The sequence below is a fragment of the Ruegeria sp. AL1 genome (assembly GCF_056540905.1).
Window position 1 is genome coordinate 564004 of record NZ_JBQFXP010000001.1, and the last position, 45255, is coordinate 609258.

The 45255-nt window shown below is 58.7% G+C and carries 43 protein-coding genes and 1 pseudogene (1 of these 44 only partly in view); 11 read left to right on the forward strand and 33 right to left on the reverse strand.

Annotation, left to right across the window (positions count from 1 at the left end; all coding sequences use genetic code 11):
• From ACRZ9X_RS02850 to ACRZ9X_RS02900, 11 genes are all read right to left on the reverse strand, one after another.
• Positions 1-153: the beginning of an ABC transporter ATP-binding protein gene (locus tag ACRZ9X_RS02850; protein WP_480515839.1), read on the reverse strand. The gene continues 534 nt to the left of window position 1, outside the view; only the first 153 of its 687 coding nucleotides appear in the window; it begins with the start codon at positions 151-153; its stop codon lies off the left edge, out of view.
• Entirely contained in the window at positions 150-899 is a 750-nt protein-coding gene (locus ACRZ9X_RS02855; RefSeq protein ID WP_480515840.1) for an ABC transporter ATP-binding protein, read from the reverse strand. Before ACRZ9X_RS02855 ends, ACRZ9X_RS02850 begins: the two co-directional genes overlap by 4 nt.
• Positions 892-1878, reverse strand: coding sequence for a branched-chain amino acid ABC transporter permease (locus ACRZ9X_RS02860; protein ID WP_480515841.1), 987 nt, complete (start codon positions 1876-1878; stop codon positions 892-894). The genes ACRZ9X_RS02855 and ACRZ9X_RS02860 overlap by 8 nt, the downstream gene beginning before the upstream one ends.
• On the reverse strand, positions 1875-2795 hold the full coding sequence (locus ACRZ9X_RS02865; RefSeq protein WP_480515842.1) for a branched-chain amino acid ABC transporter permease: 921 nt from the start codon (positions 2793-2795) through the stop codon (positions 1875-1877). The genes ACRZ9X_RS02860 and ACRZ9X_RS02865 overlap by 4 nt, the downstream gene beginning before the upstream one ends.
• Positions 2796-2846: 51 nt before the next feature.
• Positions 2847-3977 (reverse strand): ABC transporter substrate-binding protein, encoded by a 1131-nt coding sequence (locus tag ACRZ9X_RS02870; protein WP_480515843.1) that lies wholly within the window; start codon positions 3975-3977, stop codon positions 2847-2849.
• A gap of 79 nt (positions 3978-4056) precedes the next feature.
• Complete coding sequence (locus ACRZ9X_RS02875) at positions 4057-5676, reverse strand: AMP-binding protein (RefSeq protein ID WP_480515844.1); 1620 nt, start codon at positions 5674-5676, stop codon at positions 4057-4059.
• Positions 5676-6827: an acyl-CoA dehydrogenase family protein gene (locus ACRZ9X_RS02880; protein ID WP_480515845.1), complete on the reverse strand. Its 1152-nt coding sequence runs from the start codon at positions 6825-6827 to the stop codon at positions 5676-5678. Before ACRZ9X_RS02880 ends, ACRZ9X_RS02875 begins: the two co-directional genes overlap by 1 nt.
• Positions 6827-7627: an enoyl-CoA hydratase family protein gene (locus tag ACRZ9X_RS02885; RefSeq protein ID WP_480515846.1), complete on the reverse strand. Its 801-nt coding sequence runs from the start codon at positions 7625-7627 to the stop codon at positions 6827-6829. Before ACRZ9X_RS02885 ends, ACRZ9X_RS02880 begins: the two co-directional genes overlap by 1 nt.
• Positions 7617-8084, reverse strand: coding sequence for a MarR family winged helix-turn-helix transcriptional regulator (locus ACRZ9X_RS02890; RefSeq protein ID WP_480515847.1), 468 nt, complete (start codon positions 8082-8084; stop codon positions 7617-7619). Before ACRZ9X_RS02890 ends, ACRZ9X_RS02885 begins: the two co-directional genes overlap by 11 nt.
• Complete coding sequence (locus ACRZ9X_RS02895) at positions 8081-8812, reverse strand: SDR family NAD(P)-dependent oxidoreductase (RefSeq protein ID WP_480515848.1); 732 nt, start codon at positions 8810-8812, stop codon at positions 8081-8083. The genes ACRZ9X_RS02890 and ACRZ9X_RS02895 overlap by 4 nt, the downstream gene beginning before the upstream one ends.
• Positions 8809-11103, reverse strand: coding sequence for a bifunctional salicylyl-CoA 5-hydroxylase/oxidoreductase (locus ACRZ9X_RS02900; protein WP_480515849.1), 2295 nt, complete (start codon positions 11101-11103; stop codon positions 8809-8811). Before ACRZ9X_RS02900 ends, ACRZ9X_RS02895 begins: the two co-directional genes overlap by 4 nt.
• 200 nt (positions 11104-11303) lie before the next feature.
• Here ACRZ9X_RS02900 and ACRZ9X_RS02905 point away from each other — a divergent pair, with 200 nt between their 5' ends.
• From ACRZ9X_RS02905 to ACRZ9X_RS02925, 5 genes are all read left to right on the forward strand, one after another.
• Positions 11304-12323: a GlxA family transcriptional regulator gene (locus tag ACRZ9X_RS02905; protein WP_480515850.1), complete on the forward strand. Its 1020-nt coding sequence runs from the start codon at positions 11304-11306 to the stop codon at positions 12321-12323.
• 122 nt (positions 12324-12445) lie between these two features.
• Entirely contained in the window at positions 12446-13585 is a 1140-nt protein-coding gene (locus ACRZ9X_RS02910; RefSeq protein WP_480515851.1) for an aromatic ring-hydroxylating oxygenase subunit alpha, read from the forward strand.
• On the forward strand, positions 13582-15117 hold the full coding sequence (gene betC, locus ACRZ9X_RS02915) for a choline-sulfatase (RefSeq protein ID WP_480515852.1): 1536 nt from the start codon (positions 13582-13584) through the stop codon (positions 15115-15117). The genes ACRZ9X_RS02910 and betC overlap by 4 nt, the downstream gene beginning before the upstream one ends.
• Complete coding sequence (locus ACRZ9X_RS02920) at positions 15114-15908, forward strand: SDR family NAD(P)-dependent oxidoreductase (protein ID WP_480515853.1); 795 nt, start codon at positions 15114-15116, stop codon at positions 15906-15908. Before betC ends, ACRZ9X_RS02920 begins: the two co-directional genes overlap by 4 nt.
• Positions 15909-15974: 66 nt before the next feature.
• The gene (locus ACRZ9X_RS02925) at positions 15975-16715 is read left to right on the forward strand and encodes an SDR family NAD(P)-dependent oxidoreductase (protein ID WP_480515854.1); all 741 of its coding nucleotides are present in this window, start codon (positions 15975-15977) and stop codon (positions 16713-16715) included.
• 82 nt (positions 16716-16797) lie between these two features.
• Here the strand turns inward: ACRZ9X_RS02925 and ACRZ9X_RS02930 are convergent, their stop codons facing one another.
• From ACRZ9X_RS02930 to ACRZ9X_RS02990, 13 genes are all read right to left on the reverse strand, one after another.
• Complete coding sequence (locus tag ACRZ9X_RS02930) at positions 16798-18738, reverse strand: vWA domain-containing protein (RefSeq protein WP_480515855.1); 1941 nt, start codon at positions 18736-18738, stop codon at positions 16798-16800.
• A 13-nt stretch (positions 18739-18751) separates the two neighbouring features.
• Positions 18752-20089, reverse strand: coding sequence for a serine/threonine-protein kinase (locus tag ACRZ9X_RS02935; RefSeq protein ID WP_480515856.1), 1338 nt, complete (start codon positions 20087-20089; stop codon positions 18752-18754).
• A 6-nt stretch (positions 20090-20095) separates the two neighbouring features.
• Positions 20096-20356, reverse strand: a complete 261-nt coding sequence (locus ACRZ9X_RS02940; protein WP_480515857.1) for a hypothetical protein — start codon at positions 20354-20356, stop codon at positions 20096-20098.
• 18 nt (positions 20357-20374) lie between these two features.
• A complete protein-coding gene (locus ACRZ9X_RS02945) occupies positions 20375-22003 on the reverse strand; it encodes a formylglycine-generating enzyme family protein (protein ID WP_480515858.1) in 1629 nt (542 codons plus the stop codon).
• Entirely contained in the window at positions 21996-23183 is a 1188-nt protein-coding gene (locus ACRZ9X_RS02950) for an ABC transporter permease family protein (protein WP_480515859.1), read from the reverse strand. Before ACRZ9X_RS02950 ends, ACRZ9X_RS02945 begins: the two co-directional genes overlap by 8 nt.
• Positions 23183-23923, reverse strand: a complete 741-nt coding sequence (locus ACRZ9X_RS02955; RefSeq protein WP_480515860.1) for an ATP-binding cassette domain-containing protein — start codon at positions 23921-23923, stop codon at positions 23183-23185. Before ACRZ9X_RS02955 ends, ACRZ9X_RS02950 begins: the two co-directional genes overlap by 1 nt.
• Entirely contained in the window at positions 23904-25067 is a 1164-nt protein-coding gene (locus ACRZ9X_RS02960) for a trypsin-like peptidase domain-containing protein (protein WP_480515861.1), read from the reverse strand. Before ACRZ9X_RS02960 ends, ACRZ9X_RS02955 begins: the two co-directional genes overlap by 20 nt.
• 65 nt (positions 25068-25132) lie before the next feature.
• Positions 25133-26227 (reverse strand): serine/threonine protein kinase, encoded by a 1095-nt coding sequence (locus ACRZ9X_RS02965; RefSeq protein WP_480515862.1) that lies wholly within the window; start codon positions 26225-26227, stop codon positions 25133-25135.
• Between the two features lie 8 nt (positions 26228-26235).
• Positions 26236-27435 carry a PP2C family protein-serine/threonine phosphatase gene (locus ACRZ9X_RS02970; protein WP_480515863.1) on the reverse strand — a complete coding sequence of 400 codons (1200 nt, stop codon included), beginning with the start codon at positions 27433-27435 and terminating at the stop codon, positions 26236-26238.
• Positions 27436-27440: 5 nt separating this feature from the next.
• A complete protein-coding gene (locus ACRZ9X_RS02975; RefSeq protein ID WP_480515864.1) occupies positions 27441-28058 on the reverse strand; it encodes an FHA domain-containing protein in 618 nt (205 codons plus the stop codon).
• A gap of 33 nt (positions 28059-28091) precedes the next feature.
• Positions 28092-29564, reverse strand: coding sequence for an FHA domain-containing protein (locus tag ACRZ9X_RS02980; RefSeq protein WP_480515865.1), 1473 nt, complete (start codon positions 29562-29564; stop codon positions 28092-28094).
• A 106-nt stretch (positions 29565-29670) separates the two neighbouring features.
• Entirely contained in the window at positions 29671-30132 is a 462-nt protein-coding gene (locus ACRZ9X_RS02985) for a hypothetical protein (RefSeq protein WP_480515866.1), read from the reverse strand.
• A gap of 67 nt (positions 30133-30199) precedes the next feature.
• Positions 30200-30904 carry a hypothetical protein gene (locus tag ACRZ9X_RS02990; RefSeq protein WP_480515867.1) on the reverse strand — a complete coding sequence of 235 codons (705 nt, stop codon included), beginning with the start codon at positions 30902-30904 and terminating at the stop codon, positions 30200-30202.
• Between the two features lie 154 nt (positions 30905-31058).
• On the opposite strand from ACRZ9X_RS02990, the gene ACRZ9X_RS02995 reads away from it, so the two are divergent.
• Together ACRZ9X_RS02995 and ACRZ9X_RS03000 are read left to right on the forward strand one after the other, a co-directional pair.
• Positions 31059-31610 carry a hypothetical protein gene (locus tag ACRZ9X_RS02995; RefSeq protein ID WP_480515868.1) on the forward strand — a complete coding sequence of 184 codons (552 nt, stop codon included), beginning with the start codon at positions 31059-31061 and terminating at the stop codon, positions 31608-31610.
• Positions 31607-32350, forward strand: a complete 744-nt coding sequence (locus ACRZ9X_RS03000) for an FHA domain-containing protein (protein ID WP_480515869.1) — start codon at positions 31607-31609, stop codon at positions 32348-32350. The genes ACRZ9X_RS02995 and ACRZ9X_RS03000 overlap by 4 nt, the downstream gene beginning before the upstream one ends.
• A gap of 48 nt (positions 32351-32398) precedes the next feature.
• On the opposite strand, the gene ACRZ9X_RS03005 is transcribed toward ACRZ9X_RS03000, so the two are convergent.
• The 9 genes from ACRZ9X_RS03005 to ACRZ9X_RS03045 form a co-directional block, all read right to left on the reverse strand.
• On the reverse strand, positions 32399-34618 hold the full coding sequence (locus ACRZ9X_RS03005; protein ID WP_480515870.1) for a PAS-domain containing protein: 2220 nt from the start codon (positions 34616-34618) through the stop codon (positions 32399-32401).
• Positions 34611-35789, reverse strand: coding sequence for an FIST N-terminal domain-containing protein (locus ACRZ9X_RS03010; RefSeq protein ID WP_480515871.1), 1179 nt, complete (start codon positions 35787-35789; stop codon positions 34611-34613). The genes ACRZ9X_RS03005 and ACRZ9X_RS03010 overlap by 8 nt, the downstream gene beginning before the upstream one ends.
• 45 nt (positions 35790-35834) lie before the next feature.
• Positions 35835-36518: a response regulator gene (locus ACRZ9X_RS03015; RefSeq protein ID WP_480515872.1), complete on the reverse strand. Its 684-nt coding sequence runs from the start codon at positions 36516-36518 to the stop codon at positions 35835-35837.
• Between the two features lie 137 nt (positions 36519-36655).
• On the reverse strand, positions 36656-38422 hold the full coding sequence (locus ACRZ9X_RS03020; RefSeq protein ID WP_480515873.1) for a PQQ-dependent methanol/ethanol family dehydrogenase: 1767 nt from the start codon (positions 38420-38422) through the stop codon (positions 36656-36658).
• A 206-nt stretch (positions 38423-38628) separates the two neighbouring features.
• Entirely contained in the window at positions 38629-39027 is a 399-nt protein-coding gene (locus ACRZ9X_RS03025) for a c-type cytochrome (protein ID WP_480515874.1), read from the reverse strand.
• Positions 39028-39150: 123 nt separating this feature from the next.
• The gene (locus ACRZ9X_RS03030) at positions 39151-39690 is read right to left on the reverse strand and encodes an SEL1-like repeat protein (RefSeq protein WP_480515875.1); all 540 of its coding nucleotides are present in this window, start codon (positions 39688-39690) and stop codon (positions 39151-39153) included.
• A gap of 479 nt (positions 39691-40169) precedes the next feature.
• Positions 40170-40613, reverse strand: coding sequence for a cupredoxin domain-containing protein (locus ACRZ9X_RS03035; protein ID WP_480515876.1), 444 nt, complete (start codon positions 40611-40613; stop codon positions 40170-40172).
• Between the two features lie 16 nt (positions 40614-40629).
• The gene (locus ACRZ9X_RS03040) at positions 40630-41592 is read right to left on the reverse strand and encodes a YVTN family beta-propeller repeat protein (RefSeq protein ID WP_480515877.1); all 963 of its coding nucleotides are present in this window, start codon (positions 41590-41592) and stop codon (positions 40630-40632) included.
• Complete coding sequence (locus tag ACRZ9X_RS03045) at positions 41589-42755, reverse strand: ABC transporter substrate-binding protein (protein WP_480515900.1); 1167 nt, start codon at positions 42753-42755, stop codon at positions 41589-41591. The genes ACRZ9X_RS03040 and ACRZ9X_RS03045 overlap by 4 nt, the downstream gene beginning before the upstream one ends.
• Positions 42756-42922: 167 nt before the next feature.
• Between ACRZ9X_RS03045 and pedF the strand changes: the two genes are divergently transcribed.
• The 4 genes and pseudogenes from pedF to ACRZ9X_RS03065 form a co-directional block, all read left to right on the forward strand.
• Positions 42923-43603, forward strand: a complete 681-nt coding sequence (pedF, locus tag ACRZ9X_RS03050; protein WP_480515878.1) for a cytochrome c-550 PedF — start codon at positions 42923-42925, stop codon at positions 43601-43603.
• A gap of 17 nt (positions 43604-43620) precedes the next feature.
• Positions 43621-44517 carry a substrate-binding periplasmic protein gene (locus ACRZ9X_RS03055; RefSeq protein WP_480515879.1) on the forward strand — a complete coding sequence of 299 codons (897 nt, stop codon included), beginning with the start codon at positions 43621-43623 and terminating at the stop codon, positions 44515-44517.
• A 71-nt stretch (positions 44518-44588) separates the two neighbouring features.
• Positions 44589-45128, forward strand: a complete 540-nt coding sequence (locus ACRZ9X_RS03060; RefSeq protein ID WP_480515880.1) for an SRPBCC family protein — start codon at positions 44589-44591, stop codon at positions 45126-45128.
• A 24-nt stretch (positions 45129-45152) separates the two neighbouring features.
• Positions 45153-45255, forward strand: a pseudogene (locus tag ACRZ9X_RS03065) ((2Fe-2S)-binding protein); the annotation flags it as partial.

Sequence of the window (45255 nt, forward strand, 5' to 3'; positions counted from 1 at the left end):
CTGGCAAATCGCCTTGACCGTCGTTGTCTTACCCATCCCGTTGCGCCCCATCAGCGCGGTCACCTCCCCCTCGGCCATGGTCAGATCAACGCCGAACAGCGCCTGACTGACGCCGTAGCTTGCGGTGAGGTTCCGGATCGTGAGAAAGCTCATACCTCATCCCCCAGGTAGGCTTCGCGCACCTCGCGGCTGGCTCGGATCTCATCCGCGGTGCCGGTGGCGATCACCTTGCCATAGACCAGAACGCTGATCCGGTTGGCCAGCGCAAAGACCGCATCCATGTCGTGTTCAACCAATAGGATCGGGGCTTCGTCCCGCAATCCGTCCAGAAACCCGGTCAACCTTTTAGAGCCTTCGGCCCCCAGCCCCGCCATGGGTTCGTCCATGATAAACGCGCGCGGTGACAGGGTCAGCGCAACTGCGACCTCCAATTGGCGGCGCTGCCCGTGGCTGAGGTCGGCGCATCGCATGTCGCGCTCGGCGCTCAGACCGACCCGCGCAAGCGCTGCCTCGGCCTTATCGCACAGGGACTTTGTCTTTAGCGCGCTGCGCCAGAAGCGCCAGGCTGCCCCTTCGGCACCCATGGCACCCAGTACCGCGTTTTCCAGAACGGTATCTTCCATACACAGGTCCGAAATCTGGAATGTCCGCCCCAGCCCTGCCCGCGCGCGCGCTTGCGTGCCAAGGTCCGAAACGTCCTGCCCGCACAAGATGACCTGCCCGGCATCCGGCCTCAGCCCGCCGCAGATTTGTTTGATCAGAGTGGACTTGCCCGCTCCGTTCGGGCCGATGATGGCGTGGATTTCACCGGGCCGCAGGTCAATCGACACGTCGTTTGTCGCGATCAGTGCGCCGAACCGTTTGTTCAGGCCGTGGGTTGCAAGAACAGGCTCAGACATGCGCGCCCTCCTTACCCGTCAAAAGCCCGATCAGACCGCCGCGCCCGAACAGGACGATACACAGCAGGATGATGCCAAGATAAACGTGCCAGAACTCGGTCAACTCGCCCAAAAAATGCTCCAGCGCGACAAAGACACAGGCCCCGATCACCGGCCCCATCAGGCGTCCCACGCCACCGATGATGATCAGCACGATCAATTCACCGGACAATTGCCAGCTGAACATGGTCGGGGATACAAACCGGTTCAGATCCGCAAACAGTGCCCCGGCCAACCCCGTTATCGCCCCCGAAAGCACAAAGGCCAGCAGCTTGAGGCGCATCGGGTTGAGGCCCACGGTTTCGACACGCGCATCGGTCTGGCGCGCGGCGTTCAGCGCCAGCCCGAATGGCGACGCCTGCAGGCGCGCAAACAGGAATAATGTGGCACACAACAGAGCAAAACAAATGCCAAAGAACTGGATCGGCACCAGCGTATTCAGCCCCGGAAAACCGTTGCGAACATAGATCGACAACCCATCCTCGCCACCATATTGCGCCCATGAAATCGCGAAGTAAAAGAACATCTGACCAAAGGCGAGCGTGATCATGATGAAGTAAACACCCGAGGTGCGCAGCGACAGAAGGCCGATAAAAAAGGCCACAATTCCTGACGCAATCATCGCCACCAGCCAGATGATCGGCATCGAATTGGTGCCATCGGTCGCGAATATCCCAAGGTCCAGCGCGGTATAGGTCTGCGCATGGTAGGCCAGAATGCCCATGGAATAGCCCCCGATTCCAAAGAACGCCGCATGACCAAAGCTGACCATCCCTCCGATCCCCAGGATCAGGTTGAGCCCAACAGCCGCCAATGCAAGGATGACCGCGCGCGTCACCAAAGTGATGGTGAACGGCTGGTCCATCGCCATGGCCCATAGCGGCAACAGCAGCAGACCACCTATGACAAGGGCGTTGATCAGTCTTTCGTTTATCCTCATGCCCGCGCTCCGAACAGGCCGGTGGGACGCCAGATCAGAACCAGCCCCATCAGAATGTAAATTCCCATCGAAGCAATGGCCGAGCCGCTTTTCTGGGCCGCACCGGTGTCCATGAACAGCTTGAACAACTCGGGCAGGAACACACCGCCCAGCGTATCCGTCAGGCCAACCAGCAGCGCACCGATGAACGCCCCGCGGATCGAGCCGATGCCGCCGATGACGATCACGACAAAGGCGAGGATCAGCACAGGCTCTCCCATGCCCACCTGCACCGACTGGATCGCGCCAACCAGTGCCCCGGCCAGACCGGCTAGCGCTGCGCCCAGCGCAAAAACCAGTGTGTAGAGCTTTGAGATGTCGACGCCCAAAGCGGCAATCATCTCGCGGTCATTCTCACCCGCACGGATTTGTATGCCCAGCCGTGTCCGTTCGATCAGCAGCCACAACCCGACAGCAACCGCCAGTCCGACTCCGATCAGAGTCAGGCGGTATAGCGGGTACTCTATCCCACCGGGCAGCGTCACCGGCCCCGACAGCATCTCGGGGATGTTCAAAAACAGCGGAAATGAGCCAAAGACCCACCGCGTGCCTTCCGAGAAGATCAGGATCAGGGCAAAGGTCGCCAGCACCTGATCCAGATGCGCGGCGTCATACAGCCGCCGGATCACCACCATTTCGATGATGGCCCCCGCCAGCGCAGCCGCTGCCAGCGCCGCGATCAGACCCATGAAAAACGATCCGGTCGCCCCCGCAACGGCAGCAGCGGCAAACGCGCCCACCATATACAGTGAGCCATGGGCAAGATTGATCAGGCCCATTACGCCGAAGATCAGCGTCAGACCGGCGGCCATCAAAAAGAGCATGACGCCGAATTGCAGACCGTTCAGGATCTGCTCGATTATCAGGATCGATGACATGAGAACTCCGGGTATCTGCCTGCCCCGCAGATGAGGGCAGGCAGAAATCGCTTACATCTTGCAATCAGCCGCGTACGCGTCCGAGTGACCTTCCAGCGCGGTGCCGATGATCTTGTTGGTGAAGACGTCACCTTCCTTGATCACCTCACGTGCATAGATGGTCTGAACCGGGTGATGGTTCGGGCCGAACGAGAAATCCCCGCGTGTGCTGTCAAATTCCGCAGCCCGCAGCGCCTCGCGAAACGCGTCGGCATCCGCCGGATCAGCCTTGTCCAACGCGGACAGCAACAGGTTCGCGGTATCAAATCCCTGGCTGGCATAGAGCGACGGGAGGCGTCCGTATTCCGCCTGGAAACTTTCCACAAACGCCGCATTGGTCGGGTTGTCGATATCCTTGTTCCACTGCGAAGTGTTCACCACACCCATCGCCGCATCGCCGACCGCCTGCAGGATACCCTGATCGAAGCTGAACGCCGGGCCAACCACCGGCAGGTCGATACCGCTGTCGGCATATTGCTTGAGGAAGGAAATCCCCATCCCGCCGGGCAGGAAGAAAAAGACGCTGTCCGCGTCGCTGGCCCGGATCTGTGCGATCTCGGCCGCGTAATCCGTCTGTCCCAGCTTGGTATAGACCTCACCGGCCAGATCACCCTCGAAGAACCGCTTGTAACCGGTCAGAGCATCCGTGCCAGCCGGGTAGTTCGGGGCCATGATGAACGACTTTTCGTATCCGACGCCATTTGCATATGCGCCTGCCGCCTCGTGCAGATTGTCGTTCTGCCAGGCCACGTTGAAGTAGTTCTGATGACACCCCTTGCCCGCCAGAGGAGACGGCCCCGCGTTGGGGGACAGATAAAACACGTTCTGATTCACTGCCGCCGGCACCACCGCCATAGCGAGATTCGACCAGATGATGCCGGTCATCACGTCCACCCGCTCGGACTGGATCATCTTGTCCGACAGTTGCACCGCGATATCCGGCTTGCGCTGATCGTCTTCGATGACAACCTCGATATCGTCACGACCTGATTGCGCGATGGCCAGCATGAACCCGTCCCGGACATCAATACCCAGACCCGCGCCGCCGCCCGACAATGTCGTAATCATCCCGACCTTCACCTCGGCAAACGCACCTGACGCGCACAGCGCCGAGGCCGCAGCGGCCAAAAGAAGCTTTTTCATGTGTTTCTCCCTAGTTGGTCTTGTTATTTCAAACAAATATCAGCCGCCCTGACCACCCGTTTGCGACCGGCTTTTTCGTTCATTTCCCCTCGCGAAGCCTGAAACGCTGAACCTTGCCCGTCTGCGTCTTGGGCAGTTCAGTACAAAAGCGCACGGCCCGCGGGTATTTGTATGGGGCGATGACGGACTTAACGTGTTCCTGAAGCCGCAGCACCATGTCCTCTGATGCCTCCGCCGAGTTGGTTAGAACCACATGGGCTTCGACGATATTGCCCCGCTCGGCATCCGGCGCGCCGATGACGGCGCATTCGGCAATCGCGTCATGAGACAACAGTGCCGCTTCGACCTCGGGACCGGCGATGTTATAGCCCGATGACAGGATCATATCGTCATTGCGCGCTGCAAAGTGATACCGACCTTCGGCATCGCAAAAGAAACTGTCGCCGGTGACATTCCACCCACCCGACACATAATCCGCCTGCCGCGCATCATTGAGATACCGGCAGCCCGTTGGTCCGCGCACGACCAGCCGCCCGATTTCGCCAATATCAGCCTCGCTGCCGTCATCCTTCAGCACTTTGGCTTCATAGCCGCTGACAGGTTTGCCGGTACAGGCCGGATGATGGTCGTCAAACCGGTTGGAAATGAAGATATGCAGCAATTCCGTCGCGCCTATGCCGTCCAACATCGGCTTTCCGGTCCGGGCCATCCAGTCGTCATAGATCGGTTTGGGCAGGGTCTCACCCGCCGACACTGCAGCCCGCAGGCTGGACAGGTCCGCGCCCTCGTCCATCGCCTGCAGCATCACGCGATAGGCCGTGGGTGCCGTAAAACACACAGTCGCGCGGTATTTTTCGATAATTTCGATCATACCCGGCGGTGAGGCCTGTTCCAGCAACGTGGCAGTCGCCCCGAACCGCAACGGGAACACGGCCAGACCGCCCAGCCCGAAGGTAAATGCCAGCGGCGGCGAGCCGACAAACACATCCTTCGGTGTCACGTCCAGAACCTCGCGCGCGTAACCATCGGCGATGATCAGCAGATCGCGATGAAAATGCATCGTGGCCTTGGGTTCTCCGGTTGAACCGGAGGTAAAGCCCAACAGCGCCACGTCGTCCCGCCCGGTTTGTACGCAGTCAAACTTTACCGGCTTTTCCAAAGCCATCCGGTCCAGATCGGCATCGTGGTTCGACGTGCCGTCAAACCCGACCACCCGGGTCAAAAACCTGCTGCTCTGCGCGCACAGCTCTATTTCCTCCATCAGACGCGTATCACACAGCGCGAACTGGATTTCCGCCTTGTCGATATATTTGGTCAACTCACCGGCACGCAGCATCGGCATGGTGTTCACGACAACCGCACCCACCTTGGTTGCCGCAAGCCAGCAGGCAACCATGGCCGGGTTGTTGGCTGACCGGATCAGCACGCGATTGCCGGGTTTGACTCCCAGATCCTCGGCCAGCACATGGGCCAGCCTGTTTGTCCAGTCCGTCAACTCTTTGTACGTGCGCTGACGCCCGTTGCCGATCAAGGCGGTGTTGTCGCCAAAGCCCTTTTCGACCATGGCATCGGTCAGTTCGAAAGCCGCATTCAAAACTTCCGGATAGTCGAACCCATCCAGCAGAAAATCAGGCCATTGATCGGCAGGAGGCAGGTTATCCCGGGCAAATGTGTCGATATGAGCGGATTGGCCAAGCATCACAAACCTCCCTGATGCGCCATCATGGCTTGCCGCGCGATGATGACCTTCTGCACATCGGACGCGCCCTCGTAGATGCGCAGCGCACGGATCTCACGATAAAGCGTCTCGACAGTGCTGCCGGACCGCACCCCGTCGCCACCGAACAGCTGCACCGCCTTGTCGATGACCTGCTGCGCCTGTTCGGTCGAGAACAGCTTGGCCATGGCCGCTTCGCGGGTCACGCGGGCAGCGCCGCTGTCCTTGGCCCAGGCCGCGCGATAGATCAGCAGCGCGCTGGCATCGATATCCAGCGCCATGTCAGCGATATGTCCCTGCACCATTTGCAGATCGAACAGCGGCGCGCCCTGAACCTGCCGGGTTGTCACCCGGGTCAGTGCCGCGTCCAGTGCGCGGCGCGCAAACCCAAGCGCCGCCGCCGCGACCGTGGACCGAAAGACATCCAGCACGGCCATGGCAATGCCAAACCCCTGCCCCGGCGCGCCGATCATGGCCGACGCCGGAACACGCACATCGTCAAAACGCAGTGTCGCCAGCGGATGCGGCGCGATCGTGTCCAGCCGTTCGATGACCTGAAATCCGGGCAGATCGGGCGTCACCACAAAAGCCGACAGCCCCTTTGCCCCCGCGGCCTCTCCGGTACGGGCAAACAACGTATAAACATCGGCAATTCCCCCGTTCGATATCCAGGTCTTGTCGCCATTCAGCACATAGTGCTCGCCATCCCGCACCGCAGTCATGGTGGAACTGGCCACATCCGAGCCCGATTGCGGCTCGGTCAGGGCAAAGGCGGATATCGCCTTCCCGCTGCGGGTCAGGGGCAGCCACGCCGCCTTTTGCGTGTCTGTTCCGAACAGCGAGAGCGCACCGGTGCCCAATCCCTGCATCGCAAACGAGAAATCCGCCAACCCGTCATGGCGGGCCAGAATCTCGCGCGCGATACATAGCTTTCTCACATCCAACACGCCCGTCTCATCGGCTGTGGACTGCAATACCCCGGCATCCCCCAGCGCACGAACCAAGGCGCGGCACGCCGCATCCGTGTCCGCGTGGTCGATCTCCAACCCTTGGGCCACGTCCTCGACATGCGCCGCCCAATCGCGGTGATGCGGGTCGAAGAACGGCCAGGACAGGAAGGTGTGATCTGCCATCAATCGCCCTCGAACACTGGATTATCTTTGGCAACGAACGCATTGTAAGCACGCTCAAAATCGCCGGTTTGCATGCAGATGGCCTGCGCCTGCGCCTCGGCTTCGATGGCCTGTTCGATGGACATCGACCATTCCTGCGCCAGCATGGTCTTGGTCATCATATGTGCGAAATTCGGGCCCGCCGCGATGCGTGCGGCCAGCCCTTGCGCTTCGGCTTGCAACTGATCCGCCGCAACCAGCCGGTTGTAAAAGCCCCATGCCGCGCCTTCATCCGCGCTCATGCTGCGACCGGTGTAAAGCAACTCAGCCGCCCGCCCCTGTCCGATGATCCGGGGCAGAATGGCACAAGCGCCCATGTCGCATCCCGCCAGCCCGACCCGCGTGAACAGAAAGGCGCATTTGGCCTGCGGTGTCGCGATACGCAAATCCGAAGCCATCGCGATGATCGCCCCGGCACCCACGCAGATGCCATCCACCGCAGCGATCACCGGCTTGCCGCAATTCACCATTGCCTTGACCAGATCACCGGTCATCCGGGTGAAAGTCAGCAATTCCTTCATGTTCATCCGGGTCAGAGGCCCAATGATATCATGCACATCCCCGCCCGAGCTGAAGTTGCCCCCGTTCGACGCAAAGATCACCGCGTCCACGTCATCGGCATAGGCCAGATCGCGAAACCAGTCGCGCAGTTCGGCGTAGCTGTCGAATGTCAGTGGATTCTTGCGATCCGGCCGGTCCAGACGCACTGTTGCGACCCGGTCCTTGATCTCGCATTGGAAATGAGTGACATCACTGCGCATCTGGCCCCTCCGGCAAGCTGAATTCTGTGGTGATCGCGCGGGCTTCTGCTGCCGAGAACTGCCCCAGCATATCGTTGATCCATACCTCGTGCGCGGCGGCCTGACGGGCGAATTCTTCGCGACCCTTTTGCGTCATACGAACGCGGTGGGCCCGCCTGTCACCCGGCACGGCCTGACGCACAAGAAAGCCGTCTTCGGCCAGGCGGTCGACGATACCGGTGACATTGCCATTGGACACCCGCAGCGCGCCCGAAATTTCGCTCATTTTCAACCCGTCCTCATAGCGCGACAGGGCCGCCATGACATCGAACCGGGGCAAAGTGGTTTGGAACTGATCGCGGAAATTCTCGCGTAATGTCGCCTCGATCACGCGTGTTGTTTTCAGCAGACGCAGCCACAGCCGCAGCCTTTCTTTCGAGGCATCTTCCAACGGCAACTGGGCGAGGCTCTGGCTCATATCTCGCCCCCCGACAGGCTCAAAGTATGTCCGTTTACCGACTTTGCCGCGTCCGAGCAGAGCCATAGCACCGCGCCGGCAACCTCTTCGGTCTGGATGAAGCGCCGTTGCGGGTTTCCCTTGTTCATCGATGCTGCGGCGTCTTGCTCGCTCATCCCGGTTTTGCTGACAATATTTGCGATAGACCGATCAAGCATCGGGGTTTCGACAAACCCCGGACAAACGGCGTTTACCGTCACCCCCGTTTTGGCCAGTTCAATCGCCAAGGACCGGGTCAGGCCCACTGCTGCGTGCTTGGCCGCGCAATAGCCAGAGACATAAGGATACCCCTTGAGCCCCGCGGTCGATGCAATGACGATCAGTCTCCCCGCCCCTGCAGCTTTCATGTCCGGCAAGCCCGCCTGCCAGAGGTTGAAGACACCAACCAGATTGACCTCGGTCATCGCGCGCAGATCGTCAGGCCCCATCTTTTCGAACGGCACAGAGATTGCCGCACCCGCGTTGGCGATCACCGCGGTGATCGGGCCTCGCTCCGTGCGCGCTGCGGTCAACGCACTTTGCACTTGCGCTGCATCGGTCACATCGCACAGCTCATACGGTATACCCTGCGCCTGCAAGGTCGCCTCGCCGCGGCCCAATATGGTGACCTTTGCGCCTGTGCGGGCAAAGCTCTGCGCGATCTCTGCGCCGACGCCGGTTCCCCCGCCCGAGATCACGACATGGCTCATACCTTGCCCACCATGTCAGTGTCGCGATCCGCCAGACGCCAGGCCTGATCCCGGCCTGCTTCATAGGGTTTTGGCCAAACCTCCTGCCGATCCCCCAGCGCCGTGGCGGCGTGCAACGTCCAGTACGGATCGTTCAGGTGGGGTCGTGCCAGACACACCAGATCGGCCCGCCCCGCCATGAGGATCGAGTTCACATGATCGGGTTCATAAATGTTTCCGACCGCCATCGTCCTGATGCCACCTTCGTTGCGAATGCGGTCGGAAAAAGGGGTCTGAAACATCCGGCCATAAACCGGCTTCGCCCGGGTTGAGGTTTGTCCGGCCGATACGTCGATAATGTCCGCGCCCGCCGCTTCGAACATGGCGGCAATTCTGACGGCTTCTTCAGGTGTAACGCCATCGTCGCCAACCCAGTCATTGGCCGAAATGCGCACCGCGATCGGCCTGTGCGCAGGCCAGGCTGCGCGCATTGCCGCAAAAACTTCAAGCGGGTAACGCATCCGGTTGTCAAGACTTCCCCCATATTCATCCTGCCGCTGGTTCGAAAGCGGAGAGATAAAGGACGAGATCAAATAGCCATGTGCCGCGTGTAACTCGATCATGTCAAAGCCTGCCCGATCCGCCATTTCGGTCGCGGCCACAAAGCTGGCAGTGACAGTATCCATATCGCTGCGGTCCATCGCTTTGGGGGTGGCATTCCCGTCTGACCACGGAATCGCCGAAGCAGACAGCAGCGGCCAGTTTCCGACCTCAAGCGGCTGGTCCATCCCCTCCCATCCCACTCGGGTCGATCCTTTGCGGCCTGAATGGCCGATCTGGCAGCAAATCTTGGCCTCGGTCTCGGCATGCACAAACTGCGTCAACCGCCGCCAGGCGTCTTCATGTTCCGGCGCGTACAGCCCCGGGCAACCGGGAGTGATCCGTCCGTCGGGCGAAACACATGTCATCTCGGTATAAACCAGCCCGGCACCCCCCTTGGCCCGTTCACCGTAATGGATCAGGTGCCAGTCAGTGGGGCACCCATCCACCGCCTTGTATTGCGCCATCGGAGACACAACGATGCGGTTTTTCAGATGCATCTCGCGCAGCTGAAACGGCGCAAACATCGGTGCCCGCGCAGGCGCGTTGGCACCGTTGCCGGCCTGCTCCATGAACCACGCCTCGGCCTGCCCCAGCCACACGCCATCGCGTTCACGCAGGTTTTCATGACTGATCCGCTGGGATCGCGTCAGCATCGAATAGTTCAGCTGAACCGGGTCGAGGTCCAGATACCGCTCCACATCCTCGAACCATTCCAGAGAATTCCGGGCCGCGGACTGCAAGCGCAGGACTTCCAACCGGCGCTCATCTTCGTACCGGGAAAATGCGGCTTCCAGACTGTCCTCGCCGACGATGTAATCGGCCAGCGCAATTGCGCTTTCCATTGCCAGCTTGCTGCCCGACCCGATGGAAAAATGCGCCGTCGCAGCAGCATCGCCCAGCAAAACCACATTTTTGTAGCTCCACTTTTCGCACAGCACACGCGGAAAGCGCAGCCAGGCCGAGCCGCGGATATGATTGGCATTTGTCATCAGACTGTGACCGCCCAGATGGTCTTTGAAAATCTCTTCGCAGACCGCAATGGAGTCCTGCTGACTCATCTTTCCGAAACCGTAAGCGTCAAATGTGTCCTGCGTGCATTCAACGATGAACGTCGCCGTGTAGGCGTCAAACTGATAGGCATGCGCCCAGACCCATCCCTTGTCGGTTTGCTCGAAGATAAACGTAAACGCATCATCGAATTTCTGATGGGTGCCTAGCCACACGAACTGGCACAGGCGCTGGTCTATATCGGGCCTGAACACCTCGGCAAATTCCATCCGCGTTTTCGAGTTCAGCCCGTCAGCCCCGACAACCACATCATAGTCGTCCATATAAGATGACGCCTGCCCCACCTCGGTCTCAAAGCGCAGATCGACCCCCAGCTGGCGCGCCCGGTCCTGCAGGATCAAAAGCAGTTGCTTGCGCCCGATGCCGCAAAAGCCATGACCCTGCGATACCGTCCGCTGACCCTTGTGAATAAGCGCCACGTCGTCCCAATAGGCGAAGTGTTCCCGGATAATGTCCGCGCTGACGGGATCATTCTGCGCCAGATTGTCCAGTGTTTCATCCGAAAGCACGACGCCCCAGCCAAAGGTGTCGTTCGGGCGATTGCGTTCGAATACCACTACTTCGGCGTCGGGATCGCGAAGCTTCATCGATATCCCGAAATACAGGCCAGCGGGGCCACCACCCAAACATGCAATGCGCATCACTGGCATTCTCCTGTCTGCGTCAATGCAAGAAGGTTAGGATGGTTCAACTAACGTTTCAAGCTAGAAAATTTTAAACTTAAAGCATCTACATCACAGCATGGGCCAACCATCCTGGTTTTTCTCCCACCAGGCCGGTCTTGAACAAAAGTCGCGAAGGCTGTCTTCTGAAGGCAGTTGCAGGACAACGGGGACGGACGATGGTCAAGCGCGAAAGCAAGAGCACGAACCTGCTTATCCTCGTCGCGCCCAGTTTCAACCTGTCCGCGACCATGGGTTTTATCGATCCTTTCCGAGCCGCCAATTATCTGGATGGGACATCGTATTTCAAATGGGAATTCGCGTCCGAAGCAGGCGGTTATTGCCCGGCCAGCAATGGGGCGGGCATCGAAACCAAATCGCTTGCTGATCTCTCGCGCGCGAATGCAGATATTGTCATCGTCTCTGCCAGTTGGGCGCCTGAAAAGCATCTGACGCCCGGCATTTCAAACGCGCTGCGCGGCTGGGCGCGCGGCGGGGCCACGTTGGGGGCGCTGGATACGGGCGCTTTCATTCTGGCTCAGGCCGGTTTGCTGACGGGTCACCAGGCTACGGTCCATTACGAACATATCGATGCGTTTCAAGAGCTGTATCCGGACGTGGACGTTGTTGAAAACCTTTATGTTCTGGATAGAAACCGCGTCACGTGCTGCGGCGGCGGCGCATCGGTGGATTTCGCGCTACAGATATTGCAAGGCATCCTTGGCAGCGCTCTGGCAAATGCGGCCGCGCGATATGTTTTTCATGACCGGCTGCGGGGGCCCTCCGCCCTGCAACAACCGGACGGGACCGAGCCATTGGGGGCGGTCGTTCCCGCAACACTCAGAATGGCGATACACATCATGGAGGCGCATCTGGAGCACCCGCTGCCGATCCCTGAAATCTGCAAGCAAGCCGGGGTTTCCCACCGTCAGCTTGACCGCTTGTTCACCACCCATATCAGGAAGACACCAGCGCTTTACTATCGCGATATCCGGCTGGACCGCGCGCGAGGGCTGGTTACACAAACCGAGATGCCAATCGCGGAAATCGCAATTGCCTCGGGCTTTGCCAGTCAGGTGCATTTCAGCCGATCCTATAAACAAAGGTTCGGCCTGCCCCCTAGCAAAGACAGGATCGAAGGGCGCGTGCCATTCGAATACCGGGCCTGGCCCATGCACCGGAAGGCCAGTTGCGAATGAAGCTGCGGCGAGAAAAGTACATCTGATGGCGAAAATTGTTTAGCTGATCATGCCCATTGCTATGATCATATGGCAATGTCCCACCTGCACGGGCCCTGCCCGCCGCCATAGCGGAGCCATAAATGAGCCAACTGCCGACCAAAGCGCAATTTGAGCGGATTTCCGACGGGTTCAGTCCCGACCCATTCAACACCCACTCGCTGAAGGCCGAAGCCTATGTCGATCCGGCCTGGCATCAGGTTGATCAGAATGAAATCCTCGCCAAGACCTGGCAATGGGTTTGCCATGTCGAAAAGTTGCGCGCGCCCGGATCGTATTTGACCGTCGAGATCGCAGGTCGCCCTATCGCCGTGATCCGCGACAGGGAAGGTGTTCTGCGCGCTTTCTACAATGTCTGCAAACACCGCGCTCATCACCTGTTGTCGGGCGAGGGTCAGATCACGCGGATCATGTGCCCCTATCACGCGTGGGTCTACAAGCTGGACGGTCAGTTGGTGCGCGCACCTGAGACGGAGAACCTCAGCAATTTCAGCACTCAGGATATCTGTCTGGATCAGGTGCAGGTCGAGGAATTCGCGGGCTTCATCTACGTCAATCTGGATCCCGATGCGCGCCCGCTGCGCGAGGTCTCGGGTGATCTTGAGACCGAGATTCGCCATTGGGCCCCAGATATCGAGAGCCTGACATTCGGCCACCGTCTGACCTATGACATCAAATCGAACTGGAAGAATGTCGTCGATAATTTCCTTGAATGTTACCACTGTCCCACGGCGCATAAGGACTTCTGCGATCTGGTCGATATGGACACCTACAAGGTGACCACATACGGCATCTATTCCAGCCATATGGCCGAGGCCGGTACGGGCGCGAACACCGCTTATGATGTGTCGAACGCCACGGTGCGGACCCATGCGGTCTGGTGGTTGTGGCCCACGACCTGCCTGATGCGCTATCCGGGGCGGTCCTCAATGATCGTGCTGAACATCATCCCCATGGGCCCGGACCGGACGCTGGAGACCTATGATTTCTTCCTCGAAACACCCGAACCGGATGCGGCAGAGCTGGAAGCGATCCGGTATCTGGATGAGGTCTTGCAGAAGGAAGACATCGACATCGTCGAAAGCGTGCAGCGCGGGATGAGCACGCCGGCCTTCACCCAAGGGCGGATCGTTCACGACCCCAGCGGTTCGGGCAAATCGGAACATGCGGTGCATCACTTCCACGGGCTTGTTCTGGACGCCTACGCAAAGGCGGCTCCGTGAGACGGCCCAACATTGTTGTGGTGATGGCCGACCAGCTGGCGCCGCAGTTCTGTGGCGCCTATGGGCATCCAACTGTGAAGACACCGCATATCGATGCTTTGGCCGCAAGGGGCGTGCGGTTCGATGCGGCCTATTGCAACTCACCGCTCTGCGCGCCGTCGCGCTTTGCCTTCATGTCGGGCCAGTTGATCAGCCGGATCGCCGCCTATGACAATGCCAGCGAGTTCCGCGCATCGGTCCCCACATTCGCACATTACCTGACGGCGCTGGGCTATCGCACCTGCCTTTCGGGCAAGATGCATTTCGTGGGGCCCGATCAGAAACACGGGTTTCAGGACCGGGTGACCACCGATATCTACCCCGCCGATTTCGCCTGGACCCCGGATTGGGAGGCCCCGGATGAGCGCATCGACAAGTGGTATCACAACATGCAAACGGTCAAGGAAAGCGGTGAGGCAATCGCCACCTTCCAGACCGATTACGACGACGAGGTCGAGTTCGCGGCCCGCCGCTGGCTGATCGACCGGGGGCGGGATCGGGCGGCGGGGGACGAGACCCCGTTCTGCCTGGTGGCCAGTTTTATCCACCCGCATGACCCTTATGTGGCCAAGCCGGAATGGTGGAATCTCTATTCCGACGCCGATGTTCCGATGCCGGACGTCACGCTGAGGCCCGAGGAACAGGACCCGTTCTCGCGCCGCGTCATGGACGGGATTGAGGCCAGCACGGTGCCGCTTAGCGAGGCGGAGGTGCTGCGCGCACGTCGGGCCTATCTGGCGAATGTCAGTTATTTCGACAGCAAATTGGGTGCAATTGCGAAGGCGTTGAAGGATATCGGAGAGCTGGACAACACGATCCTCATCGTCACCGCCGATCATGGCGATATGCTGGGTGAACGGGGATTGTGGTACAAGATGAACTTCTTCGAGCACTCCGCCCGCGTTCCCCTTGTGATGGCTGGACCCGGTGTTGCGCAGGGCTTTGCCGCCAACGCATGTTCTTTGATCGATCTACTGCCGACTTTCGTTGATATCGCAGGGGGATCGAATGGCATGCTGGGTGAACCCATCGATGGGCGCTCGCTGATGCCTTTGGCGCGCGGTGAGGATGATCCGGTGGATGAGGCAATCGGTGAATACTGTGCCGAGATGACGCCTTATCCGGTCTTCATGATCCGGCGCGGGTCGCTGAAATACATCCATTGCGACCCGGACCCGCCGCAGTTGTATGATTTGTTGCACGACCCGTTGGAGAAGGTGAACCTTGCGGGTGATCCGGCCCATGCGGATGCGTCAGCGGCCTTTGCTGACGAAGTCGCGCGCCGTTGGAACAGCGAGAAGCTGCGTGCGGACGTAATCGCGACTCAGAAATCCCGCCGTGCGCTGCATGCGGCGATGGAGGCCGGGGCGGGTGAGGCATGGGATTACAATCCGCCGCGCGATGCCGCGCAGGAATATGTGCGCAATCACATGGATTGGACCGTTGCGGCAACCCGCTATCGTTATCCCCCCTGGAAGGAGACTAAGGAATGATGCTGGACGGCAAAACCGCGCTGGTCACCGGTGGGCGCGGCGGGATCGGGCGCGCCATCGTTGCGCGTTTCCTGCGCGAGGGCGCCAGGGTCTATGCCGCCGACCTGACGCCCGAGGGATCATTGTCGTCGCATGACGATGATGGCAGCCATTTTATCAAGCTGGATGTCACGCAGGAAGCCGATGCCATCGCCGCGATGGCGCAGGTCGACCGCGAAGCGGGTCAGTTGGACATTCTGGTCAACGCGGCAGGGATCGAGATCGAAAAGACCATCGAGGACACCTCGCTTGAAGAATGGAACCTGTCATTCGCGGTCAATGTGACGGGAACGTTCCTGACCTCGAAACATGCCTTGCCGCTGATGCGCGCGGCGACCACATCGGGGTCCACGGCGTCGATCATCAATTTCGGCAGCTATGACGGTTTCATCGCTGACCCCGGTCTTGCGGCCTATTGCGCCACCAAGGGCGCGGTGCATGCGCTGACCAAGGCGATGGCTTGCGATCATGGTCCCGAGGGCATCAGGGTCAACGCGATCTGCCCCGGTTACGTGGACACGCCGATGTTGCAGAGCTTTTTCACCGGCGAGGGCTCAGGTGCAGGCGGCAAGAGCATTGATCAGTTGCAGCAGGCCGTACGCGATGTGCATCCGATGCGCAGCTACGGCACGCCCGAGGATATCGCCAATCTGGTCAACTGGCTGGCCTCGGACGAGGCGCGCTATGCCAGTGGTCAGCTTTGGGTTCTGGATGGGGGCCTGTCTGCGCAAGTGCAACAAATGCGGCTATGAAGCGACAATGAGGGATTTGGCGTTGGGCACTTATCTCCCCGCATATCATTTGATGGAGGGTTGTTGATGCGATTGGCAGGAAAGCGGGCGCTGGTGACCGGAGGTCGGCAGGGCATCGGGTACGGCATCGTCGAAGCCTTCAAAGGCGAAGGGGCCGATGTAGCGACCTGCGGGCGCGGCGACAGGCCCGAAGCTCTGGCGCAGGGTATCGCATGGCATACACTGGACGTCACGGACGTCGCGGCGGTCAATGAACTGGCGCATGAAATCGGTGAGATGGATGTTCTGGTAAACAACGCTGGTGTTCAGGTCGAAAAAACTGTGCCGGATAGCTCGGATGCGGACTGGGAAGCCGTGATCGGCACCAATTGTCGGGGCGTGTTCAACCTCTGCCGTGCGTTTATCCCGCGTATGTCCGAGGGTGGGTCGATCATCAACATCGGCTCCATTTCCGGCAGCGTCGCGGACCCATCCATGGCATTGTACAATGCGTCCAAGGCCTTTGTTCATGGTCTGACGCGCTCTATCGCGGTGGATCATGGCCCCCATATTCGGTGCAACGCGATCTGTCCCGGCTGGATCGAGACCGGAATGCTCGATGCGGCGTTCGATCTGGCGGCCGATCCACAGACGGCGCGCGGCGACGCTCTGGCGCGCCATGCGATGCGCCGGTTCGGCAGGCCTGCAGATATTGCCAGCATGGCGGTCTGGCTCGCCTCGGATGAAGCCGGGTTTGCAACCGGTCAACTGTTTACGATCGATGGCGGCCTGACGGCGGCTTCACCTCTGAACCCGAGCCTGTTCTGACTAAAGTTCAATACACGGTTCGGATGGTCGGGCGCCTTCTGCACGCCCGCCAAACCATTGGTGACGCTCTGGCCGGACGCGCCTAGGGCAAATCATCCAACAGCATCGGGTATAGCAGATTGCCCGCCGACGGCCCCGCCCCCAGATAGTCGACCCACTGATCGGTGGCCTCGTTATAGCGGCGGTAGCGTTCTATCTTGTCATAAAGCCCGTTGACGATGGTCTGCTGTTCCGAGATCGGAAGGCGGACCCAGTCATCCTCGGTGATCGACATGATCTGCGACTTGTAGGGCAGATCCGACAAATACTCGTCCAGCGCAACCGCCTCGGCGAGGCTTGGATCGGACTGTCTGGAGACCTTGTCGGGTCTGCGGCTCATGTCAGCGGCGACACCCAGCACCTGCGCAAAGAACTGGTCAGGATTGACCACGTTGCGCTCGGCCTGGTCCACAATGATCCGCAAGGCTTCTTCAAGGTTACTCAGATCGGCTTTGGAAATCAGCAACCGGATGGATAAGGGCTTCAGCCCGGTTCGGTCGAAATCCCGGTCGGCCACAAACGCCTCGAACAAGTCCGGCGCGCGGGCGTTTTCGGTCTTTCCCAGATAGGCCAGCTGCATGGTGCGCCCGGCAGCGTTCAACCCGCTGAACTGCCCGCCATCCTCGTTGATGATGGCGTCTTCGTTCAAAACGTCATCACCGCCGCTGCGCCGATATGATGATGTTTGCTGGGCAACGATCTGCCCCAGTTTGCGCGCCGTCTGCTGATAAATCCCCGGGTCGCCGTTCTCAATCGGAAAATACAGCGGTGCCGAATTCGGATAGGCGGTCAATTGTTTATACGCGGCCTCGGCAGTTGGGTGATCATTGGTTCCCCGCGGTGTGCGCAGATGCATGACCGACATCGCCCCACCAATCCGTTCACGGATAATCCGGTTCAGGCTTTCGGCGCTCAGACCCGTGGCCGAGTATTTGTCGTCAAACTCTCTCGGGCCCGCGTCGGTGACCAGCACGATGAACCGGGCACCGAACTCGCTCCAGTCCATGTCTTCCAAAGCATGCTCGATACCCCGATAGCTGTCTTCCCGGAAATTCTTGCTGCTGGTATCGGCTTCCTGCATCCGGTCAATGCCATCCAGAAAGTTCTGAACCGCCAGACCGTCCTGCAGGTTGACGAAGGTGCGGACGTCATAGCCCAGATCGGGGGCAGCCGACAGATTGTCCCGATAGCCGACCAATCCGAAACTGACCGCGTCCGCAGCATCCGAGCCTGCTGCCTCTTTATAGACTTCCTGCAAGGCCTCGCGCGTGGCGCGGATATAGGGTTCCATGGAAATTGTCGTATCGACAACAAACACAACGGCAGTTTTCAGATCGCCCGCATCCTGTGCCACTGGCAGGTTGGCAGGCTTGGGCGCATTGGCGCTGGCCACGGCCACCTGCAGCAGGTTGACGAAGGGGCCGATATCGAACACCGCCTCTTCTACGGAAAGGATCGGCATCACATACAGGTTCTGCCGCTGATCAATGACCTCGCGCGGGCCAAGGGCAATGACGGACTCTGACGGCGCACCACCCGTTTCCGCCTTCAGGGCATCATCGCGCGCGTCCTGCGCCATCCCGCCGGGATTTTCGCTTTCGATGATGTCATATATCGGATCCATATCATTGAAGAACAGAACACGACCCACATTGTCACTGCCTTCCAGCGTCGCCACGATATTCTGGTTCCAAGCGACCGAGGCCGTCTCGGGAATCCAGACCAAATCATCGCCCTGATCATTGGGGCCGATCTGCATCCAGTCGCCATTTCGGTCATATACAAAAAAGACCTGCAGCGGAGAAAGCGCTTGCCCGCCTTCCTCACTTTCGGGATCAGAGCGCGCCTCGATCTGCTCGCGTATAAGAACACGCTGGAACAAATTGGTCTTGCCCTCGATCGGCAGCGGAGACTTGTTCTGGGCGGCAACTGGCAGGGCCAGCCCCATCAACAATGCGCTCAGCAGGAAAATACGTTTCGACATGGTCTGACCCTCCTTACTCGCCCAACCGGTTAACCGCGTCCTGAGCCGGTTCCGACCCAAGATCAGCGGCGCGCCGGTAATACCGCAGCGCCGCCGCAGGATCGGGGCGCGGGAATGGCGAGGTTGTGGTGGTGTGCGTTTCCGGATCGTACATTTCAGCGATCATGACATTGGCGTCCGCCCGATCCTGTTCGGCAAGTTGCTGATCGTTGCTGATCGCCATCAACGCGCCCAGCGCGGCCTCAAGGTTTTGCGATCCGCCTTCGTTCAACAGGTTGCGCGCCGCCGTCAGAGGATCATCCGCCGCCACCGCTTCGCGCGCGACAACAACGGATTCGGTCACCTCGGCCGATGGCCCCCCTTCCCCGGACAGCATGTACCAGGCCCCGCCTGCAACAGCCGCCAATGCGATCACAGCCGCCGCGATCATTGGCGTCTTGCTTTTTGACTCTGGTTCAACTTTTGGCTGGGCCTTGACTTCAGGCACCTCTTTCGGACGCGCAGATGTGCCACCGCTTCCGCCAAGCGCTTTGCGGAACAGGGCCGGAAGGTCGGCGGGGCGATCCTTGGGATTGGCCCTCAACAACTGTTCCAGTGCCCATTTCAAGCCCGGTTCAACCTTGGACCCATCAATCATGACGTCCGATTTTCTGTCCTCGACAGCGGCAAAACCCTTGCCATCACCGGGCAAGGTCAGACCTGCCGTGCGCATGAGGACCAAGCCCAGCGCATAGGCATCCGTCGCCGTAGAGACATCCCCCCCGAACAGCCCCAACTGTTCCGGCGCGCAATACCGCAACTTGCCAGCAAAGCTGTCACCGATGATGGACTTGTCAGTGCCGACGCTGTCTGACGCCAGACCAAAGTCGATAAACTTGGCCTGATTGATATCCTCATGCGAAATCATCACGTTATCAGGTGCAACGTCCCGGTGAACGATGCCCAGTTTGTGAATGGCTTCCAGCCCCTCGGACAGACGCAGCCCAAGTTTCAGGACATCATCAGAAGACAGACGCGCGCCTTTCTTCAAATAATGCGACAGAGGGTGACCGGGCACGAACTCCATCACCAGAAACAGCCGGCCATCCTTGTCCAACATCGAAGTTTCGAACCGCACGACGGCCTCACTGCGGACGGTGCGCAACAGGTTGGCTTCGCGTCGGAACAGATCCACCGCCTTTTTGTTCTTGGCAAACTCGGGCGTCATCACCTTGATCGCCACCTCGTGCCCGCTGGCCCGGTTCAGCCCACGGAACGTGGCCCCCATTCCGCCCTCGCCCAGCAGCGACTTGATTTCATAAGTGTCTTGCAGAACGCTTCCGGGCCGAAGCCCAAGTACCGAATGTTCCATTCCCCATCACCTCCGGTTTTTCAGGCTGATTGCTGCGTGTTTGCTGAAAGTGCGGATATCCATGATCTGAAAGCAGATACCCGCGAAGACCAAAGACCACGTAATCCCAAAGACAACCGTCAGAAACGCCCCCACAATGGTCTTGAAGTCGGGGCCAAACGGGTTCAGCTGCAGCACTGCGATAGCCGCAATACAGAAGAACAAAATAAAGAACCCGGCTGCAATCCAGACCAGAACCTCCAGCGATTTGCTTAATACATCTCGCATCTCAAACCCCTTTCACAATCACTCCTGAACAAACGACAACGCAACCTGCTGGAAGTCGTCTGCTATTTCATCCAAATCCGAATACCCCGCCACACTGCGCGCGCCGATATGGTCCTGGACCATGGCCAGACAGGTTGCGCGCTCTTCTCCGCGCTTGGCTTCGTTGGGGTAGATAAAGTCAATCTGCTTACGCAGCAGAACCGGCGAATACTGGTCGACCAGACCCTCGATCAGGTTGGCATATTCAACAATATCGGCTTTGGCCTTGGCCTCCAGCTCGGCCAGTTTGGCCTGTGCTTCCTCTTTGGCGGCCAGCACCTCATCCAGAAAGGCCTGATCGCCACTTTCCCGCGCTTCGGCTTCCAATGCATCCAGCTCTGGCTGGATTGTCAGCGAGGAGATCAGGGCGTTCAAATAGCGACGAATGGCCTGCCCGCACACCAGCACGCCCGAGGTCAGGATCAGGCGAATGGACTGGTCGCGCTGCGCATTGCGCTCGACCCTGCCGCGGTTCAGCGTATCCTTGATAACCGCAAGCTGGGTTTTGGTTCGGTCAGACAGGGTTTCGGCCGAAATCTCATCCAGCAGGTCCATCGCTTCCTGCTCGCTTGCGGCAACGGCCAGTCCTTCATCCGGGCGGGCCAGTTGATCAAGACCATCGATCAAAGCCTGATCCTGATCTGCCGAGGTAATCGCCAGCCCCTGCAACACAAGCCGGGTTCCGGTGAAACGGTCTGCCGACGCGGTGTTGGACAGAATATCGAACGGCGGCACTTCGAACCGGGTGGCCGAGGTGATATCGGCCAGCGGCGTGCGCGCATCGCCGCCCCGCTTGACGAAACCGCCTGCCTGACCATGCAATCGACCATGACGTACCAGCGCAAACGGGTCGCCCACGATTTCCGCCGCATTGCCAAGCATATCGTGCAGACCCAACGGGTTGGGCTTCAGCGATCCGATGACCTGCACCTTACCCCCGGCCGAGGACGTCCCGCCATGCGCGATGTATTCATCCTGAGGCGTGCCTTCGGGAACAGGTGGCAAAGGCGAGCGGAACAGGGATTGATCGACCGCCAGACCGCCGCGCACCGAGTATTCCCATTCTTCCTCGGTCGGCAGTCGCAGATATCCGCGTGTGTCGCCTACGCGTGGCAAGGCATCCGGTGCGTTTTGCATCAGCCAAAGCGTGTAAACTTCGGCAAAACGTTGAAAATCCAACCGGGTCTTTTCGACCACCGGTACAAACGCACGGCGGCGCGGCTCCTTGTCCGGGCAGGCCTGAGCCATGATCACATCCCATTGTGCCTGCGCCAGCTCGTATTTGGCCATATAGAAGTAGCCTTTGGCCGCGCCGTCCTCATCCTCGAACGCGCCGGACACAAAAGCGCGCCGGAGGCCGTTCAGATAGGGCTGATCGCCGCCCTCTTGACCCAGAACAACGGATACATCTCCGATCACGCCATCGGTGTTGGGGGTCGCGACCTTGCGGAATGTCATGGCCCCACCGCACGGCATGGGCAAGGTCAGATCCCCATCAGCGGGTTGCGGGTTATAATACTTCTCGCGCCAGGTAATGTCCTGCGCCTGGACGGTCCCGGCCAGTGTCAACAGGCCGATTGCAAAGGCGAAATGAGTCAGTCTAGGCATGGGTCAACACCTCCTGCGGTTCAACGTTTCGCACGGCCATCACTGCCCAAAGGGCCGCCGTTACAGCCGTAATCGCGCCCAGCGCCAACGTCGCCAGAATGTCCAGCCCATAGAGGCGCGCAACGGCCTCGCCAGTGGTGTCGAACGTCGCGTTGATCGCCAGCAGAAATGGCAGGATCACGATCAGCGTCACGACCACCCCTCCCAGAACCAATGCGAGGCTTTGGATCACGGGGATCAGGCCGCGTTGACGTTCGGGCATGGTCAGCATGGAAAACAGGCTGAAAATCACCCGCTGCCGTTCGACCATGCCACGCAGATTGGCGGACATTGCCGCCCAGAAACCGAACACGGCCAGCGCGGCGATGGCAGTAAACAAGATATTCAGGTTGCGACGGAACGACAGCAACAGCGCCGCATTCTCGGCCCGGGGGCGGGATTGCACCCCTTGCGAAGACAAATATGACGACAGGGTTCCGATGTCGTCCAGTGATCGCGCGTAAAGGCGATAGCTGGCAAAGGTCTCGGGCATATCGGTTTGACCTGTCCAGTTTTCGGGTGTCAGCGACAGGTCGTCCCGGAACCTCTCAACTGCCAGCAAATCCGGAACCGACAGGAAAATTGCCGCGCGGGGCCAGATGTCTGGTGGCAACACACCGATCACCTGCAGATCGCGGCGCGCGTTTTCTCGGTTTCCGTCAACCTCGCGCCCGATGATCATGTCCAGCGTGTCACCGGGCGAAACGGCCAAATCTTCCGCCAGAATGGCTGAGACCCAGACCCGTCCGGGCACCACGGCTTCGCCGGTAATCAACGGGTCGCCTTCGGCAGAGGGGATCAGAGGCACCGCGCGTTCCAATTTGCGGGCGGCCTCGTGGCGAACGGCATTGGCCGAGGTGTTGATCGACCGGGTTGCCGGGACAATAAACGCCACATCCTCGCGGGCACCAAGGGCTGCGAAAAACGCCGCATCATGCTGACCCGCGCCTATGGCCAGAATCTCGCGGTTCGAAGGATCTTCGATCAGGCGTCCAACCATCGTTCCGATAATGCCGTTCTTCAGTGCCAGTACGATCAGCAACGGCCCAAGTACCCCGGCCAGGGCCGCGACGAAACACAGCGCCGACTGCCAGTCGTGCCGCAATTCCCGCAACGCCAATTTGACCGGTATCTGCATCATCATGCCACCTTTGCCGCCGCGCGGCCTGCGGTTGAAAAGATCGAATACGACTGTCCCTCGTGATCCATGACACGATGATCCGCGCGCGGAGTGTCCGCGAATTCGCCGGTCTGTGCCTGATGGCTGGCCAGTACCACCGCAGATCCGGCCTCGGCCGCAAGATGGACGATCAGGGCTTCGACCTCGGTCACATTGGCCGGATCCAGCGCAGACACAGGCTCATCCAACAGCAGCAATGCGGGTTTGCCCAGCAAGGCCCGCGCAACCGACACGCGCTGGCGTTGACCGACCGACAATTGACCCGGTTTGCGATGCGTCAGATCACGCAGGCCCAGCGCGCGGATCAGATGATCCACCCATTCCTCATCCGGGACGCGCCCGGCGACCTGCATCGGCAGCGCCACATTCTCGGTAAGAGTAAGATAGGGAACCAAGGTGTTGGTTTGCAGGACAAACCCCAGTTTGTCAGGCCCGGCGAATTCGGACCGGGGCATATCCGGTTTCACATCTACGCCGTCAATAGAATGCCGAATGTCCGGCAACGCGGCCAAGGGCAAAGCACCTGCGATCAACCCCAAAGCGGTGCTTTTTCCCGCGCCGCTTACCGCATCCAGAACCACAGACTCACCGGCGCGCAAATCCAGTTCTTCGATCACGACGAAAAAGCCCGGGGCGCGTTCGATGCCCAGGTTGCGGATCGACAGAACCGTGCGCGCGGTGTCAGGTTCGGCTGAGGTCAAGTCTGATCCCCCCTAGCGTGACATTCGATTTGGTGTTGATCTGAACAGGTTTGTTGGGCTTCAGGCGCGCGCCATCAACCTTGGTGCCGTTCGAGGACCCCAGATCGGTCAGCATGATTTTCCGCCCCTGCAACGACAGGTTGGCGTGTCGGCGGCTGAGATTGCGATCCGTGACGGTCAGCGTATTCTCGCTGGCCCGCCCGATTGTCACCCCAGAGCGGAGCTGCGCCGCGGTCAGGTTCAAGTTGGTCCCCGCCATGGACAGAGCCAGAACAGCTCCGCCCGAGGGCGCAGCGGCACCTGCGTTTCGGGATTTCAAAACGGGTTCTGCACTGCCCTTTGAAGCGACAAAGTACATGCCACCCACAACTGCGGCTCCTGCCCCGCACACCACGGCCAGAATGACCCAAAGGTTGTCATCTGACTGACCAGCTTGAACAATTTTGGGATTGTCCGGGTCGCAGGCTTGCGAATGCGTGGTGAAGGGGATGCTGTTATCCCGCAGATATCTGCCAATTGAATTGGCCGACGATGCAAAGAACGTGTTTTGGGCCACCGACGTATTGAGCCCAAGCGCCGAGCCGCAAAAGTCGATCATTGGGCCGCCGGAATTTCCTTTGTTGATTGTGGCCGTGTGCTGGACGATTTCCTGAATACCGCGTTTTGGCATCGTCGAACCTTGGGAAACCTTGCTGACATTGCCTTGCGTGAACGTTGTTTCGAACAAGGCCAGCTCATTCCGACCCTTGTTGGACAGATCGGAATTTCCGGGAAAGCCAACCGCGGCCACGGGTTCTCCCTTGGTGATTTCTCCTTCGCGGATCGCCATCACCCGGGGTTTATGGTCAAAGTTCTTTCGGGGCCGGATTTCCAGCACGGCCATGTCTTTTTCGAAAGACGAGACGGCGACCTTGACGTCATACTTGAAAATCGTGTCGCCGCGTTTGAAACCGACATAAGCACTTCGACCACCTTCGATGACGTGTTGATTTGTCAGGAAGTAAAAACCATCCCCATTCGGCAGCGGCGCCAGCACAAACCCGGAACCAAAAGCGCAGCAACCTTCGTCTAGGGTCACCATAACCCGGCCCACCGCAGCGTCTGCCAACGCGACAACTTCCTTGTCGACCTGTGCCACGGCCATTTTGGGCCCAAATGGCAGGACCAACAACGCGGCAACCAAGAAAACACGTATTGAAATCATAAACTTCACATTGAAATCCCATATGCAATAACGGCGCCGGCCAGCGCTATGATAAACAACAAGACCAAAACCGACGGTCTGAGACGGGGCCGCGATCCGGATGCGCTGACTTTGCGTTTTCCCTCGGCTGGTTTGACTTTCCGACGCTCTGGTTGTTGCGACGGGTTGTTTCTGTCTGTCAGAGTAATTCCCGCCGCATGCGCGAAATCCCGGGCGGATTGGATGCGGTCGCGAGGCAGCAAACTGCAGCCTGCATCAATGACATCCAGCAAGTTGCTGTCATACTTGGCCGTGACCCGATTTCGCGCCAGATTCCTGCGCACCGGAACATAGGGATCACGGCCGGATTTTCTGACCTCGCGCCACCGCTCTTCAGCGTTCGGAGGCAGGCTCTGCGAAACCATCTCGTACAGGATGACCGACAAAGCGAACAAATCGCTCCAGGGTCCCTCCTGCACATTGCCGCCCAGCCCGGTTTTGTCCGGTGGGAATTGTTCGATCGCTGCATATTTGCGCGTGAACATCGAACCGGCTGCGCCCGCTTTGCCCATCTGACGCGCCGCACCAAAGTCGATCAGGATCGGTTGACCATCTTTGCGGATCATCACGTTGGCCGGTTTCATGTCGCGATGGACGACACCTACCTTGTGAACGGCATCCAGCGCGCCCAACATGGATTGCAAAAAGGTGACGACCAGGTCCTGCGGCACATATCCCCGCGCATCGACCATGCGCGCCATCATCCGGTCCAACGGATCGCCCTGAATATACTCCATGACGCAATAGGCGGTGTCGTGCTTCTGAAACGCCGCCCGCACGCGCATCAGGCCCTGCTGCGACGGTAGATCACGCAGCAGCTCGGCCTCTTGCAGGAAAGCGTCCAGTCCCATGTGAAAAATCTGCGCGCCTTCCCGCGTCGGCGAGACTTTGTTGCCCGGTCCACGTTCCGCATAATCGGCCGGAAAATACTCTTTGATCGCAAATTTCTCGCCTGTTTTGCGATTGCGAGACTGATAGGTGATGCCAAACCCACCCTGCCCCAGCACGCTGCCCAAAACGTAGCCGGCAAAGGTTTCTCCCTTTGGCAGGTGAATAGACACGCGCGGGCTTACCTTTCGTCTTCAAGCGATTCACTGGGCGGTTCCTGATCAGCGTCGGGAACCGTTTCGGGGTCTGGCGGCGCCGCGTCGTCGGGCTCGGTCGTGGCGGGCGGGTCTTCGGCGGGTGCATCCGGGGCCGCTCCGGTATCGGCCTCGGTATCCTCTGTCCCGGGCTCGGTCACTTCCGCATCGCCATCACCGGGCAGCGGTGTCGCGGGTTGTTCGTTGACAGTCGGGTCTTCGATGTCTCGCTCAGGCGCGGGCTCTGTGGAAGAAGGCGGCACATCTTCTGTCGCTGGCGGCTCGTCACCGCCGGACCACGACAAGGCCCCAACCGTGGCCCCTATGGCCAACGCGCCCAGTGCAATGGACGCGTATTTCAACACCTTCTTGTTGTCTTTCCTGCCCTCACCAAACGCCCATTGGCTGCCGCGCAACAAGCTGCTCATGCCTTCCTCGACATACACATAAACAACCACAGTCGTGTTGTCCTGTTTGGGCTTTCCCTTTGCCTCGACCGCATTCAGCAGGTCCGACGCCACACCTCTGACATCGTGCCCCGCACCCTTTTTCAACACCGACGTGATTTCTGGTTGAGACAGCGTGTCCAACCCATCCGAACACGCAAGCACCACATCCCCGGGCTTGAGGTTGATTGCGTTGACATCAATCAGCGAAATCTGCTCACCCATCAGGGCCGAACGCAGGGCATTCCGTCTGGGGTGATTGTCCGCATCCTCCTGCGTGATCGAGCCCGTCGCCACCATCTGCAGCAACTCGCCATACAAGGAATGATCGGCGTTCAGCTTCTTCAGACGTCCATCGCGCAGTAAAAACAAGCTGCTGTCACCGACCGAGACCCAAACCAGGCGATCACCCAGTTTCAATGCCGCGATCAGCGTACATCCCATGCCCTTCAGGTCGGGCTGGCTGGTGATCCGTTTGCGAAGCGCGTCATTGGCGGCGTGCAACGACTCTTGCAACCTGTCGCGCGGGCGTGGCGCGCCCGAGCCTTCGACGAAGTGCTTCTTAAAGGCCGAAAGAGCCAGATTTGCAGCGACTTCACCGCCAGCGTGCCCCCCCATGCCATCCGTAACCAGCATCAGAATATCCGATTTCGGATCGCGCTCATTTTGAAAAACGACGTCGAAGGCGTCTTCCTGGTTTTCCCGCCGCCCCAGGAGCTGTTTGCCGCTAATGACCGCCATCTGGATCAGTCGTCAGTGCTTTCGGCCAGTTCCGACCAGTCAAAATCTTCATTGCAGAAGGCGACAAACCTTGCATGCGTCTGCTTTGACAGCTCGATCAGGGCATAGTTCTCCAAGGGCATCGTTGTGGCCACGATCTGATTGTTGATCCGGCTGATGTTTCGCCCGGTACCGGGCGCAGCAAAGAACACCCGATTGGCGTCATCGAAAATGATGCGCAAATGGTCCTTGCCCGAAATCATCTTGTCACCAAAGTTCAGCGCAACGCGTTCATCCGCATCCCTGCCCAGCGTGTTCATGCCCGAGCCCAGATTGACCGACTGGCCCAGACCCGGCCCTTTGACAACGACCAACCACCCGGTGATGGGATCGACCATCGGATCAAACTCGGCCTTTCCGGCAAAATTCTTGGCCAGACCACCGTGGTAGATCTCGGTTTTGTCGGACTCGACATATTCGGTCGGTGCTTCGCTAAAAGACCCGCCACCGATGGCGTGAGTCGCATCGTTGTCCGACGGTCCAAGGCTTTCGGTAAACGCATCGTCCGCGCCGAAATCCAGATCGTCGCTTACGTCTTCTTCGTCTTTGTCAAACAACCAGCTTGTCTTGTTGTCGTTTCCCATGACTATACCTTTCCTGTGCAATTGGTCGCGGGCTTATGCCCGCACCAGTTTCAGGCGTACGGACCCAAGGCCCACAATGTCACCCACGTTAATGCGCTGCGTTCCCTTGATCTTGCGATCATTGACCAGCGTGCCGTTCAGACTGCCCAGATCATTCAGCGTAAAGCGGCCATCCGGCGAGCCATTCAACTCGGCGTGGACACGAGAGACCCCGCCATCCGGGATCACGACCGCGTTTGAGCCGCTGCGGCCCAAGGTGGCGCGCCCGGTTGCCACCGGGAACCGGTGACCATTGTCCTCGCGCACCAGAAATGCAATCGGCGGGACTGGTGCAGCAGCCGGGCTACGGACCGGGCCGGGATCATCCAATTCGCTGGGCTCATCTTCAAACACCAGTTCGTCGTCATCATCGCCCGACCCACGGCGCAGCATCATGACAGCCAACAGCAGAAGCAACAGCACCAGTACCCCCGCCCCGATATAGACATAGAGGGCGTCGATCCCGAAAATCTTGTTGGTCTCAGGCTCGGGCTCAGGAGCCGGTTCAACAGGCGGAGGAGCCAGCGGCCTGAACTCGGCCGAATAAGTTTGAGTCTGAGTCTGCCCGGGCTGGCCAACCACCGGCTCGATCATCTCGATATTGATCCGCGCCGAGACCGGGCTCCCAACCGGAACAATCAGGCCCGACCCGCGCACCGCATTCCCGTAAGAGCGGATGAAATCCGAAACAACCGCATTCACTGATGCCGGGTTCTGCAAGAAGACCTCTTCCATCAGCCCTTTCTGAGGATCCGTCAGGCGCTTCAGCACGTCGATACCGCGCGTTGTGCGCTCATTGCCTTGCGCCCGCCAGAACATCCCCAAAGCAGAAAGCGACACCCCGGCCTTTTCGGCCTCTTCCGAGATTTCTTCGACGGTGGCCAACCCCTCTTCGTCGCCATCAGTGATCAGGATGAGGTTCTTCAGCAGAACATCGTCCTGATCATTCAGCAGTTCAATGGCGCGGGTCGCGTTGGCGACAAGACGTGTGTTTTGTTCAGTGATGTTCAGGCTGTCGATGACATCTTCCGCGCCGGAACGGTTGGTTGAAAAAGGCGACAGTTCGACAATCTCGTTTCCAAACCCATAGATTGCCACTTTCTCGCCGGACGGAAGGTTGGAAACCACCTGAGCGATCAGGTCACGCTCGCGGTTCCAGGTGCCCCGTCGACCACCCTGATTGCCAATGGACAAATCAATCAGGACCATGGTCGCGGACAAGGTTAGATTGCCCGGCACCTCATCCAGAGACTTCAGCAGCTTGAACTCGGCATCCTCTCCGCCCAGCGAGCTAAAGCTCATTCTGCCGCGTTCGTTGCCCGATGGAACCCGCAGCAGACAGCTATCTTCGGGTGCTGGCGCGGCTGGCGCGCAATCCAGAATGGCTAACCCGGTGGCTGGCGCGCGGGTCCGACCCTCTTGCGCCTGTGCAGTTCCCGTTACGACCAAAGCCGCAACGGCGGCCATTACAATTCTTGAAATCCCGTAGGTCACAATCCCAAGACCCCCCTCAGGTAAAATGTCCGGACCGGCACCGGCCTAAGCAAGCGCCAGTCTAATCCTTCGTCTTTTGTTAGATCGACAGCGCGCGGTAGGCGGCTTTGATGTTGTTCAATTCCGACCGTGCCGCCGAGGCGTTGGCCGTTCCGCTTGAAACCTCGCGCTCGACAGCCCGTAGCTGACTGTCCAGCGCATTGACCTGCTGCAACCGCTCTGGGCTTGACGCCGATGCTGTCCGCGCCTTGGCCCCTTGCGCCTTCACATCGGCAATCTGCTGGCGCAGCGCGTTGATCTCGGCCTGATTGGCATTCCGCTGCGCTGCCAGTTGCGCGTTGCGCTGTTCCGCCGCCTTGTTCTGCGCCAGAATCGCGTCGGCCTGCGCCCGGTTGCTGGCGATCTGACGATCATATTCCCCGGAATTCAGGTTTTGGATGTTGTCGAACAATGTTGCTGTTGTCGGGTCGGTCGAGCCCGTGCAGGCCATCAGCGCACCACTTGCGACAAACAGAACCGGTAGAAAGACACGTTTGGACATAGAAACCATCATTTTTAACTTTCAACTGGACAGTCCGCCCCTGACACGCAGGCGCAGACCAAATAAATCAAAGCAGGTTAATCGAAGCGCGCGTCCGGGCCAGACGATTTTTGTTGCTGACCGCCGCATTCGTCGCGCCGCTCAGGCCGGGCTGCCCCTGCTTGGACGCTGCCCGCAATTCGGTAATCGTGCCATCCATGTTCTGCTCGCTGCGTTTCAATTCGTTCGAGACGACCTGACGGTTCGATTTGATTGCTTTGACGCGCTTGTTGTAAGCCGTGTCCGAAAGCTGACCGCCATCCACCTGACGGCGCAGAGATTTTAGCTCTGCATCCTGCGCACGCAGAACCGAGCGCAAGTTTGCCTCAACCGAATTCAGCTGTTTGCTGACGTTCGACAAATTGGCCAAAACGGCTTTACTGTTCACGATTTCCACGTTCTTGGCGGCAGCTTGTCGGCCAACCTGGTTGCCTCCAATTCCGCCAACCACCGCGCCAGCGGCGGCTGCGGTCGCACAATCACCACCGTCACCACCCAACAGCAATGCAACCCCACACAAGGCCACCGCACCAGCCAGTGCGCCTTGGACCGTGTTGTTGACAATGATGTCTTTAGATACCTGATCCAGGCTTTTAACCTGCTTCTCAAGTTGTTTTTCTTGCTGGGTTTTTCCGGCGACCGTCGAAGACGACGCACTTTGAATTGTCTCTTCCACACAGGCAGACAAAAACAGCGAAAGGGAGGCAAAAACCGAAATCGCTACAGAACGCATATACTTTCTCCGCAAAGATTTTTTCTTCTTAATTACTGAAAAATTCACATACTTTTTATTTTAGATCAACGATTCGGCATATTTACGGCTGCCATTTCACTCTTCGCGATCAGGCAGCACGTTTTTTGATTAATGACTTGCAGGTATAGGTGACATGAAATTCCCCAAAGGATTCAGAGACAAAATCTCATTGACCAATGAGCTGTTCACATTTGCGGGCAATATCGGAGCAGGCATCGGAGCCCTGTTGGCCTTTCTGGGAATTACATCGAATTTCGCGAACAGTTCTATGAGTTTAGCGCCGAATGTTGATGTATCTACATTGTCCCTTCCGGTGCGAATGACGCTCTTGCTTCTGATTTCAGCCGCGCTGGGCTGGGGATTAGGCGCGCTGGTTGCAAGGTTCAGCAAATCGTCGAACGAAGTGTTGGGGTTTGCGATTTATGTTATCGCGCTTTTGTGGGGCGGGTTGCTGGTTGGGGCTGCAGAGTGGCTGGCCACACATCCGGTGCGACAGGTTTTGCCCGAAACGCTGTTGTTTACCACCATCGGGACCGGCGTCGCCTTCTGGGTATCGACCTTTCATTTTCGCAGCACTGGTGGAGGTGCGAAGTTTGCCATGCGTATGAGATGTGATGCGCTGATGGTGTTTTCGGTTGGATGTGCCCTGTTTCTGGCGCTGACCTTGTTGGGAGCGCAAGCATGAAAATCGGTGGTGCACTGGATGGAAAAAGCGCGGCCCGTCTGCTGACCGCAGCTGCCCTTCTGGATTACATGTTTCTGGGCTTCGTGCTGGCCACGATTGCACCAGTGTTGCGCCAACATATGGGATTGTGGCTGTCGAACCCTGGCTATGTGATGATCTTCTATGTGGTGCTGGTCTTAATCTATTGGCTGGTATGCGAAGGTTTTCTTGGCGGCCATACGCTCGGCCGGTTCGCGCTTCGTCTGACCATGCGGGACAAAAACGGGAAACCTGTATCATCCATGCGCAGATCGACGCGGGCCATCAAGAAAGTGCTGACATTTGGCCTGACGGGGGCGAACCCGAATGCGTCCGCTCGCTATGACAGGGTGGCCGGTGTGGTCTGGCACAGCCCAATGGCCGCCAGGTCGATGGGTTTCTGGCAATTGGTTGTCGCGGGTGGACCGGATCGGGGAATGTCGGTCGAGTTTCGCAAGGTCCCCGGGATCAAGTCTTCCCACTCGATCAAGATCGGGCGCGACAGCAGCTGGGCCGATCTGGCGCTGCCCCGAAGCGGAAAGACCTCGGGGCGTCATTGTGTCATTCGGATCGAAAAGTCGGGTGAGTTGTATCTGCGCGATCTGGGATCGTCGAACGGAACATGGCTGAATGGACGACGGCTTGAGGCCGAAACGTGGAACCCCATTGGCACTCAAGACGTCTTTCGCGTTGCAAATATCATAGTTAAGATCGTCCGGTAATACATTGTGAATATTCATTTAGTCCGCGGCAAATGCACGGTGAACATTTCAGTGCGCAGGCATATCGGACAAAGCCGTTTCGATCACCTGTTTCAGTTTTTGCGCATCAATGGGCTTGTGAAGAAGAGGCAGTCCTGCAGAAGCGCAGGCATCTGTAAGTTCCGTCGAACGATTGGCTGAAATGATGCAGGCTGGCAAAGGTCCGAATGTGGCCGCCAAATCACGCACGGCATCAGTCCCCAATTTGCCGTCATTCAATTGATAATCAGCGACGATGATATCCGGTAAAATGCCAATCTCATTCAAAAGGTTCTCGGCATCATCCTGACTGACGCATTCGAGAACCTGAACGCCCCAAGCCTCCATCGTCATTGCCAACGCGCCACGCAGATTCTCATCATTCTCGATCAAAAGGGCAACTGTACTGCCCAGTGCCTTTGTTTCCGGTGGTCTCACAAGATCGGGCACCGCGTGCTCAGTCAGAGCGGATTGGGCAACCGGAACCTCGACCGAGAACACCGTGCCCTTTTCCAACTCGGACCGCAGAACAATCTTGTGATCCAGCAACTCGCAGGCCCGTTCCACGATTGCCAGACCAAGGCCCATCCCTTCTGCCGCGCTGGCATCCGCGTGCAAGCGCTTGAACTCCTGAAAGATAACTTGTTTCTGGTCTTCCGCAATACCGATTCCGGTATCCAGAACCTCGATCAGAACGGATTTCCCACGCCGCCGGACGCCGACCAGAACTTTGCCGGAGTCCGTGTAGCGGATCGCGTTGGACAAAAGGTTTTGCAATATGCGACGCAGATAGCTGGCATCGCTTCGGACCAGCACATCAGTCGCGACAAACCGAAGATCCAACCCTTTGGCCTGCGCAACGGGTCGGAAGGAATCTTCCAACTGGGTGAACAAGTCGCCCATGCTGACGGTCGACATGTGAACCGAGACGCTACCTGAATCCAGCTTGGATATATCCAGCAGGGCCTCAAGGATGTGTTCGACGCTGCTCAACGCACTTTCGGCCTTGGTCGCAACGCTCTGCGCATCTATCGCATTCAACCCGCTGCCCAATGTGGCAACATAAAGCTTGGCAGCAGATAAGGGCTGCAACAGATCATGACTGGCTGCCGCCACAAACCGGGATTTCGAGGCGTTGGCGCGTTCCGCATCGTTCAGCGCATCCGCCAGTTCCACCGTGCGCGAAGCCACCCGTTGTTCCAGCAGTTCCTTGGCCTCGACAAGCGCTTGCGCAGATTGACGCTCGGCCGTGACGTCGGTGAATGAGATCACGAATCCCCGATCCGGCATTTCCTGTGCAAACACCGAAAGGATCTTGAACCGACCGCTGTGCATCTGAAAACTGAGAGGCGGGCGCTCTGTCAGCTTGTTTACCCAGGCCAGCAAATCTGACTCTGACAGTCCTTCTTCGAAGCTGATGTTGGTGCTTAGTCGGTTGAACAGAGTTTTGAACTGCGCACCCATCTGGAATTGCGCATTGGGAATGTCCAGCAACTCGCTGGCGCGATTGTTCCAACCGATCAGGCGCAGCTTGCTGTCAAAGATACAGACCCCTTGATCGATATGTTCCAGGGTCGCCCGGATCAGGCGCGCCTTGTCATCCAGAATCCGGTCTCTTTCCTGCCGTTCAACCCGCATAATGTCGGTCACATCCGTTTGCAGGATGACCGTGCCTCCGTCCGGCGTGCGGTGTTCCGAAACCTGCGTCCAGCGATTGCCGTTCAAACGCACGTTAAAGACGACATGATCGTCGGTGTGACGGGTCAATCGACGGCGCTGCCAGTCCTGCGGCGAGACGGATTCGGGCAGCGACAGATGTTTGGACTGACTGACCAGTTCGACATATTGCTTGAATCGCAGGCCCGGCGTCAGGTGGCCTTGGATATCAGGCATGTGCATACCGAAACGGCTGTTACACAGGACCAGCTCTTCATTGACATTGAACAGGGCGAACCCTTCCTGCACAGTCTCAATCGCATTGGCCAGATCAGCACGCGCGGCTTCGGTTTCCTGGTTCGCATGAGCCAGCCGGGCGTTGGATTCATTCAACAGCTCAAGCGCGCGTTCCAGATCATCGGTTCGGGCGCGCACCTCCTGCTCTAGCATCGCGGCGCGCTGAAACTGCGCGTAGGCCGCGCCGCTTGCATCGGTCGACTCCTCGACCCGGCGCATCAGGGCTTCGGCGATTTTCAGCAGTTTCTTATTCTGCCGATCCAGGGAATCGGACGGGTCCAGCAGAGAGTCAATCATGCGGCACCTCATCCGGGGGATAGATCGCAACCCCGGTCAGCGTCTGGTTTACATGAATCGAGTTAAATTGCTCACCATAGGTGGAAAAGCCGACAACCCGGTTCTCCGACAGGATGTTAGAAATGGCACCGGTCATTTGCTTTTCCTGCGCTTCCAATCGGCGCAGAATGCAATCACATCCAAGGATAGTGTCCGGCCGTTCATGCTGAGTCAGTGCCGCGATCTCACCTTCCAGATGCGTTACCATATCCATCGGCTCGGCCAGGGTCAGAACCAGCCCTTCATCAATGGCGGAAAAGAAAACCAGATCGCCATTGCCTGCAACCTGCTGGATCGCGCGAACGTGGTGCTGGCCACCGATCTGCACCACAACCGGGTGCGCGGCGAAGGTGAAGGTTGTCAGTTGTTCGGGGTCTTTTCCGAGAATTCGGGCATATTCACGCGCCGCCGGTTCGGCGTTGATCTCGCGCACGATCCGTTTCGCGGGATCTGCTTCGGTCACCACCATACGGTGCGCGGTGGGCACAAGATGGTCCGACTTGAATACCTTGATCGGACAGCGAGTCCGGACTTGCGTCAGAATTGCCGCGTTCTCCAGCGCCTCACCATCATGCAGCACATAGGTGTGTTCAAAGCTGATTCCGTCCCCGGCCGACCCCCCGAACAGCGGAACCGGACCAAGACCCACTGCCAGTTCAGATGTCAACGTATCCTCTTTCGTCGACAGGCCGTCGATCATCAGAAATGTGAACTCATGCTCCCAGTTGGGCTGTACCTCCATCATTTCGTTGCGGTTGCGGATCATCTGATCGATGATTTCCTGCGCCGAGAAACTGTCCAGGTCCGGCACCAGCAGAGTCCGGACCTCAAAATAAGCCGCGGGTAACCCCAGCGCGACAATCTGATCTTCTGCATAGCCCTGACCGGCCAGTTCTCCAGCGGTGGTACAACCCACCACCGGCGTCGGCGCAAACGCCGCCCGCGCCTGACCGATCACTGCCGACGCGTCGGCATTGGCCGTCACAAACAGGATAACCAACGCCAGATCATCCGCACCCAAGGCATGGGTCAGATCAGTGACAGCATCTTCGGTGCCATATCGTGCAAATGCCGTTTTAACGATACCTGGCGAACGGGATTGGGCACCGGCCCACCCGATAGCTTGGTCCATCCAGCCTCCTCCCTTAAAGCGCGTGGATTTCTGAGAGTATGCCGCTTAGCCTTGCTCTTGCAAGACGCTGGCAAAGGACGCTTTGTTGGCGATCAGCACCGCTTGCGTTCGGCTTTGCACCCCCAGTTTGCGCATGATCGCAGTGACATGCGCCTTGACCGTGGTTTCCGCAATCGACAGGTCATAGGCGATCTGCTTGTTCAGTTTCCCCTCGCAGATCAGTTGCAGAATCCGCGATTGCTGGTTGGTCAGCGTCGCCAACCGGCCAACGGCATCGCTTTGTTCGTCCTCATCATCCGGCTGTATCAGCACACAGCCCTCGGGCAGAAACACGTCGCCTGCCAGCACCGCCTCGAACGCGGTGCGGAAAACGTCGCGTTGGCTGTGTTTGGGAACATAGCCCGAGGCACCGGCGTGGATGACCTGACTGACCACCCGATTGTCCGTCATGGACGAAACCACGATCACCGGAGCGTCTGCCGCCGCCTTGAGACGAACAAGACCATCCAGCCCATCCACATCCGGCAGGTTCAAATCCAGCATGACCGCATCGGGCTTTAATCCCCCTGCGATGCGATCCAGCGCCGCTTCAAGCCGGTCCGCGGTGTGAATTTCCCCGATCTTCGCCACGCTTTGCAACGTCATCGACAGGGCATCGCAAAACAGCGGGTGATCATCCACGATCAGCACGTTTTCAAAGTCTTTTTGTCTGGCGGATTTTGCAAGCATCACTTTCAGCCTTCGCAATGGAATTGCCCCAACCTAACAAAGCCTAACAAGGGAATGGAACCACGCCTACTGGCGGAAAGTCGTATAATAAACGCGCGCCGGGTCACGGCGCGCGTTACATCAGCGTAAAGGCCGGATCAGTTGGCCGAGGCCAGCTCTTTCGGCAAGCGGAATGTCCACAACAGGCCGCCCTGGTTCAGGTAGTTGACTTTCTTGGCCACTTCACCACCCCAAAGCGGAACCGCGCCGCCCCAGCCCGAGATGACCGAGACATACTGCTCGCCATCCTGTTCCCAGGTCACAGGTTGGCCAACGATGCCCGAGCCAGTCTGGAACGACCACAGCTTTTCACCGGTTTCATCATCCAACGCGATGAATTCGCCTTCGGGGGTGCCAAAGAACACCAATCCGCCAGCTGTCGTCATCACACCGGACCAAAGCGGGGCATCGTTCTTGTATTCCCACTTCCATTCGCCGGTGTCCGGGTCAATGGCCTTGAGCGAGCCGATGTGATCTTCGTAATTCGGCTTGATGGTAAAGCCCGCGCCCAGATAGGCCGCACCTTTCTTGTAGGTGATCGGCTCGTTCCAGATATCCATGCCCCATTCGTTGGAAGGCACATAGAAGTTGCCGGTTTTCTTCGAAAACGCCATCGGCATCCAGTTCTTGCCGCCCAGGAACGAGGGCGAGGCAAAGATCACTTCGCCTTTCTTGCCATCTGCCGCCGACGCCGGGTCGCCGGGACGGTTGTCTTCGACAAAGATCGGACGGCCGGTATCATCCACGCCGGAGGACCAAGTGATATCCTTGACGAACGGCGTGGCCGAGACGAACCCACCATCTTCGCGGTTCAGCACGTAGAAGTACCCGTTGCGATCAGCGGTTGCGTAACGCTGATTGCCCTCGCGGTCGGTATAGGCGACCACTTCGTTCACGCCGTCATAGTCCCAGCCTTCGCGCGGCGTGGTCTGGAAGTGCCACTTGATGTCGCCCGTTTTGGGGTCGATCCCGATGCGGCTGGCGGCATAGAGGTTGTCACCCTTGTTGCCCTCGGTCGGCGTGCCCGCATCGCGCAGCCACGAATTCCAGGGGGCCGGGTTGCCTGCGCCAAAGATCAGCGTGTCAGTATCGGCATCATATGACCCGCCAAGCCATGTCGCGCCGCCGCCGGTTTTCCACATATCGCCCGGCCACGTCGCGTTCAGTTCGCCGGTCATGGTGCTTTCTTCGCCGTTCAGCGTCCCCATGTGGCCTTCGATCACTGGACGGGTCCAGACGATATCGCCGGTATTGGCGTCACGAGCCTGCACTTCACCCACAATCCCGAACTCACCGCCCGAATTGCCGGTCACGATCAGGCCATCCACGATCAGCGGCGCGGCGGTATAGGAGTAGCCTGCCTTGTAATCTGCGATCTTGTCACGCCAGACGACGTCTCCGGTTTTCAGATCAAGCGCCACGATCCGCGCATCCAGCGTGCCGAAAAAGATCTTGTCGCCGTAAATCGCTGCACCCCGGTTGACCACGTCACAGCAGGGCAGAATGCCTTCAGGCAGGCGCGCATCGTATTGCCAGACCTCTTTGCCGGTCTTCAGGTCGATCGCATACAGGCGCGAATAGGACCCGGTGATATACATCATGCCATCATAGATCAGCGGCTGCGTTTCCTGGCCGCGCTGTTTTTCACCGCCCAGGCTGAAAGCCCAAGCGGGAAGCAGGTTGCTGACGTTATCCTTGTTGAGCATGTCCAGTGGGCTGTAACGCTGTAAATGCCGACCCATGCCGTTTGTCACGACCTGATTGGTGATCGTTTGGTCATTGGCCAGATCGTCTTCGGTAACTTCTGCGTATGCTGCGCCCGTTGCCAAAACGCTTGCAACCACCGCCATTATAAACCGGCTCATCTGTGTCCTCCCTAGACTGGTGTCTTTCCTCCACGCCGAATCTCCGACGCGTCGGGATTGTTGGCGAGAGTATTATTCGCAGGCAGGACCATCGGTGAAATTGCACAATGGTCGTAGGGTCCAATTCTCGAAATTCAACACGAATCGCGAAAGTCACCGAAACAGCGCATTCCGGTGAGCTTTACGTTCTTTTCTTTTTGATTCAGTCAGTTCTGCCCCTCAAGGCTGTTCAGATAGGCCAGAATGAAATCCTGAACTGTTCGGTCCTCGATCCCGACATGGCGCATCTTGGTGCCGGGCATGAAACCGTCATTGTCCTCCATCCAGGCGCGCAGGGCTGCCGGGGTCCAGACGATGCCCGATCCAGCCAGCGCCTCGGAATATTCGTATCCTTCAACCGTTCCGGCCTGACGCCCGACAATTCCGTCCAGTTGCGGGCCATAGCTGGGGTCCGTCGCATCCGGCGCATGGCAGCGGCGGCATTCCGAGAAAAACAGGGTCTCCCCTGCTTCGACCTTAACGCGGTCGAATGTGGACTGGGCCAGAACGGGTGAGCCCGCGACAGCGCAGGCGGCAAGGCCAAGGGACAGAACGATGTGTTTCATTTGATCCTCCGAACGTTTGCCGGAGTATACCTTTGCGACTGCTGGCATCGGCTTGACGCACATCAAGCAAAACAGCGCGCGGCCTCATCCTTTGGTCGTAGAAAAGCGGGGAAACAAGCCGTTTCAGAACAGCGGCGCGTATTTCCATTCGTCAGCATCGGGCGTCACTTCGTTCGGGTCATAGCCTGAATCCTGCAGGCGTTTCGCGATCTTCAACCCGTCCTGCGCGGCCTCGTCCACATAGGCGCGGCCAAGCTGTTCGTCTTTTGCAACGCCATGCCCGCGCAACAGGTTCAGGCCGTAGTTAAACTTGCCCACCGGGTCGCCCAGATCAGCGGCCCGTTTGTCCCAGGCCGCGGCTGCGTCCGGGTCGTAGGGACCGGCCAGCCCGTTATTGTCCAACTGACTCATCCACGTCATCGCGCCGGTATATCCCGCCTCGGCACAGGTGTTGAACAAGGTTCGCGCCAGATCATGGCGGCCTGATTTGGTCATGTAGTAGCCGGACGCGCAGGTGGTCATGTCGGTGATGCCGTTCTCGATATTGCTCAGAACCTTGCCCCAGCCGGTATCCTGCGGGTTGAGCGTGCCGTATTCGTCCTCGACCGTCTGAGCCATCGCCGACGAGGTAAGAGACAGGAAAAATGTGGCTATGCGGATCATGTCAGAACCCTCCGGTTGCCAGCACCATAGCGCAATTGGGACCGGTTTTCATCTCTGTCATGGTCGTAGATGCGGATCACCCTCTGGGCCGCATGAGTGAACGGGGTGGATGCGCAAGTACCCCGCGGCAAGGCCGCGATATCATCGGTCAGATACGTGTCCACAGGACAGTTAGCCCGTCTGTTGCCGACAGATCATACGCGTGTTTGATGATGGCATGTCGCACGCCAGCGTCCAATCCCACGGTGCGCTCATCCAGCAGCTAAAATAACAGAGCGCGGATCGGGCAGCGCGCGGTTTCCAATCGCCTGCGGTGCCCGCCATTCAGGTCGCGTGTCCGTTCGGCCATGCAGAGGTGTTCCAACGCCGTTGAACCTCAGTAACGTGCAAAGCGCGTCTTGCTGGACGTGAAAGCTCGCATCATCAAAGGCGCGCTTTTTCACTTTGGGTTTAGCTGACATTCCGGACAGAACGTCCCGTCACTTAATGGTAATCTCCAGCCGCTGCGTCTCACCGGTGCTGCCCGGCACTTTCAGATAGTAGCTGCCCGGCTTGATGGCGACAAAACCAATTTCCATTTCGCCAGCCTCGTCAAATTCAACGGAATCCAGTCCCAACGGGCGGATTTCCAACCCTTCGACCACGATCTCATCCACCCAGATCGCACGGAAAAACTCCGGGCCGACCAAGGCCAGTTCCTGACTGCCATCGCCCTGAATTTCGAATTCGTAGTAGGTGCCAGATTTCAGCTCCCACGGCGCTTCGGCCAATGGCACGCCCGCAGACAGGGTGATTGGCGGCAGGTCTTCCTTGTTCTTGGCTGACAGGATTCCGGCCAGGCCGAACCCGTCATCATCATCGGCCAGCACAGAAGCGGGCAAGGCCAGTAGGACAACGGTCGCAAATGCGGTCAATCGAACCATGTTTAAATCTCCCTGTTCAGCTCGTCGGACGGAAGGCAGCACCCCACGGGAAGCGGCCCACCTTGATCGTCTTGATCGGTTCACGCTTGGCCACGTCCACTACAGTGACATCGCCCGACACGCCGTTTGTGGTGAACAAAAGCGATTTGTCCGCGTTGAAATCCATATGCCAGACACGACGGCCGACAAGGATGTAATCTTCGACCTCATAGGTTTCGGCATTGACAGCGGCAATGTGGTTTGACGGCCCAAGCGCGACAAAGGCGGTCTCGTCCCCGGTTGACAGCTCAAAGCCCACGGGCTGCACCCGGTCGGGATGGACACCGCTGACCTCAAACTCGATCTTGGCCTTTTCGGTCTGGGTTGCCACGTCAAACACGGTGATCGTGCCGCCAATTTCCGAACTGACCCACAGCTCGGTCCCGTCTTTCAGGAATTCCGCGTGGCGTGGCCGCGAATCGACCAGCGTATTGGCGAATAATTCACGCGTTTCGGTGTCGATCCAATGGGCCATATTGGTGGTTTCCGAAGTGGTAATGGCGATCTTGCCATCAGGCGAAACCGCCATTCCCTCGGGTTCGATGCCCACATCAATCTGGGCAATGACCTGACGGCTTTCGGTATCGACCACGGTGGTGATCGCGTCATCCTCGTTGGCGATATAAAGATGCCGGTCATTGGGATGCAGCACAAATTGCTCGGGATCCTCGCCCGAGGGCAGGTCATGTAGAATCTCGCCCGTCTCGGGATCCATGACCTGCACAGCGTCGCTGTCCGACGCACAGATATACAGCACCGAATAATCCTTGGAAAAGGTGATCCCGCGGGGGCGCTCGCCGGTCTCAATCGTGCGGATCACCTCCAGCGTTTCGATGTCGATCACGCTGAGCGTGTCGTCTTTTTCGTTGCTGATCCAAATCTCATCGGCTGTGGCCGGAACGCAAAACGCCGTGGCTGCCAGAATTGCGGGTATTCTCATCCCTGATCCTCCTTGAACGCCTGACACTGGCTTTCAGCTTCATCGATGCCCAACGTGTCCAATTCGCTACGTTGATGCAGGAACCCCTCTAGCGGCGCCATCGCGACAACCGCGCGGTCGGTGACCAGAGGGATCGGCTGACGCAGCTGGCCGTTCCACGACCGGAAATTCATCGCCCGACCTTTGAAACCGGCCAATTCGAATTCATCCGACAGAATGTAGTCCCGCAAAACCGACGCATCACCGGATTGCGTGCGCGTGACGGCCTCACCCAACGTCCGGTACGCCGCCCATGCAGCATAATCGCGAGGACGCATGTATCGCCCCGTCTGATCGAAAAACCGGTTCTGCATCTGAACCGCCCCCCATTGTTCGACCACGCGCGACCATGTGACGGGCTGCAGACCTTCCGAGCCCGCAACCGGGCGGGCTTCCCATGTGTTGAAGGGAATATAGCGGCCGAAATCGTCCAGCTCATCCGCCACAAGCAGGATGTCATAGTCACCAAATTCCTGTGTGAACAGAGGCACTTCCTGCGCTGCATTGCGCCGCAGATCGGCATCGAACACCCATGTCTTTTCCGCTTTCAGGTCCAAGCCGAACTTCTGCAATGACCGTTTCAACGCGTCTGCAAAAGCGTGATCGCCGGGATGGTCGCCGGAAATCAGAACCAGTTCATCCCAACGGCGTTTGACAAAGAATTGCACCAGCGCATCGGTGCGCATCACGTCAGACGGCAAAGTATGCAGCAGGTTTGCGCGACAGGCCGCGTCCCGCATGGCGAGATCGGGGGCGGACGCATTGAACAGCACGGCATCGGCAGCCTCGGGCAAGTCAGCAACATCCAGCTGCGCCTGCATTGGAGCATCGAGAATCACAAACGGGGATGTAGCCAAAGCCGCCCGCGCGGCAGCCAGCCAATCCCCTCCTTCAGGAACCGTTGTAACCGTCAGTTCATAGCTGTGACCCAGAAACTTGGCCGTGGTCAGGTTATCGGCCAGACCCAGTTCCGCGCCAGCGATGCCCAGAGTCTCGGGCACGGGATCAAGATTGGACAGGACCGGTGGGCGGTCGATCTGCTGCTGCAGATACGTCACTGTAATCGAGACCTCGGCCCATGCAAGCCCCGGCAACAGCAGCAGGGCCGCGACAATGCCTGACATTCTGATCATCTCTGCGCCTCCTCCCCGGCTTTCAAAGTAAAAGCGTGACTTTTCCGACCCGGCCATTGGACCTTAGTCGCAGCTTGTGCCGCATCTGCAACCAAGGTCGAATTTCGCGGTGAGTCTGCCTGCGCTATGACCGGGGAAAGCATCAGAAGGAGGAGAAGATGCGTCTCGGTTTTTATAGTGCAGCGCTGGTTGCTTCGATGACGGCAAGCATGGCGCTGGCTCATGGCGACGTGGCGCCGCAACCTGTGGACACCGACGCCCTGCCTGACGTAAGCGAGGATTGGCTGATCGAAAACCCCTATCGCGATCAGGGCGAAGAGGTCTGGCAGACCGCAATCGAAATCGGCGATTCCGGCTATAACCAGAACTGCGCGCGGTGCCACGGGTTGGGTGTGGTTTCGGGCGGTCTTGCCCCCGATCTGCGGTATCTGGAAGCGGAAGAGTATGGCGATGAGTGGTATATCGAGCGGTTCCGCGAAGGTTACACCCAGAACGGCATCACCAAGATGCCCGCCTTCGGAGAGCTTCTGGGTCAGAAAGCAGCCTGGGCGATACGGACTTATATCGAGACGCGGCCCGACGATGGCGCGTTGGATGATCATTCCGATCGCCTGAAAGAAATCCGCGACCTGTTGTCCGCGATGGCCGATGGCGCAGAAGGCGACGCCGGTGCCTTGCAGTCAGAGCTGAGTGAAATCGCAACCACAATCGAAACCGCTTCGGGCGCACCGGTTGCGGACAGCGTGGCGCTGCGGGCGGCGGTTCTGATTTCGGGGGACAGCCCGAATTTCGCCGAGGCAGCCGAACAGCTGACCATCGGATTGTCTGCCGCGCAATAGAACGGCAGAGTGGGCATATGATCGGACGTTACCTTATTCTCTCCCTGTTGGCCGCCACCCTCACCGCGGGCTCGGCGCTGGCCAGATGCGAAGATCATGTGCCCCAACCCAAACCCCAGAATGCAAGCCGCGATATCGTGGGGGCGGACCTCGATACCATAATCGAGCGCGGGTATATCGAATTCGCAGCCTATGAAGATTTTGCTCCCTGGTCGTTTGAAAAAGATGGCAGGATTCAAGGCGTCGATATCGAAATCGGCAAACTGATCGCCGAAGACCTGGGCGTCGAGGCGCGGTTCAATCTGGTCGCTGCCGGGGAAAACCTTGAGGCCGATCTGCGCAACTGGATCTGGAAGGGCCCGCTGATCAACGGGCGCGTGGCCAATGTCATGCTGCACATCCCCTATGACAGTGAATTTGCCTGCCGGGTCGAACAGGTCGTGTTCACCGGCCAATACCATGATGAGGAAATCGCCATTGCTTATCGCAAGGACGAATACCCCGAAGACCCGCCCGTCCCCGCCTATTTCCGCTTTGATACGGTTGCCGTGGAAAATGACTCGATAGCCGATTTTTACCTGTCGGCTTTTCCCGGCGGGCAACTGTCGCGCAACGTGCGGCGTTACCCTTCGGCGGTCCAGGCGATGGAGGCACTCGCCGCAGGCGAAACCATGGCGGCAATGGGCCCGCGCGCTCAGTTAGAGGCCGGGCTGACACCCGATCTGGGTATTCACACTCCGCCCCTGCCCGGATTTGCCGTCAGCACATGGACCATCGGAGTAGCCGTTCATTTCGCCTATCGCGGCCTCAGCTATGCTGTCGATGACGCCATTTATGCTGCTTTGCAGGACGGGCGCATCGAACAGATATTCTCGGCGCACGGGCTGACCCATGCGCCACCGAAACTGCGGTGACTACGCCCAAGGTCTTATAGGCATCGGGCAGATCACCGCGTAGCTTACCAAAAAATACTGGAGGGAGTGACATGGAACTACATGACAGCCGCGTCATCGCGGCCCCACGTTCCAAGGTCTGGGACTCATTGTTATCCGCAGAGGTTCTGAAAGACTGCGTGCCCGGATGTCAGGAGATGACGGGAACCGCCGAAGATGGCTTTGCGGCCACGGTGGTGCAGAAGGTTGGCCCGGTGAAAGCCACCTTCAAAGGTGCCGTTACCCTTTCTGATATGGTGGATCAGGAAAGTGTAAAGCTCTCGGGCGAAGGCAAGGGCGGAGCCGCCGGTTTCGCCAAAGGCGCAGCTGATGTCACCCTGTCGGATGTCCCCGAAGGCACGCTGCTGGCTTACAATGTCGACGCACGCGTCGGGGGAAAGTTGGCGCAGCTTGGTGGTCGTGTCATCGACGGCGTGGCCAAGAAAATGGCGGATCAGTTCTTTGAGAACTTCCAAAGTGCGGTCGAGGTCGCGCCACAATCAGCCCCTGCCGCACCTGCGGACGAACCGGCAGGACAAGCTGAAGAAACAGACGAGAAAAAGGGATGGCTCAAGCGCGTGTTTGGCGGTTGAGCCATAGATTTCAGGGAGGAAAATCTGATGAAGATTTCTATGACTGTGAACGGATTATCTGTGAGCGGTGATGTTGAGGGTCGGACGTTATTGTCTGGATTTTTGCGTGATCAATTGGGTTTGACGG

Excerpts from the sequence above, each read along its gene's own strand:
- ACRZ9X_RS02870 (WP_480515843.1), bottom strand. The coding sequence starts at position 3,977 with ATGAAAAAGCTTCTTTTGGCCGCTGCGGCCTCGGCGCTGTGCGCGTCA.
- ACRZ9X_RS02945 (WP_480515858.1), bottom strand. The coding sequence starts at position 22,003 with ATGCCTAGACTGACTCATTTCGCCTTTGCAATCGGCCTGTTGACACTG.
- ACRZ9X_RS03045 (WP_480515900.1), bottom strand. The coding sequence starts at position 42,755 with ATGTCAGGCATTGTCGCGGCCCTGCTGCTGTTGCCGGGGCTTGCATGG.
- ACRZ9X_RS02980 (WP_480515865.1), bottom strand. The coding sequence starts at position 29,564 with ATGGCCGCCGTTGCGGCTTTGGTCGTAACGGGAACTGCACAGGCGCAA.
- ACRZ9X_RS02910 (WP_480515851.1), top strand. The coding sequence starts at position 12,446 with ATGAGCCAACTGCCGACCAAAGCGCAATTTGAGCGGATTTCCGACGGG.
- ACRZ9X_RS02905 (WP_480515850.1), top strand. The coding sequence starts at position 11,304 with ATGGTCAAGCGCGAAAGCAAGAGCACGAACCTGCTTATCCTCGTCGCG.
- ACRZ9X_RS03010 (WP_480515871.1), bottom strand. The coding sequence starts at position 35,789 with ATGGACCAAGCTATCGGGTGGGCCGGTGCCCAATCCCGTTCGCCAGGT.
- ACRZ9X_RS03015 (WP_480515872.1), bottom strand. The coding sequence starts at position 36,518 with ATGCTTGCAAAATCCGCCAGACAAAAAGACTTTGAAAACGTGCTGATC.
- ACRZ9X_RS03060 (WP_480515880.1), top strand. The coding sequence starts at position 44,589 with ATGGAACTACATGACAGCCGCGTCATCGCGGCCCCACGTTCCAAGGTC.
- ACRZ9X_RS02990 (WP_480515867.1), bottom strand. The coding sequence starts at position 30,904 with ATGCGTTCTGTAGCGATTTCGGTTTTTGCCTCCCTTTCGCTGTTTTTG.
- pedF (WP_480515878.1), top strand. The coding sequence starts at position 42,923 with ATGCGTCTCGGTTTTTATAGTGCAGCGCTGGTTGCTTCGATGACGGCA.
- ACRZ9X_RS02950 (WP_480515859.1), bottom strand. The coding sequence starts at position 23,183 with ATGATGCAGATACCGGTCAAATTGGCGTTGCGGGAATTGCGGCACGAC.
- ACRZ9X_RS02985 (WP_480515866.1), bottom strand. The coding sequence starts at position 30,132 with ATGTCCAAACGTGTCTTTCTACCGGTTCTGTTTGTCGCAAGTGGTGCG.
- ACRZ9X_RS02940 (WP_480515857.1), bottom strand. The coding sequence starts at position 20,356 with ATGCGAGATGTATTAAGCAAATCGCTGGAGGTTCTGGTCTGGATTGCA.
- ACRZ9X_RS03055 (WP_480515879.1), top strand. The coding sequence starts at position 43,621 with ATGATCGGACGTTACCTTATTCTCTCCCTGTTGGCCGCCACCCTCACC.
- ACRZ9X_RS02890 (WP_480515847.1), bottom strand. The coding sequence starts at position 8,084 with ATGAGCCAGAGCCTCGCCCAGTTGCCGTTGGAAGATGCCTCGAAAGAA.
- ACRZ9X_RS02925 (WP_480515854.1), top strand. The coding sequence starts at position 15,975 with ATGCGATTGGCAGGAAAGCGGGCGCTGGTGACCGGAGGTCGGCAGGGC.
- ACRZ9X_RS03030 (WP_480515875.1), bottom strand. The coding sequence starts at position 39,690 with ATGATCCGCATAGCCACATTTTTCCTGTCTCTTACCTCGTCGGCGATG.
- ACRZ9X_RS02960 (WP_480515861.1), bottom strand. The coding sequence starts at position 25,067 with ATGGCCGTGGCACAGGTCGACAAGGAAGTTGTCGCGTTGGCAGACGCT.
- ACRZ9X_RS03020 (WP_480515873.1), bottom strand. The coding sequence starts at position 38,422 with ATGAGCCGGTTTATAATGGCGGTGGTTGCAAGCGTTTTGGCAACGGGC.
- ACRZ9X_RS02920 (WP_480515853.1), top strand. The coding sequence starts at position 15,114 with ATGATGCTGGACGGCAAAACCGCGCTGGTCACCGGTGGGCGCGGCGGG.
- ACRZ9X_RS02975 (WP_480515864.1), bottom strand. The coding sequence starts at position 28,058 with ATGGGAAACGACAACAAGACAAGCTGGTTGTTTGACAAAGACGAAGAA.
- ACRZ9X_RS02865 (WP_480515842.1), bottom strand. The coding sequence starts at position 2,795 with ATGTCATCGATCCTGATAATCGAGCAGATCCTGAACGGTCTGCAATTC.
- ACRZ9X_RS02970 (WP_480515863.1), bottom strand. The coding sequence starts at position 27,435 with ATGGCGGTCATTAGCGGCAAACAGCTCCTGGGGCGGCGGGAAAACCAG.
- ACRZ9X_RS02935 (WP_480515856.1), bottom strand. The coding sequence starts at position 20,089 with ATGGAACATTCGGTACTTGGGCTTCGGCCCGGAAGCGTTCTGCAAGAC.
- ACRZ9X_RS02900 (WP_480515849.1), bottom strand. The coding sequence starts at position 11,103 with ATGCGCATTGCATGTTTGGGTGGTGGCCCCGCTGGCCTGTATTTCGGG.
- ACRZ9X_RS03000 (WP_480515869.1), top strand. The coding sequence starts at position 31,607 with ATGAAAATCGGTGGTGCACTGGATGGAAAAAGCGCGGCCCGTCTGCTG.
- ACRZ9X_RS02875 (WP_480515844.1), bottom strand. The coding sequence starts at position 5,676 with ATGCTTGGCCAATCCGCTCATATCGACACATTTGCCCGGGATAACCTG.
- ACRZ9X_RS03005 (WP_480515870.1), bottom strand. The coding sequence starts at position 34,618 with ATGATTGACTCTCTGCTGGACCCGTCCGATTCCCTGGATCGGCAGAAT.
- ACRZ9X_RS02995 (WP_480515868.1), top strand. The coding sequence starts at position 31,059 with ATGAAATTCCCCAAAGGATTCAGAGACAAAATCTCATTGACCAATGAG.
- ACRZ9X_RS02880 (WP_480515845.1), bottom strand. The coding sequence starts at position 6,827 with ATGGCAGATCACACCTTCCTGTCCTGGCCGTTCTTCGACCCGCATCAC.
- ACRZ9X_RS02860 (WP_480515841.1), bottom strand. The coding sequence starts at position 1,878 with ATGAGGATAAACGAAAGACTGATCAACGCCCTTGTCATAGGTGGTCTG.
- ACRZ9X_RS02885 (WP_480515846.1), bottom strand. The coding sequence starts at position 7,627 with ATGCGCAGTGATGTCACTCATTTCCAATGCGAGATCAAGGACCGGGTC.
- ACRZ9X_RS03025 (WP_480515874.1), bottom strand. The coding sequence starts at position 39,027 with ATGAAACACATCGTTCTGTCCCTTGGCCTTGCCGCCTGCGCTGTCGCG.
- ACRZ9X_RS03035 (WP_480515876.1), bottom strand. The coding sequence starts at position 40,613 with ATGGTTCGATTGACCGCATTTGCGACCGTTGTCCTACTGGCCTTGCCC.
- ACRZ9X_RS02855 (WP_480515840.1), bottom strand. The coding sequence starts at position 899 with ATGTCTGAGCCTGTTCTTGCAACCCACGGCCTGAACAAACGGTTCGGC.
- ACRZ9X_RS03040 (WP_480515877.1), bottom strand. The coding sequence starts at position 41,592 with ATGAGAATACCCGCAATTCTGGCAGCCACGGCGTTTTGCGTTCCGGCC.
- ACRZ9X_RS02930 (WP_480515855.1), bottom strand. The coding sequence starts at position 18,738 with ATGTCGAAACGTATTTTCCTGCTGAGCGCATTGTTGATGGGGCTGGCC.
- ACRZ9X_RS02895 (WP_480515848.1), bottom strand. The coding sequence starts at position 8,812 with ATGAGCCATGTCGTGATCTCGGGCGGGGGAACCGGCGTCGGCGCAGAG.